Origin of the sequence: Leclercia sp. M50, from assembly GCF_037150775.1 — a bacterium.
In the GTDB taxonomy this organism is placed as follows: Bacteria; Pseudomonadota; Gammaproteobacteria; order Enterobacterales; family Enterobacteriaceae; genus Enterobacter.
Genome location: NZ_JBBCPK010000022.1, coordinates 1 through 51,905, shown reverse-complemented (window position 1 = coordinate 51,905; position 51,905 = coordinate 1). Strand labels below are relative to the sequence as shown.

46 protein-coding genes are annotated in these 51,905 nt (G+C 57.3%); 19 read left to right on the top strand and 27 right to left on the bottom strand.

What is annotated here, in order from left to right; genetic code table 11:
• The 9 genes from cysM to WFM46_RS07735 all read right to left on the bottom strand — a co-directional run.
• Positions 1-622: cysteine synthase B (gene cysM, locus WFM46_RS07775; protein WP_336997378.1), on the bottom strand; the 622-nt coding region annotated here is incomplete at its 3' end.
• Positions 623-736: 114 nt separating this feature from the next.
• Positions 737-1,831, bottom strand: coding sequence for a sulfate/thiosulfate ABC transporter ATP-binding protein CysA (gene cysA / locus WFM46_RS07770; RefSeq protein WP_103180647.1), 1,095 nt, complete (start codon positions 1,829-1,831; stop codon positions 737-739).
• Complete coding sequence (gene cysW / locus WFM46_RS07765) at positions 1,821-2,696, bottom strand: sulfate/thiosulfate ABC transporter permease CysW (protein WP_103180649.1); 876 nt, start codon at positions 2,694-2,696, stop codon at positions 1,821-1,823. Before cysW ends, cysA begins: the two co-directional genes overlap by 11 nt.
• Entirely contained in the window at positions 2,696-3,529 is an 834-nt protein-coding gene (gene cysT / locus WFM46_RS07760) for a sulfate/thiosulfate ABC transporter permease CysT (RefSeq protein WP_336997377.1), read from the bottom strand. Before cysT ends, cysW begins: the two co-directional genes overlap by 1 nt.
• Entirely contained in the window at positions 3,529-4,545 is a 1,017-nt protein-coding gene (locus WFM46_RS07755) for a sulfate ABC transporter substrate-binding protein (protein WP_336997376.1), read from the bottom strand. The genes cysT and WFM46_RS07755 overlap by 1 nt, the downstream gene beginning before the upstream one ends.
• 174 nt (positions 4,546-4,719) lie before the next feature.
• The gene (locus WFM46_RS07750; protein ID WP_336997375.1) at positions 4,720-5,619 is read right to left on the bottom strand and encodes a Dyp-type peroxidase; all 900 of its coding nucleotides are present in this window, start codon (positions 5,617-5,619) and stop codon (positions 4,720-4,722) included.
• A gap of 93 nt (positions 5,620-5,712) precedes the next feature.
• Positions 5,713-6,288, bottom strand: coding sequence for an RpoE-regulated lipoprotein (locus WFM46_RS07745; protein WP_159340069.1), 576 nt, complete (start codon positions 6,286-6,288; stop codon positions 5,713-5,715).
• A gap of 62 nt (positions 6,289-6,350) precedes the next feature.
• Positions 6,351-6,800: a DUF2919 domain-containing protein gene (locus WFM46_RS07740; RefSeq protein WP_336997374.1), complete on the bottom strand. Its 450-nt coding sequence runs from the start codon at positions 6,798-6,800 to the stop codon at positions 6,351-6,353.
• Positions 6,787-7,212 carry a GNAT family acetyltransferase gene (locus WFM46_RS07735; protein ID WP_032613000.1) on the bottom strand — a complete coding sequence of 142 codons (426 nt, stop codon included), beginning with the start codon at positions 7,210-7,212 and terminating at the stop codon, positions 6,787-6,789. Before WFM46_RS07735 ends, WFM46_RS07740 begins: the two co-directional genes overlap by 14 nt.
• Positions 7,213-7,424: 212 nt before the next feature.
• Here WFM46_RS07735 and amiA point away from each other — a divergent pair, with 212 nt between their 5' ends.
• Both amiA and hemF read left to right on the top strand, forming a co-directional pair.
• Positions 7,425-8,300: an N-acetylmuramoyl-L-alanine amidase AmiA gene (gene amiA, locus WFM46_RS07730; RefSeq protein WP_180209678.1), complete on the top strand. Its 876-nt coding sequence runs from the start codon at positions 7,425-7,427 to the stop codon at positions 8,298-8,300.
• Positions 8,300-9,199 carry an oxygen-dependent coproporphyrinogen oxidase gene (gene hemF / locus WFM46_RS07725; protein ID WP_103180663.1) on the top strand — a complete coding sequence of 300 codons (900 nt, stop codon included), beginning with the start codon at positions 8,300-8,302 and terminating at the stop codon, positions 9,197-9,199. The genes amiA and hemF overlap by 1 nt, the downstream gene beginning before the upstream one ends.
• Before the next feature lie 69 nt (positions 9,200-9,268).
• Here the strand turns inward: hemF and maeB are convergent, their stop codons facing one another.
• The gene (maeB, locus tag WFM46_RS07720; RefSeq protein WP_156655009.1) at positions 9,269-11,548 is read right to left on the bottom strand and encodes an NADP-dependent oxaloacetate-decarboxylating malate dehydrogenase; all 2,280 of its coding nucleotides are present in this window, start codon (positions 11,546-11,548) and stop codon (positions 9,269-9,271) included.
• 290 nt (positions 11,549-11,838) lie between these two features.
• Here maeB and tal point away from each other — a divergent pair, with 290 nt between their 5' ends.
• Both tal and tkt read left to right on the top strand, forming a co-directional pair.
• Positions 11,839-12,789 carry a transaldolase gene (gene tal, locus WFM46_RS07715; RefSeq protein WP_103180666.1) on the top strand — a complete coding sequence of 317 codons (951 nt, stop codon included), beginning with the start codon at positions 11,839-11,841 and terminating at the stop codon, positions 12,787-12,789.
• Positions 12,790-12,808: 19 nt separating this feature from the next.
• Entirely contained in the window at positions 12,809-14,797 is a 1,989-nt protein-coding gene (gene tkt, locus WFM46_RS07710; protein ID WP_336997373.1) for a transketolase, read from the top strand.
• A gap of 85 nt (positions 14,798-14,882) precedes the next feature.
• Here tkt and WFM46_RS07705 read toward each other — a convergent pair whose 3' ends face one another.
• The 3 genes from WFM46_RS07705 to aegA form a co-directional block, all read right to left on the bottom strand.
• Positions 14,883-15,926 (bottom strand): DUF1176 domain-containing protein, encoded by a 1,044-nt coding sequence (locus WFM46_RS07705; protein WP_103180668.1) that lies wholly within the window; start codon positions 15,924-15,926, stop codon positions 14,883-14,885.
• Positions 15,927-16,051: 125 nt separating this feature from the next.
• Positions 16,052-16,627 carry a GDP-mannose pyrophosphatase NudK gene (nudK, locus tag WFM46_RS07700; protein ID WP_103181120.1) on the bottom strand — a complete coding sequence of 192 codons (576 nt, stop codon included), beginning with the start codon at positions 16,625-16,627 and terminating at the stop codon, positions 16,052-16,054.
• 65 nt (positions 16,628-16,692) lie between these two features.
• Entirely contained in the window at positions 16,693-18,654 is a 1,962-nt protein-coding gene (aegA, locus tag WFM46_RS07695) for a formate-dependent uric acid utilization protein AegA (RefSeq protein ID WP_336997372.1), read from the bottom strand.
• Positions 18,655-18,851: 197 nt separating this feature from the next.
• Between aegA and narQ the strand changes: the two genes are divergently transcribed.
• Together narQ and acrD are read left to right on the top strand one after the other, a co-directional pair.
• Complete coding sequence (gene narQ / locus WFM46_RS07690) at positions 18,852-20,546, top strand: nitrate/nitrite two-component system sensor histidine kinase NarQ (protein WP_180209676.1); 1,695 nt, start codon at positions 18,852-18,854, stop codon at positions 20,544-20,546.
• Between the two features lie 199 nt (positions 20,547-20,745).
• Positions 20,746-23,859, top strand: a complete 3,114-nt coding sequence (acrD, locus tag WFM46_RS07685; RefSeq protein WP_180209675.1) for a multidrug efflux RND transporter permease AcrD — start codon at positions 20,746-20,748, stop codon at positions 23,857-23,859.
• A gap of 107 nt (positions 23,860-23,966) precedes the next feature.
• Here acrD and ypfM read toward each other — a convergent pair whose 3' ends face one another.
• Complete coding sequence (gene ypfM, locus WFM46_RS07680) at positions 23,967-24,026, bottom strand: protein YpfM (protein ID WP_015572204.1); 60 nt, start codon at positions 24,024-24,026, stop codon at positions 23,967-23,969.
• Positions 24,027-24,415: 389 nt separating this feature from the next.
• Here ypfM and WFM46_RS07675 point away from each other — a divergent pair, with 389 nt between their 5' ends.
• From WFM46_RS07675 to WFM46_RS07665, 3 genes are read left to right on the top strand one after another with little or no spacing between them, the layout of a single operon-like run.
• Entirely contained in the window at positions 24,416-24,772 is a 357-nt protein-coding gene (locus WFM46_RS07675) for an ArsC family reductase (protein WP_103180672.1), read from the top strand.
• A 3-nt stretch (positions 24,773-24,775) separates the two neighbouring features.
• Complete coding sequence (dapE, locus tag WFM46_RS07670; RefSeq protein ID WP_156655013.1) at positions 24,776-25,903, top strand: succinyl-diaminopimelate desuccinylase; 1,128 nt, start codon at positions 24,776-24,778, stop codon at positions 25,901-25,903.
• Between the two features lie 26 nt (positions 25,904-25,929).
• The gene (locus WFM46_RS07665; protein WP_039029679.1) at positions 25,930-26,127 is read left to right on the top strand and encodes a YpfN family protein; all 198 of its coding nucleotides are present in this window, start codon (positions 25,930-25,932) and stop codon (positions 26,125-26,127) included.
• Between the two features lie 38 nt (positions 26,128-26,165).
• Here WFM46_RS07665 and ypfH read toward each other — a convergent pair whose 3' ends face one another.
• The 6 genes from ypfH to dapA form a co-directional block, all read right to left on the bottom strand.
• Positions 26,166-26,861: an esterase gene (ypfH, locus tag WFM46_RS07660; RefSeq protein WP_103180674.1), complete on the bottom strand. Its 696-nt coding sequence runs from the start codon at positions 26,859-26,861 to the stop codon at positions 26,166-26,168.
• Positions 26,862-26,934: 73 nt separating this feature from the next.
• On the bottom strand, positions 26,935-28,935 hold the full coding sequence (locus WFM46_RS07655) for a tRNA(Met) cytidine acetyltransferase TmcA (RefSeq protein ID WP_336997371.1): 2,001 nt from the start codon (positions 28,933-28,935) through the stop codon (positions 26,935-26,937).
• Positions 28,936-28,950: 15 nt separating this feature from the next.
• Positions 28,951-29,814, bottom strand: a complete 864-nt coding sequence (gene ypfJ, locus WFM46_RS07650; protein WP_156655015.1) for a KPN_02809 family neutral zinc metallopeptidase — start codon at positions 29,812-29,814, stop codon at positions 28,951-28,953.
• 126 nt (positions 29,815-29,940) lie between these two features.
• Positions 29,941-30,654 carry a phosphoribosylaminoimidazolesuccinocarboxamide synthase gene (purC, locus tag WFM46_RS07645; RefSeq protein WP_336997370.1) on the bottom strand — a complete coding sequence of 238 codons (714 nt, stop codon included), beginning with the start codon at positions 30,652-30,654 and terminating at the stop codon, positions 29,941-29,943.
• A 108-nt stretch (positions 30,655-30,762) separates the two neighbouring features.
• A complete protein-coding gene (gene bamC, locus WFM46_RS07640) occupies positions 30,763-31,797 on the bottom strand; it encodes an outer membrane protein assembly factor BamC (protein ID WP_103180678.1) in 1,035 nt (344 codons plus the stop codon).
• 16 nt (positions 31,798-31,813) lie between these two features.
• Positions 31,814-32,692 (bottom strand): 4-hydroxy-tetrahydrodipicolinate synthase, encoded by an 879-nt coding sequence (gene dapA, locus WFM46_RS07635; protein ID WP_336997369.1) that lies wholly within the window; start codon positions 32,690-32,692, stop codon positions 31,814-31,816.
• Positions 32,693-32,837: 145 nt separating this feature from the next.
• On the opposite strand from dapA, the gene WFM46_RS07630 reads away from it, so the two are divergent.
• Positions 32,838-33,407, top strand: coding sequence for a glycine cleavage system transcriptional repressor (locus tag WFM46_RS07630; protein WP_197431813.1), 570 nt, complete (start codon positions 32,838-32,840; stop codon positions 33,405-33,407).
• Complete coding sequence (gene bcp / locus WFM46_RS07625) at positions 33,407-33,877, top strand: thioredoxin-dependent thiol peroxidase (RefSeq protein WP_039029687.1); 471 nt, start codon at positions 33,407-33,409, stop codon at positions 33,875-33,877. Before WFM46_RS07630 ends, bcp begins: the two co-directional genes overlap by 1 nt.
• Before the next feature lie 95 nt (positions 33,878-33,972).
• Here bcp and WFM46_RS07620 read toward each other — a convergent pair whose 3' ends face one another.
• Complete coding sequence (locus WFM46_RS07620) at positions 33,973-35,034, bottom strand: AI-2E family transporter (RefSeq protein WP_114314303.1); 1,062 nt, start codon at positions 35,032-35,034, stop codon at positions 33,973-33,975.
• A 222-nt stretch (positions 35,035-35,256) separates the two neighbouring features.
• Here WFM46_RS07620 and bepA point away from each other — a divergent pair, with 222 nt between their 5' ends.
• Together bepA and arsC are read left to right on the top strand one after the other, a co-directional pair.
• Entirely contained in the window at positions 35,257-36,720 is a 1,464-nt protein-coding gene (bepA, locus tag WFM46_RS07615; protein WP_103180682.1) for a beta-barrel assembly-enhancing protease, read from the top strand.
• Between the two features lie 11 nt (positions 36,721-36,731).
• Positions 36,732-37,091, top strand: coding sequence for an arsenate reductase (glutaredoxin) (arsC, locus tag WFM46_RS07610; protein WP_336997368.1), 360 nt, complete (start codon positions 36,732-36,734; stop codon positions 37,089-37,091).
• Positions 37,092-37,123: 32 nt separating this feature from the next.
• On the opposite strand, the gene WFM46_RS07605 is transcribed toward arsC, so the two are convergent.
• The 4 genes from WFM46_RS07605 to WFM46_RS07590 form a co-directional block, all read right to left on the bottom strand.
• Positions 37,124-37,825 (bottom strand): DnaA inactivator Hda, encoded by a 702-nt coding sequence (locus WFM46_RS07605; protein WP_214422612.1) that lies wholly within the window; start codon positions 37,823-37,825, stop codon positions 37,124-37,126.
• Positions 37,826-37,920: 95 nt separating this feature from the next.
• Positions 37,921-39,210 carry a uracil permease gene (gene uraA / locus WFM46_RS07600; RefSeq protein WP_114314300.1) on the bottom strand — a complete coding sequence of 430 codons (1,290 nt, stop codon included), beginning with the start codon at positions 39,208-39,210 and terminating at the stop codon, positions 37,921-37,923.
• A gap of 94 nt (positions 39,211-39,304) precedes the next feature.
• On the bottom strand, positions 39,305-39,931 hold the full coding sequence (gene upp, locus WFM46_RS07595; RefSeq protein ID WP_336997367.1) for a uracil phosphoribosyltransferase: 627 nt from the start codon (positions 39,929-39,931) through the stop codon (positions 39,305-39,307).
• A 257-nt stretch (positions 39,932-40,188) separates the two neighbouring features.
• Entirely contained in the window at positions 40,189-41,619 is a 1,431-nt protein-coding gene (locus WFM46_RS07590; RefSeq protein ID WP_103180686.1) for a 6-phospho-beta-glucosidase, read from the bottom strand.
• Positions 41,620-41,897: 278 nt separating this feature from the next.
• Here WFM46_RS07590 and purM point away from each other — a divergent pair, with 278 nt between their 5' ends.
• From purM to ppx, 4 genes are all read left to right on the top strand, one after another.
• Positions 41,898-42,935 (top strand): phosphoribosylformylglycinamidine cyclo-ligase, encoded by a 1,038-nt coding sequence (gene purM / locus WFM46_RS07585; protein WP_103180687.1) that lies wholly within the window; start codon positions 41,898-41,900, stop codon positions 42,933-42,935.
• Positions 42,932-43,573 carry a phosphoribosylglycinamide formyltransferase gene (gene purN, locus WFM46_RS07580; RefSeq protein ID WP_336997366.1) on the top strand — a complete coding sequence of 214 codons (642 nt, stop codon included), beginning with the start codon at positions 42,932-42,934 and terminating at the stop codon, positions 43,571-43,573. Before purM ends, purN begins: the two co-directional genes overlap by 4 nt.
• A 193-nt stretch (positions 43,574-43,766) precedes the next feature.
• Entirely contained in the window at positions 43,767-45,827 is a 2,061-nt protein-coding gene (gene ppk1, locus WFM46_RS07575) for a polyphosphate kinase 1 (RefSeq protein ID WP_103180689.1), read from the top strand.
• Between the two features lie 3 nt (positions 45,828-45,830).
• Complete coding sequence (gene ppx / locus WFM46_RS07570) at positions 45,831-47,372, top strand: exopolyphosphatase (RefSeq protein WP_103180690.1); 1,542 nt, start codon at positions 45,831-45,833, stop codon at positions 47,370-47,372.
• Between the two features lie 8 nt (positions 47,373-47,380).
• On the opposite strand, the gene WFM46_RS07565 is transcribed toward ppx, so the two are convergent.
• The gene (locus WFM46_RS07565) at positions 47,381-49,621 is read right to left on the bottom strand and encodes a sensor domain-containing phosphodiesterase (protein ID WP_336997379.1); all 2,241 of its coding nucleotides are present in this window, start codon (positions 49,619-49,621) and stop codon (positions 47,381-47,383) included.
• Between the two features lie 346 nt (positions 49,622-49,967).
• On the opposite strand from WFM46_RS07565, the gene WFM46_RS07560 reads away from it, so the two are divergent.
• A complete protein-coding gene (locus WFM46_RS07560) occupies positions 49,968-50,174 on the top strand; it encodes a YfgG family protein (protein WP_103180692.1) in 207 nt (68 codons plus the stop codon).
• A gap of 27 nt (positions 50,175-50,201) precedes the next feature.
• Here the strand turns inward: WFM46_RS07560 and WFM46_RS07555 are convergent, their stop codons facing one another.
• The gene (locus WFM46_RS07555; RefSeq protein ID WP_336997365.1) at positions 50,202-51,086 is read right to left on the bottom strand and encodes a LysR family transcriptional regulator; all 885 of its coding nucleotides are present in this window, start codon (positions 51,084-51,086) and stop codon (positions 50,202-50,204) included.
• A 98-nt stretch (positions 51,087-51,184) separates the two neighbouring features.
• Between WFM46_RS07555 and WFM46_RS07550 the strand changes: the two genes are divergently transcribed.
• Positions 51,185-51,905 (top strand): MFS transporter (locus WFM46_RS07550; protein WP_336997364.1); only part of this gene is annotated, 721 nt, incomplete at its 3' end.

Below are 51,905 nucleotides of genomic sequence, written 5' to 3'. Positions count from 1 at the left end.
CGGGGATGCTGCTCCCCTCTTCCGGTTGCAGGCCAACAATAGTGACCGCTTTTTCCTGCTCACGCAGAAAACGGGAGACGCCGGTGATGGTGCCCGTGGTTCCCATGCTGGAGACAAAATGGGTAATGCGGCCTTCGGTCTGCTGCCAGATCTCCGGGCCGGTAGTGGTGTAATGGGCATAGGGGTTATCAGGGTTGTTGAATTGATCCAGCAGCTTACCTTCGCCCCGGTTCGCCATCTCAAGAGCCAGATCGCGAGCCCCCTCCATACCCTGCTCTTTACTGACCAGAATTAACTCGGCACCATAGGCCCGCATCGCGGCACGGCGCTCCTGACTCATGTTGTCCGGCATCAGCAGCTTCATGCGATAGCCTTTGAGGGCGGCGATCATCGCCAGCGCAATGCCGGTGTTCCCGCTGGTCGCCTCGATCAGCACATCGCCGGGCTTGATTTCACCGCGCTTTTCCGCCTGGACAATCATCGACAGCGCGGCACGATCCTTCACCGAACCCGCCGGGTTGTTGCCTTCCAGTTTGATCCAGATTTCGCTGCCGTTATCCGGCCCCATCCGTTGCAGCTTGATCAGAGGGGTGTTGCCGATGGTTTGTTCTAATGTGTTCATGACCGCTGTCCAATAAAAAGCCCGGTGGCGCTGACGCTTACCGGGCCTACACAGAGCATATCGTAGGCCGGGTAAGCGCAGCGCCACCCGGCAAAACTACGTGGCGTTAACCTATCAGGCAGATTCCGCCAGAGCAAGATCTCCCCGCGTCTCGATGCGATCCTTATCATGGTAAATACGCGCATGTTGCAGGCCGACAAACAGGCGCTCACCGCGGTGCGGCGGCTCCTCATCGCGCATCACCACCGTCAGCGGTTCGTTGTACCAGCCCAGCGGCTGGACGACCAGTTGGGTGTAATGACCTTTCGGGCTGGCTTCCAGCACCTGGACCGGCAGCGGCGAGTCGAGACTGGTGCGACGGCTGACATCCACTTCCCACGGACGCAGGAAGAGATCGACCGGCCCCTGATAGCCAGGGGTGTAACCCAGCGGCCAGCGGTGGGCCCCGACATGGAACTGGCCGCCGCGGATATTGCCGTGCAGTCGGTTCACTTCACCCATAAACTCCAGCACGAAGCGGGTCGCCGGTTCACGCCAGAGCTGCTCAGGCTCATCAACCTGTTCGATATTCCCCTGGCTCATTACCACCACCCGGTCGGCCACTTCCATCGCCTCTTCCTGATCGTGGGTCACGAAGACGCTGGTGAATTTCAGCTCCTCATGCAGCTGACGCAGCCAGCGGCGAAGCTCTTTACGCACCTGCGCATCCAGCGCGCCAAAGGGTTCGTCCAGCAGCAGGATTTGCGGCTCAACGGCGAGGGCGCGCGCCAGGGCCACACGCTGTTTCTGGCCGCCGGAGAGCTGCGCCGGATAACGATCAGCCAGGTGCGCCAGCTGCACCATCTCCAGCAGTTTGGTGACTTTCGCCTTGATGGTGGCGGCGTCCGGACGTTCACGACGCGGCAGCACCGTCAGGCCAAAGGCGATATTGTCGAACACCGTCATGTGGCGGAACAGGGCGTAATGCTGGAACACAAAACCCACTTTACGGTCGCGGGCATGCAGGCGGCTCACGTCAGTGCCGTGGAAGCGGATGTGCCCGCTGGTCTGATGCTCAAGACCGGCGATGATACGCAGCAGCGTGGTTTTACCGGAGCCAGACGGCCCCAGCAGCGCCACCATTTGTCCGGAAGGGATATCCAGCGAGATATCATTCAGCACCTGGGTGCGACCAAAAGACTTCTTAATATTGGCAATCTCAATGCTCATGATTTCCCTCCTGATGCTGACGTTTTTCCTGATTCTCTAAACGCCACTGCACCACACTCTTCAAAAACAGGGTCAAAATAGCCATCAGCGTCAGCAACGCTGCGGCGGTAAAGGAGCCGATGGTGTTGTAGTCCTGCTGCAGCAGTTCAATCTGTAACGGCAGCGACAGGGTTTCACCGCGAATGGAGCCGGATACAACAGAAACGGCCCCGAACTCGCCAATTGCACGGGCGTTCGTCAACACCACGCCATAGAGCAGCGCCCAGCGGATATTCGGCAGGGTGACGCGGCGGAACATCTGCCAGCCGGATGCGCCCAGCAGCACCGCCGCTTCGTCTTCGTTGCTGCCCTGGCTTAACATCACCGGCACCAGCTCACGTACCACAAACGGACAGGTGACAAATATCGTAACCAGCACCATGCCCGGCCAGGCGAACATGATCTGCAGGTTATGCTCATCCAGCCAGCCGCCCAGCGGGCCGTTGGAGCCGTAGAAGAGCAGATAGACCAGACCGGCCACCACCGGTGAAACCGCAAACGGAATGTCCAGCAGGGTCAGCAGCAGCTGGCGGCCCGGGAAGTTAAAGCGGGTGACCAGCCAGGCCAGCAGAACACCGAACACCAGGTTCACCGGCACGGTGATAAGCGCAATCATTACCGTCAGCCAGATGGCATGCAGCATGTCCGGGTCGGCCAGATTGTGCAGCGCGGGCATAATCCCTTTACTGAACGCCTGGACAAAGATATAGACCATCGGCACGACCAGAATGAAGGCCGATACCAGCACGCCGGTGCCAATCAGCACCCATTTTCCCCAGTTGATACGGGGAGCGTCGTAGCGTTTCAATTGAGTGATTTCCGCCATCAGTGACCTACCACGCGTCGACCAAAGCGACTTTGCAGAGTGTTAATCGAGAACAGCAGCAGCAGCGATGCCGCCAGGATCACCGAGGCAATGGCGCTCGCCGCCGGGTAATCAAACTCCTGCAGGCGAACAAAAATCATCAGCGAGGTCACTTCGGTTTTCCACGCGATGTTACCGGCGATAAAAATCACCGCGCCAAACTCACCGAGGCTGCGGGTGAACGACAGCGCCACGCCCGCCAGCAGGGCCGGAGAAAGCTCAGGCAGTACCACCTTGCGGAAGCTCTGCCAGCGCGTTGCGCCCAGCGTTTCTGCCGCCTCTTCATATTCCGGGCCTAACTCTTCCAGCACCGGCTGCACGGTTCGCACCACAAACGGGATGCTGGTAAAGGCCATCGCCACCGCAATGCCGAGCCAGGTATAGGTCACTTTGATATCAAACTTCGCCAGCCATTCGCCGTAAAAACCGTTGACGGAAAACAGCGAGGCCAGGGTCAGGCCCGCCACCGCGGTGGGCAGCGCGAAGGGTAAATCCATCAGCGCATCCAGCAGCGTGCGGCCCGGAAAACGGTAGCGAGTTAAGATCCACGCCATCAGCAGGCCGAACACGCCGTTGAACAGGGAGGCGACAAACGCCGACAGCAGCGTCACTTTATAGGCCGCCACCACCTGCGGATTGCTGATCACCTCCCAGTACTGGGACCAGCTCTTCTCAGAGAGCTGGACCACCAGCGCACTGAGCGGTAATAACAAAATGAGACAGACGAACAGCAGACTGGTTCCGAGGCTTAAGGTAAAGCCCGGCAGCACACGTCTGGAGGAAACTGCAAACATTACTTACGCCCCGCCGCCAACAGTTTGTCTAACTCACCGCCGCTGGCGAAATGGGTTTTCATCACCTCAGGCCATGAGCCAAAGTGCTCTTCCACGCGGAACAGCTCGGTCTGCGGGAATTTGTCTTTCAGCTTGTTCATCACGTCCGGGTTATTCACGCGATAGTAGTAATCGGTGATCACCGTCTGCGCCTGCGGGCTGTAGAGATAGTTGAGATAGGCTTTCGCCGCCTTCTCCGTGCCGTTGGCTTCGATATTTTTATCCACCCACGCTACCGGGAACTCCGCCAGAACGTTGGTTTTCGGGATAACCACTTCAAAGCCCTGGGCTTCGTACTGCTTACGGATGTTGTTCACTTCCGATTCAAAGCTGATCAGCACATCGCCCAGACCGCGTTCCGCGAAGGTGGTGGTGGCACCGCGACCGCCGGTATCAAACACTTCAACGTTTTTCAGGAACTGGGTCATGAACTGTTCAGTTTTGGCTTTATCGTTGCCGTCCGCTTTGTCTGCGGCGCCCCAGGCGGCCAGGTAGGTATAACGGGCGTTGCCGGAGGTTTTCGGGTTCGGGAAGATCAGCTTCACGTCAGAACGCACCAGGTCGTTCCAGTCGTGGATGTTCTTTGGGTTGCCCTTACGCACCAGGAAGCCCATGGTGGAGTAGAACGGCGAGCTGTTGTTTGGCAGACGGCTCTGCCAGTTGGCCGGGATCAGCTTGCCTTTATCGTGCAGGATCTGCACATCGGTGACCTGGTTATAGGTGACCACATCGGCCTTCAGCCCCTGCAGAATGGCCAGCGCCTGTTTCGACGAGCCGGCATGAGACTGCTTAATGGTCAGCTTATCGCCGTTATTCTCTTTCGCCCACTGCTGTTCGAAGGGCGGGTTCAGGGCGGCAAACAGCTCGCGCGAGACATCATAGGAGCTGTTCAGCAGCTCGGTTGCCTGCGCCTGCGCGACCAGCAACACTGAAGCTGCCAGCACCAGAGATCCTTTTTTCAGTACAGTAATGGCCATTGCGCACCCTTAAGATGTGATGTTTTTCTCAGGGTCATGATATTTATAACGCGTACTAAAGGAGTAACGGTTTTATATACCGTTTAGTGATTTGGAAGCAGAAAAGGGAATAAGGGTGCAGGAGTAGTGCCGGGTGGCGCTTACGCTTGCCCGGCCTGTGAAAGGAGTGCCGTTTTATAACGCCAGCAGACGCTCGATAGATGGCGCAAAGTAGTAGCCGCCGGTCACCGGTTTGGTGAAGCGCAGCATCGCGTCGCGCTTGCCGTCGGTATCGCCAAACATGCTCAGCAGCTGCTGTTCAATGTTATACAGACGCGCGCAGTAGGCGCAGAAGTAGAGGCCGTGCGTGCCGCTGGCGGTACCATACGGCAGGCTCTGGCGGACAATCTTCAGCCCTTTGCCATCCTCTTTCAGATCCACGCGACTCAGGTGAGAGGTCACCGGGCGATCGTCGCCGTCGATCTCTTCATTGGCCTCTTTGGTGCGGCCAATCATCATCTCCTGGTCGTGTACGCTCATGCGGTTGAGCTGTTTGAGGTTGTGCTCCCAGCGCTGGACGAAGACGTAACTGCCGCCCGCGTCCACGCCCTCTTTGATCACCGCGACTTCACGACGGATCTCGTCCCCTGCCGGATTTTCGGTGCCGTCAACAAAGCCACTCAGATCGCGCTCTTCCACCCAGCGGAAACCGTGGATCTCTTCTTTTACTTCAACGCAGTCGCCAAAGGCAGCCATCGCAGCCTGGGCGATGGAGAAGTTCACGTCGTGACGCAGAGAGAGAATATGGATCAGCACGTCGTACTGGGTGGCCGGAGCCAGACCTTTACCGTAAGGGACAAAGTCTTTCAACTCTTCGGCCCCTTCTCCGCCGCTCAGCTGACGCCAGACGTTGTGACCAAATGCCACCACTGCGCCGCAGTGGGCATCCGGGAATTTGGCCTGGAAGGTGGCCACGTTATCAATAAAGACTTTGCTGGCCGCACGCAGGGCATCAACATCCCCTTTGACATTGGCTTCGATCCAAATCGCCGCGCGGCAATGTTCTGGCAAAATGCCACTCTGAACCTGAGACATCGCTCCTCCTGAAAAAAAGATGCCACGAAGTCGTGGCATGGTTGGCGGCGATTATACCCGCTTTTTCAGCGAGGCGGCTTGTCCAGGCGCAATTTACTGCTGCCAGATAATTTTGCTGACTTTCCAGTTTTTCAGGGTGTCGTCAGAGGGCATTAACCCTTGCGGGCCATTCCAGGTTCCGCTGAACTGATAGCTGATATGCTGGCTGCCTTCCGCCTTGCACTCTACCGCCACCCCCTCTTCTGCAGGGGCGCTCGCGCAGTTGCCGTAGGCTTTCTGATAGAGGTCGCTGAACGGAGTACCGATCTTCACCCCAGTGTCAGTTTCGATGTCGCTATCCAGCACCTCGATGCGCGTCACCGTCTCTTTATTACCGTTAATCACCAGGGCCAGTTGGTCATCTTTCAGCGCTTCGTAATAGTGCACAATGTTGCCGTTCTCGGTTTTCATGCCGCTGCGCAGCCGGTAATCACCGCCTAATGCCGATTCGATGGCGCTCTGTTCCAGCGGCGTGGCGGCGGTGAGGTTGCCCACCCCCTGCTCAGTCACATCGCTGGATGAGCCGAACCAGTTCCAGGGATAAGCCGCAGACCAGTTAACGGCGGAAAGCGTTGAGCAGCCCGTCAGGACAACGGGGAGCGCACATAACAGTAAACGCAGCGATTTCATCGGGAGTTCCTTTCTGGTTATTTGAACGCTTGTTGGAGTACAGCATCGCTAAAAAGTGCCGTTTAATCTTTCTCGGGGGTGAAACAGGCGCGCAGACGAGGATGGGTCAGCAGCCACAGCAGCGCCACAAAATCGGCCACCACCAGCGCAATGCCTGGGCCGCTCAGGGCTTCGCCGTTCAGCCACAGCAGCGGCTGCCAGCACAGCAACACACCCTGGGCAAGGATAAGCAGCCCGTGCAGCGCACGCCACAGGCGCGGCCAGAGATGACGCCGCCCGCTCAGTAAAAAGGCAACTACTGCCGGGAGCCCCGGCAGCAGTCCGAGCCAGAAGTTATCGCGATCGGGATAAAACAGGCTCAGCAGCGTGTTGCCCTGATCCCGGGAGGCGCCAGCCAGCACGAACAGCACCCAGGTGCGCGCCTGAAGGAGCAGCACGCACCAGAACAGAAACGGCAGGCGTACCCGGCCATAGCTGTCATAGTCGCCCGGGTGAAAATCAATACTCTTCATCTTCTATCAGGCGCTTGCCCAGCGTCAGCACGTCGGCATGTTCATAGTTAAGACGCTCGTACATACCCAGTACCATGTCGTTATCTTCCCGCACCATGATCTGAATTTTTGGACAGCCGCGGGCGATCAGTTTCTTTTCCAGACGATTGAGCAGCGCGTTGGCGATGCCGCGCCCGCGAAACTCCGGGTGCACGCCCAGATAGTACGCCGAGCCGCGATGCCCGTCGTAGCCGCCCATTACGGTGCCTACCACTTCGCCGTTCACCTCCGCCACCAGAAACAGGCTGACGTCATGATTGAGCTTGCGCTCGATGTCCATCTCCGGATCGTTCCACGGTCGCAGGAGCTCGCAGCGCTCCCAGAGAGTGATCACCTCTTCGAAGTCTGCCTGGCGAAAAACACGTATCTCCATGGTATTAACCGCCTTTTTGGGTTCAAAAACAGTGATTATGACGCGAACGCCCGCTTTCGCCAATATCCCGCGAAAAACGCCTGAAAATTTGGCATAATGGCACTTTGTCACGTATTGAAATGAAAAGTAAAACAATTCGCCACATGGACTGTCGTAACGGAAAAGACGATACGATATAACACCAGGACCCCAATTTTTACAATTCAGGCCGCATGAGCACATTCAAACCATTAAAAGCACTCACATCGCGTCGTCAGGTTCTCAAAGCGGGGCTGGCGGCCTTAACGTTAACGGGCATCGCAAAGCAGGCTCAGGCAAAAGACGAGAGCACGCTCAAAACCAGTAACGGACACAGTAAACCCAAAACCAAAAAACCCGGCGCGAAGCGTCTGGTGATGCTCGATCCGGGTCACGGCGGCATTGATACCGGCGCCATTGGCAGAAACGGATCGAAAGAAAAACACGTTGTGCTGGCAATTGCAAAAAATGTCCGGTCGATTTTACGCAGCAACGGCATTGACGCCCGCCTGACCCGCACCGGCGATACCTTCATTCCGCTGTACGACCGCGTGGAGATCGCCCACAAGCACGGCGCGGATCTGTTTATGTCGATACATGCCGACGGCTTTACTAACCCGTCGGCGGCGGGGGCATCGGTATTTGCCCTCTCCAACCGCGGCGCCAGTAGCGCCATGGCAAAATACCTCTCCGACCGGGAAAACCGCGCGGATGAAGTGGCCGGAAAGAAAACCACCGACAAAGATCATCTCCTGCAGCAGGTGCTGTTTGACCTTGTTCAGACGGATACCATCAAAAACAGCCTGACGCTCGGCTCGCATATTCTGAAGAAGATTAAGCCGGTACACCGTCTGCACAGTAAAGGCACCGAGCAGGCGGCGTTTGTGGTGCTGAAATCGCCGTCGATCCCATCAGTACTGGTGGAAACCTCTTTTATTACCAACCCGGAAGAGGAACGTCTGCTCGGCACGACGGCGTTTCGCCAGAAGATCGCCAACGCGATTGCCTCCGGCATTATCAGTTACTTTAACTGGTTCGATAACCAGAAAGCGCACTCCAGGAAACGTTGATGAAACCCAATGCACAGCTGGTTAAAACCTTTCTGCTGCAACTGCAGGATGACATTTGCCAGAAACTGAGCGCCGTCGATGGCGGTGAATTCCAGCAGGACGAGTGGCAACGCGAGGCCGGTGGCGGCGGACGCAGCCGCGTACTGCGCAACGGCGGCGTCTTCGAGCAGGCCGGGGTTAACTTCTCCCACGTCCACGGCGACGCGATGCCCGCCTCGGCCACCGCGCACCGCCCGGAGCTGGCAGGCCGCAGCTTTGAGGCAATGGGCGTCTCGCTGGTGGTGCACCCGCATAACCCCTTTGTACCGACCAGCCACGCTAATGTGCGCTTTTTTATCGCCGAAAAACCGGGTGCTGAGCCGGTGTGGTGGTTCGGTGGCGGCTTCGACTTAACGCCTTATTACGGCTTTGAAGAGGACGCGGTGCACTGGCACCAGACCGCCCGCGATCTGTGTCAGCCTTTTGGCGACGAGGTCTATCCGAAATACAAGAAGTGGTGCGACGACTATTTTTACCTGAAGCATCGCGACGAGCAGCGCGGCATTGGCGGGCTGTTTTTTGACGATCTCAATACCCCCGATTTTGATACCGCGTTCCGCTTTATGCAGGCTGTGGGCAAGGGCTATACCGATGCGTACCTGCCGATTGTCGAGCGGCGGAAAAACCACAATTACGGGGTGCGCGAGCGCGAGTTCCAGCTCTATCGCCGCGGGCGCTACGTGGAGTTTAACCTGGTCTGGGACCGCGGGACGCTGTTCGGTCTGCAAACCGGCGGGCGCACGGAGTCGATTCTGATGTCGATGCCGCCGCTGGTGCGCTGGGAGTACAGCTATGAGCCAAAAGAAGGCAGCCCGGAGGCTGCCCTGAAGGATTTTATTAAGGTTCGCGACTGGGTTTAACCCCAGGCGGCGCTGCGCTTGCCCGACCTACAGGTCGGGTAAGCGAAAGTGCCACCCGACACTTCCCCACTACAGCGGCTGCGTCTGCGCCTCAACCACCGCCAGCGCCACCATGTTCACGATACGGCGCACCGAGGCAATCGGGGTTAATACATGCACCGGTTTCGCCACCCCCATCAACACCGGCCCGACGGTCACCCCTTCTGAACTGGAGACGCGCAGCAGGTTGTAGCTGATACGCGCCGCTTCCACGTTCGGCATGATCAGCACGTTGGCAGAGCCTTTCAGCGGGCTGTCCGGCATCCGCTCGTTACGGATGCTCTCCACCAGCGCGGCATCGCCATGCATCTCCCCGTCGATCATCAGCTCCGGCGCGCGCTCGCGCACCAGCGCCAGCGTCTGGCGCATTTTGCAGGCGGCAGCCGATTTGGATGAGCCAAAGTTGGAGTGCGACAGCAGCGCCACCTTCGGTTCGATACCGAAGCGACGCACCGTTTCCGCCGCCATCACCGTAATCTCCGCCAGCTGTTCCGGGGTCGGATCGTCGTTGACGTAGGTATCGGCAATAAAGGTGTTACCGCTTGGCAGCAGCAGCGCATTCATCGCCCCGGCAGTATGCACGTTGTCGCGATAGCCGAAGATCTCCTGCACCACGCTGAAGTGCTCATGATACTCACCGATGGTGCCGCAGATCAGCGCGTCGGCTTCACCGCGGTGCACCATGATCGCCCCGATCACCGTGGTGTTGCCGATCACCGCCCGCTGCGCCTGCTCCTGGGTGATCCCCCGGCGCTTCATGATGCTGTAGTACTCGCTCCAGTACTCCTTGAAGCGTGGATCGGATTCATTGTTGACGATCTCGAAATCGACGCCTGGCTTGATCTGCAGACCCAGCTTCTGGATACGCATCTCGATCACGCTCGGACGACCAATCAGGATCGGCTTCGCCAGCCCCAGGCTTACCAGCTCCTGAGTGGCGTGCAGGACGCGCGCCTCCTCCCCTTCCGCCAGCACCACGCGTTTTGCGTCCGCGCGCGCCTGGGAGAAGATCGGCTTCATGAACAGGTTGGTTTTGTAGACGAATTCGGTGAGTTTATCGACGTAGGCATCAAAGTCGGCGATCGGGCGTGTTGCCACGCCGGAATCCATCGCCGCTTTCGCCACCGCTGGCGCAATTTTGACAATCAGACGCGGATCGAACGGCTTCGGAATAATGTAATCCGGGCCAAAGCTCAGATCCTGATCGCCATAGGCGGAGGCCACCACTTCGCTCTGCTCCGCATGGGCCAGCTCGGCAATGGCGTGAACCGCTGCCAGCTTCATCTCTTCGTTGATGGCGGTCGCGCCGACGTCCAGCGCCCCGCGGAAGATGAACGGGAAGCAGAGAACGTTGTTCACCTGGTTTGGGTAGTCTGAACGACCGGTACAGATAATGGCATCCGGGCGTACCGCTTTCGCCAGCGGGGGCAGGATCTCCGGCTCCGGGTTGGCCAGAGCGAGAATTAACGGCGCGCGCGCCATCTTCATCACCATCTCTTCGTTCAGCACTTTCGGGCCCGAGCAGCCAAGGAAGATATCTGCGCCCTCCACCACCTCTGCCAGAGTGCGCCTGCCGTCATCCTCCACGGCGTAGGCAGCTTTGGTCTCCGCCATGTTGGCTTCGCGGCCTTTATAAATAACGCCTTTGGAGTCGCAGACCACGATGTTGTGCTTCTGCATCCCCAGCGCCACCAGCAGGTTCATACAGGCGATAGCTGCCGCACCCGCACCGGAGACCACCATGCGCACGTCAGAGAGGTTTTTCTCCACCACCCGCAGGCCATTGAGGATAGCGGCGGTGCTGATGATGGCGGTTCCGTGCTGATCGTCGTGGAACACCGGAATGTTCATCCGCTCGCGCAGTTTCTGCTCGATATAGAAGCATTCCGGCGCCTTGATATCTTCAAGGTTGATGCCGCCAAAGGTCGGCTCCAGCGCGGCCACCACGTTGATAAATTTGTCCGGGTCGAGCTCGTCCACTTCAATATCGAACACGTCGATACCGGCGAATTTCTTGAACAGTACCCCTTTCCCTTCCATGACCGGTTTACCGGCCAGCGCCCCGATATTCCCCAGCCCCAGCACCGCGGTGCCGTTGGAGATCACCGCCACCAGGTTGCCGCGGGCGGTGTATTTGTAGGCCGCCAGCGGATCTTTTTCGATTTCGAGGCACGGCGCAGCCACGCCCGGGGAGTAAGCCAGCGCCAGATCGCGCTGGGTTGCGAGAGGCTTGGTGGGGGAGACCTGAATTTTGCCGGGTACAGGGAATTCATGAAAATCGAGGGCACTCTGTTTCAACTGATCGTCCATTGTAAGGTTCCTTTCACGTGTCGTTCAAAATGGGTGATGTTGTTATGGTCTGAGTTCACCCAGGGTGGCGGATAGTATCGCTGCTGACTGCGGTTCAAACTTTGAAGGGTGCCAAAGTCTCACTATCCAAAAACAAAAATTGTTATCAATTTATAACAATCATGTTACCTGCCCAGCGAAGCAAGACCATGTCCGTCTGCTATGCTTTTTTGTTAAGTCCATCGCGAATTTCGCAGAAGTGTGATCTAACACACTCCACCAACTCTTTTATTTTCAAGGAGTCATCATTTATGAACCAACTAGACGGCATCAAACAATTCACCACAGTCGTGGCTGACAGCGGTGATATCGAGTCTATTCGCCATTATCAACCCCAGGATGCGACCACCAACCCGTCGCTGCTGCTGAAAGCCGCCGGGCTTGAGCACTTCTCGCACCTGATTGACGACGCTATTACGTTTGGTAAAGCCCGTGGCAAGACCAAAGAGCAACAGGTTGCCGAGGCCAGCGACAAACTGGCGGTGAATATCGGTAGCGAAATTCTGAAAAGTATTCCGGGGCGCGTCTCTACCGAAGTGGACGCCCGGCTGTCGTTCGACCAGGAGAAGAGCATCGCCAAAGCGCGGCAGATTGTGCAGCTCTACGAGGAGCAGGATGTGGAGAAATCGCGCATTCTGATCAAGCTGGCCTCCACCTGGGAGGGGATCCGCGCGGCCGAAGTGCTGGAGAAAGAGGGGATCAACTGTAACCTGACCCTGCTCTTCTCCTTCGCTCAGGCGCGTGCCTGCGCCGAAGCCGGGGTGCATCTGGTTTCACCGTTCGTCGGGCGTATCTACGACTGGTATCAGGCCCGCCAGCCGATGGACCCCTATGTGGTGGATGAGGATCCCGGCGTAAAATCCGTTCGCAATATCTACGATTACTATAAGCAACACCGCTACGAAACCATCGTGATGGGCGCCAGCTTCCGCCGGACCGAACAGATCCTGGCCCTCACCGGCTGCGACCGGCTGACCATCTCCCCTAACCTGCTGAAAGAGTTGCAGGAGAAAGATGAGCCGGTTATCCGCCGTCTGGTGCCCTCCTCCACGGTGCTGCCAAAACCTAAACCCATGACCGAAGCCGAATTCCGCTGGGAGCATAATCAGGACGCCATGGCGGTCGAGAAGCTGTCAGAAGGGATCCGTCTTTTTGCGGTCGACCAGCGCAAACTCGAAGATCTGCTTGCCGCCAAACTGTAACCTTGCCATGGAGTGAACTATGTCCCGTAAAGAGTTAGCCAATGCCATTCGCGCCCTCAGCATGGATGCCGTGCAAAAAGCCAATTCCGGTCACCCAGGCGCGCCGATGGGCATGGCCGATATTGCCGAAGTGTTGTGGAACGACTTCCTGAAACATAACCCTAACGATCCGACGTGGTATGACCGCGACCGCTTTATTCTCTCTAACGGTCACGCCTCGATGCTGCTTTATAGCCTGCTGCACCTCTCCGGCTATAACCTGCCGCTTGAGGAGTTGAAAAACTTCCGTCAGCTGCACTCAAAAACGCCGGGGCACCCGGAACTGGGTTATACGCCAGGGGTTGAAACCACCACCGGGCCGCTCGGTCAGGGGCTGGCGAATGCGGTCGGGCTGGCGATTGCCGAGCGCACGCTGGCGGCGCAGTTTAACCAGCCGGGACATGAGATTGTCGATCACCATACCTATGTCTTTATGGGCGATGGCTGTCTGATGGAGGGGATCTCGCACGAGGTCTGTTCCCTGGCGGGCACGCTGGGCCTGGGCAAGCTGATCGGCTTCTACGATCACAACGGCATCTCCATCGACGGCGAAACCGAGGGTTGGTTCACCGACGACACGGCCAAGCGCTTTGAGGCCTATAACTGGCACGTGGTGCATGAGATTGACGGCCACGATCCAGAGGCACTGAAAGCGGCCATTCAGGAAGCGCAAAGCGTAACCGATAAACCGTCGCTGATAATCTGTCGCACGGTCATCGGATTTGGTTCCCCGAACAAAGCCGGCAAAGAAGAGTCCCACGGCGCGGCGCTGGGGGAAGAGGAAGTAGCTCTGACGCGGCAGAAGCTGGGCTGGAAATACCCGGCCTTTGAGATCCCTAAAGAGATCTACAAAGCCTGGGATGCCCGTGAAGAGGGTGAAAAAGCGCAGGCGGCCTGGAACGACAAATTTGCTGCCTATCAGAAAGCCCATCCGGAGCTGGCGGCAGAGTTCAACCGTCGCATGGGGGGTGGCCTGCCTGAAAACTGGGAAGAGACCACCCAGGCGCTGATTGAGAATTTACAGGCTAATCCGGCGAAAATCGCCACCCGTAAGGCCTCGCAAAACGTCCTTAACGCTATTGGCCCGATCCTGCCGGAGCTGCTCGGCGGCTCGGCGGACCTGGCACCGAGTAACCTGACTATCTGGTCGGGCTCCACCTCGCTTAAGGAAGATATCGCCGGGAACTACATCCACTACGGGGTGCGCGAGTTCGGCATGACCGCTATTGCCAACGGTATCGCCCACCACGGCGGGTTTGTGCCTTATACCGCCACCTTCCTGATGTTTGTGGAGTATGCGCGTAACGCCGCGCGTATGGCGGCACTGATGAAGGCCCGGCAGATCATGGTTTATACCCACGACTCCATCGGTCTGGGGGAAGATGGTCCAACTCACCAGGCGGTGGAACAGCTGGCCAGCCTGCGTCTGACGCCAAACTTCAGCACCTGGCGACCGTGCGATCAGGTTGAAGCCGCTGTCGGCTGGAAGCTGGCGATAGAGCGCCACAACGGCCCGACGGCGCTGATCCTCTCCCGCCAGAACCTGGCGCAGATCGAGCGTACCCCGGAACAGGTGAAAAATATTGCCCGCGGGGGGTATATCCTTAAAGACAGCGGCGGCAAGCCGGATCTGATTCTGATTGCGACCGGTTCGGAGATGGAGATCACCGTCAAGGCGGCGGAGAAGCTCACCGCCGAAGGCCATGCAGTACGGGTGGTGTCGCTGCCTTCAACGGATATCTTTGATGCTCAGGATGAAGAGTACCGCGAGTCGGTGCTGCCATCAGACGTGACGGCCCGTGTAGCGGTGGAAGCGGGTATCGCGGACTACTGGTACAAATATGTCGGGCTGAAAGGGAAGATTGTCGGCATGACCGGCTACGGTGAATCCGCCCCGGCCGAGAAGCTGTTCCCGTTCTTCGGCTTTACGGTGGAGAATGTGGTCGAGAAGGCGCAGGCCTTACTGTAAGGGGTTTGCCCGGCGGCGCTGCGCTTGCCGGGCCTGGAGGTTAACGTCATCCGTGGGCCGGGTAAGCGCAGCGCCACCCGGCATTTTAGCGCGTTATCCACAACGTCGGCCATGCATCCGGCCCATGCCAGTTATCACAGCTTGGCTCTTCCGCATACCGTACCAGACGGAAGCGCTGACCGGTAAAACGCCAGCGCGTCTGGATACCGCAGTCGGCAATCCCGCGTCCCAGCGCCAGGGTCGTCAGCTCGCGGCTCTTCTCATCAAAACTGGCGTTCATTAACTCCATCTCGCTGCTGTCGCTGGCGGGAACAAACGGCAGGCGCAGACGTACCGCATGGGAAGCAAACGGCTTTTTGCGTGAGACCAGCCAGGCCAGATCGACGGTGTTGTACGCCCCCGCCTCGCAGCCAACCATCAGCAGCGCTTTGTCATCCGTCAGGGCGGTGACCCGCACTTCACGACGCGCCGGGTCAAGTGAACACTGGCTGTTGTTGATACGCCAGGTGCCATAGTCGAGCAGATCGCTGCGCTCCTCGCGAGTGAGCGGCGTCGGCGTCGGGTTTACCACGGCCACCTCTTTTAGCGCCGGTGCGGGCGGTACGCTCAGCGGGGGTTGCGCCCCTTTGTTGATCCACGCGGTTTCGCTTCCGCCACGCTTTTGCTGGGCATCAATAAACTGTAGCGCCTCTTTCATCCCATCCAGGGAGATGACCTGCTTGCCACCAGCGAGCGTGATGACCCTTTTTTGCTGAAGCGTAGTCAGCAGGGCAGTAATGGTGGCGGCATGGTCGGTCGTCAGACGCCAGGGGGTGATTTGCCAGTGCGGGGGGCCAAGCTGCAACGGCTCGCCGTCGAGCAGCAAGCGGGGAGCAATGGCGGGCTGTTTAGGATCGGGCGTTGCCAGCCCACCGAGATCGATGCGCAGCAGCGCGTCAGTTTTTGCACCCGCGCTGCGGCTTAAGGTCATCACCAGCCCGTGATGTTCGCCGGTATTACGGGCGATGCAAAAGTTCTGGTTGTTGCAGGTCACCTGCCAGTCGATAAACGACCGCTGTGCAGGTGCTGCCCGGGCTAACGTCGCGGGCAGCACGCTGAGCATGAAAACAAGTAAAAGGCAGTGACGCATGAATAGCAGGATCCCGGAAGCAATAGCTGAACAGACAGAGCGTATCTTCCTGCTCAGACCGGGGTTGCTCAATCAGATTTATCGGATAGATTTATTCTGAATACATCTTATTAACGGCAACAAGATCAAGCCATTAACCCGGAACTTTGCAAATACTGTAATAATATCACCGTTTTGCCGTCCCGTATTTCACCCGATTGTATCATCGATAATGCCTGAGCAAAGGGCAGCTCCAGCACCTCGATCTCCTCATCTTCGATGCCCCCGCCCTCTCCGGCGCGCCGGGCGTCGCTGTATTCCGCCACGAAGAAATGGACGATTTCCGTTACGCCGCCCGGAGACATATAGAGCTCAAAAACTTTGCGTGCCTCGCCGACGACAAAGCCGGTCTCTTCAATCGCCTCTTTGCGAATGCACACTTCCGGCTCATCGTTATCCAGCAGTCCGGCACAGGTTTCAATCAGGCGCCCGTCGGGGTTGCCATTCACCCAGGTGGCAATGCGGAACTGGCGAATCAACACCACGCTCTGCTTCTCACGGTTGTAAAGCAGGACCGTGGCACCGTTACCCCGATCGTAAACTTCGCGTTTGTGGCGCACCACCTCACCGTTACGCCGCGTCAGATCGTAGGTCAGGTTGCGCAGGATGAAATAGTTATCCGAAAGGCACTTGTCTTTAATTAATTCAATTTTCACGGTAATACGGGCTCCGTTGCGCTCAATACTGGCCATACTACGCTGCGAAGCCCGCCTTGTCGCCCGTCGGGTTAATGTTCGGTGGGAGAAGCGACCCCAAGCCAGTCGGCGATCCCCAGGGCGGCGTGTCGCCCTTCCGCCATCGCCGTTACCACCAGATCGGCTCCCCGCACCGCGTCGCCACCGGCAAATATCTGCGGGTTGCTGGTCTGATAGCGATAGCGCGATTCCACGCTTGCCGCAATCCTGCCCCAGTCATCCACCTCAACCCCCTGCGCCTGTAGCCAGGGCATCGCATGCGGGTTAAAGCCAAAGGCCATAATCCCCGCCCCGGCAGGCATCACAAACTCGCTGCCCTCGATGGGCTCCGGGCGACGGCGTCCCTGCGCATCCGGCTCACCCAGCCGGGTGCGCAGCAGGCGGATGCCGTTGACCCGCCCGGCGTCATCGAGGGTGAGCTCCACCGGCTGGACGTTAAACTCAAAGGTCGCTCCCTCTTCTCTGGCGTTTTTAACCTCTTTTTTCGAGCCCGGCATATTGGCCTCATCCCGGCGATAGGCGCAGGTGACATTCGCCGCTCCGTGGCGCAGAGCGGTGCGCACACAGTCCATCGCCGTATCGCCGCCGCCCAGCACCACGACGTTGAGTCCGGCGGTATCGACGAAGGGCTCTTCCACCGACGGCGGCAGCCCCATCAGCTGACGGGTATTGCCCACCAGGAACGGCAGGGCATCATAAACGCCCGGCGCATCTTCATTGGGAATACCCGCTTTCATTGAGCGATAGGTTCCCACCCCGACAAAGAGGGCATCGTACTCGCTGAGCAGCTGCGCCAGCGGGATATCTTTACCCACCTCGCAGTTCAGTTCGAAGCGGATGCCCATGGCGGTGAAGATCTCCCGGCGGCGGGCCAGCAGGGATTTATCCAGCTTAAAGGCCGGAATACCGAAGGTGAGCAGGCCGCCAATTTCCGGGTGGCGGTCAAAGACCGTGACGCTGACGCCGCGACGGATCAACGCGTCAGCGCACGCCAGCCCGGCGGGCCCAGCGCCGATGATGGCCACCTGCTTATTGACCGGCGTAACGTGGCTCAGGTCCGGTCGCCAGCCTTTCGCCAGCGCCTGATCGGAGATATAGCGTTCGATGTTGCCAATGGTCACCGACCCGGCCACGTCGCGCACCGTGCAGGCGCCTTCGCACAGTTTGTCCTGCGGGCAGACCCGGCCTGTTACTTCCGGCAGGCAGTTGGTCTGGTGAGAGAGCTCGACCGCCCCTGCGATATCCCCCGCTTTCACCCGTTCGATCCACTGGGGGATATGATTGTGCAGCGGACAGGTCCATTCGCACACCGAGTGCTCGCCGCAGGTAAGGCAGCGGTCGGCTTCCCGCTTCGCCTGTGCCGGACGGAACGGCAGATAAATTTCGTTAAAATTGCCCGCCCGCGCCTCAGGGGAAAGCTTATCTGGCTCCCCGCGCGCAGGCGTAGCTGCCAGCTGCTCGCGTTTGCTACCTGTTCTGGTCACGCTCGCCGCCCGGGTCTGCCACGGCTGGGCCTCATGGCGCGCCGTGCGCATTTGCCGGGCGCGGGCCAGCTGGTTCAGGTTATCGGGGGTCACCAGCGACAGGGCATCCGCCGGGCAGTTCGCCACACAGGCGGGCCCCTGCGGGCGCTCAAGGCAGAGATCGCATTTCTGGGCGGTAGCCGCCAGCGGTGTGGTGACAATCTCGATGGTGCCAAACGGGCAGGCAACCACACAAGCTTTACAGCCGATACATTTGTGCTGCTCCACCTGAACACTGTCATGCATGCGGCTGATGGCTCCGTTCGGGCAGCTCTGGACGCAGGGGGCGTTTTCACAGTGGTGGCAGGTTACGGCGCTCTGTTTATTGCCCTCTTTGACCACGGTGATGCGCGGGGTAAAATGGCGCTGGCTGAGGACATGCTGCTCATTATTATGTGCCATGACGCAAGCGACCTCGCAGGCATAGCATCCAATACATTGCTGGCTATTTGCCATAATAAAACGGTTCATGACGGTTCCCTTGCTGGCCCTGATAACCTTATTCTTTTAACGGAATAGTGTATTTACCCACCGCAACGGTAACAGGCAATGTTCATTTGCCCAGGAACGGAAAATATTTCGCCTGAACCTGTATCAGATCAATTTATTTCAGCGCGGGTGAAATTACGTTTCATTCCCTTGCACAAATGCTTATCAGGACGCGACCGGTGAGAGTTAAACAACCTGTTTCACGCAGCCTTGCCCGGGCCTTTTTCTCCATCATTGCCCTGTCGCTGCTGACCAGCGCGATTGCGCTGTTTACTCTCGCCAGCGGCCAGCGTGATGCTGAAGCCATCAACCTGGCCGGTTCGTTACGGATGCAGAGCTATCGCCTGGGTTACGACATTCAGCGGGGCAGCGTCGACCTGGTGCCTCATCGCCGGATCTGGCAACAAACCTTGGACGCCCCTGCCCTGCAAACCCTGAACAGCTGGTATGTCCCGGACGAGGTTAAGCAGCGGTATCGCCAGCTGCAGATCCGGTGGCTGGCGGTGGATCAGAAACTCGCTCAGGGTGATTACGCCTGGTATCAGGCGCAGATGGACGAGTATGTGGCGCGTATCGACGCCTTTGTCCTCTCCCTGCAGCACTATGCCGAACGTAAGATCACCCTGGTCTTCGCCATCTCCTTTGCCGGTGGGGCCAGTATTTTTCTGCTGGTGTTTGTCACCCTCCGCCGCATCCGCCAGCAGGTTGTCGCCCCGCTCAATCACCTGGTCACCTCCAGTCTGCGCATTGAACAAGGTCATTTTGATACCCCGGTGCCGAATACCGATCTCTCCAATGAGCTTGGCCTGCTCTCCCGCACCTTTAACCATATGTCGGCGGAGCTGCACACCCTCTACCGCTCGCTGGAGATTTCGGTTGAAGAGAAGACGCATCACCTGCACGAAGCCCACCAGCAGCTGGAGATGCTGTTTACCTGCTCCCAGGCGTTGAACACCGGCAAGATTGACAGTCACTGCTTCCGCCACATCCTGCATATTGTCTGCGAATATACCGGGATCACGTATCTGGCCCTGCACACCAGCGACGGCTGGCAGATGCAGGAGGGCGAAGCCGCACTGCATCTCGACACCCAGGTACTGCCGGTAGTGATGATGGAGACCCGCTTCGGTGAGCTGCGCTGGCAAAGCGCGCAGCGCCCCGTCCCGATGCCGCTGATGAAAAGCGTGGCGACGATGCTTGGCCGCGGCCTCTTTTCCAACCAGGCGCAGAAGCACTATCACCAGCTGCTGTTGATGGAGGAGCGCGCCACTATTGCTCGCGAACTGCATGATTCGCTGGCGCAGGTGCTCTCTTATCTGCGGATCCAGCTGACGCTGCTCAAACATGCGGTGCCGGAAGAAAACGAAACGGCGCAGGGGATCATTACCGATTTTTCCCAGGCACTGAATGCCGCCTACCGCCAGCTGCGCGAGCTGCTTACCACCTTCCGCCTGACGCTGAACCAGGCCAATCTGCCGGCTGCGTTGCAGGAGATGCTGGATGACTTACAAAAACAGACCGCTGCCCGGCTGACTCTCGACTGCCAGCTTTCGTCTCTGGCGCTGGATGCACAGATGCAGGTCCACCTGTTGCAGATTGTCCGGGAGGCGGTACTGAACGCCATCAAGCATGCGCAGGCCAGCGACATCACGGTCTGCTGCATCACCGCCCCGGATGGCAAGCACACGGTGACAATTTGCGACAACGGCATCGGCATTGGTGATGCCAGCGAACCTCCGGGCCACTACGGTCTGAACATTATGCGTGAACGTGCCGACCGGCTGGGGGGAACCCTGAGCTTCTCACAGCCGCCAGCTGGCGGTACCCAGGTCAGCGTGCGCTTTTGTTCTTCGACCGCAACCGAGGGTAAATAACGGTAAAAACAGGCGGGGGATCGCCTGTCAGCCACGCAGATGAACAATACTCACCGCTGCACCAGGGCGATGGCGGGGAAAAAGCGCATGATAATTTACATTATCTCCTTTATTTCTCCACGTTTGACATCCCCCTTGCCGCTAGAGTGAAGCGGGCTATCTACAATGACGATGCGCAGCAAAACGAGGTCCTATTTTAATGGCGAATTTTTTCATCGATCGCCCCATTTTTGCCTGGGTGCTGGCAATTTTATTGTGCCTGACCGGCACGCTGGCTATTTTTTCTCTCCCTGTTGAGCAGTACCCGGATCTGGCCCCGCCTAACGTGCGGATCACGGCTAACTATCCGGGGGCATCCGCACAAACTCTGGAGAACACCGTTACCCAGGTGATTGAACAGAATATGACGGGCCTCGACAACCTGATGTACATGTCCTCCCAGAGCAGCGCCACCGGCCAGGCGTCGATAACGCTCAGCTTTACCGCGGGCGCCGACCCGGATGAAGCGGTGCAGCAGGTGCAAAACCAGCTTCAGTCAGCCTTGCGTAAGCTGCCGCAGGCGGTGCAAAACCAGGGCGTGACGGTGCGTAAAACCGGCGATACCAACATCCTGACCATCGCCTTTGTCTCCACTGACGGTTCAATGGATAAGCAGGATATCGCCGACTATGTCGCCAGTAATATTCAGGATCCGCTGAGCCGTATCAACGGCGTGGGGGATATCGACGCCTACGGGTCGCAGTACTCCATGCGCATCTGGCTCGACCCGGCGAAGCTCAACAGCTTCCAGATGACCGCGAAAGATGTCACCGACGCCATTGAATCGCAGAACGCCCAGATTGCGGTGGGTCAGTTGGGGGGCACGCCGTCCGTGGATAAACAGGCACTGAATGCCACCATTAACTCCCAGTCGCTGTTGCAAACGCCCCAGCAGTTCCGCGACATCACCCTGCGTGTCAATCAGGATGGCTCCGAGGTGCGCCTGGGGGATGTCGCCACCGTGGAGATGGGGGCCGAGAAGTATGATTACCTGAGCCGCTTCAACGGTAAGGCGGCCTCCGGGCTGGGGGTCAAGCTGGCTTCCGGCGCCAACGAGATGGCCACCGCAGAACGGGTTATCGACCGTCTCGACGAGCTGTCGCACTACTTCCCGCACGGGCTGGAGTACAAAATCGCCTACGAGACCACCTCGTTCGTGAAGGCTTCTATTGAGGATGTGGTGAAAACCCTGCTCGAAGCCATCGCGCTGGTGTTTTTGGTCATGTACCTGTTCCTGCAAAACTTCCGCGCCACATTAATCCCCACCATCGCCGTTCCGGTAGTGTTGATGGGCACCTTCACGGTGCTCTACGCCTTTGGCTACAGCATCAACACCCTCACCATGTTTGCGATGGTGCTGGCGATAGGCCTGCTGGTGGATGATGCCATCGTGGTGGTGGAGAACGTTGAACGTATCATGAGCGAAGAGGGACTCTCGCCCCGGGAAGCGACGCGTAAATCGATGAAGCAGATCCAGGGCGCGCTGGTGGGTATCGCCATGGTGTTATCGGCGGTATTTGTGCCGATGGCCTTCTTTGGCGGTACCACTGGGGCGATCTACCGCCAGTTCTCAATCACCATCGTGGCGGCGATGGTGCTGTCGGTGCTGGTGGCGATGATCCTCACTCCAGCGCTGTGCGCCACCCTGCTTAAACCCCTGCATAAGGGGGAGCAACACGGTCAGAAAGGCTTCTTTGGCTGGTTCAACCGCATGTTTAACCGCAACGCGGCGCGCTATGAAGCGGGTGTGGGACGGGTTCTGCATCGCAGTCTGCGCTGGATGCTGATCTACATTCTGCTGCTGGGGGGCATGGTTTTCATGTTCCTGCGGCTGCCCACCTCGTTCCTGCCGCTTGAAGACCGGGGCATGTTTATTACCTCCGTGCAGTTACCGAGCGGCTCGACCCAGCAGCAGACTCTGAAGGTAGTGCAGCAGGTGGAGTCGTACTTCTTTAACCAGGAGAAAGACAACGTGCTGTCGGTCTTTGCCACCGTCGGCTCCGGCCCGGGCGGGAACGGACAGAACGTGGCGCGTATGTTTGTCCGTCTGAAAGACTGGGATGAGCGCGATGCCACAACCGGCAGCTCGTTTGCCATTATCGAGCGCGCCACCAAAGCCTTCAGCCGCATTAAAGAGGCGCGGGTCTTTGCCAGCAGCCCACCCGCCATCAGCGGGCTCGGCAGTTCGGCGGGCTTTGATATGGAGCTGCAGGATCACGCCGGGGCCGGACATGATGCGCTGATGGCCGCCCGCGACCGTCTGCTGGAGCTGGCCGGAGAAGAACCTTCCCTGACCCGCGTGCGTCACAACGGTCTGGACGATAGCCCGCAGATGCAGATCGATATCGATCAGCGTAAAGCCCAGGCGCTGGGCGTCTCCATCGATGATATCAACGACACCCTGCAAACCGCGTGGGGTTCGAGCTACGTGAACGACTTTATGGATCGTGGCCGCGTGAAAAAGGTCTACGTGCAGGCGGCGGCCAAATACCGCATGCTGCCGGACGATATCAACCTGTGGTACGTGCGCAATAAAGAGGGCGGCATGGTGCCCTTCTCGGCCTTTGCCACCTCGCGCTGGGAGACGGGCTCACCGCGCCTCGAGCGCTACAACGGCTACGCAGCGGTGGAGATTGTCGGTGAAGCCGCGCCGGGCGTCAGTACCGGTACCGCGATGGATGTGATGGAAAATCTGGTGCGGCAGCTGCCTGCCGGATTTGGTCTCGAGTGGACCGCCATGTCCTATCAGGAACGCCTCTCGGGAGCCCAGGCTCCGGCGCTCTACGCCCTGTCGCTGCTGGTGGTATTCCTCTGTCTGGCCGCGCTGTATGAGAGCTGGTCGGTGCCATTCTCGGTGATGCTGGTGGTGCCGCTGGGGGTTATCGGCGCCCTGCTCGCCACCTGGATGCGCGGCCTGGAAAATGATGTCTATTTCCAGGTAGGGCTGTTAACGGTCATCGGTCTGTCGGCGAAGAACGCCATTCTGATTGTCGAGTTCGCCAACGAGATGAATGAAAAAGGTCAGGAGCTGATGGCCGCCACCCTGGAAGCCTGTCGCCAGCGCCTGCGCCCCATCCTGATGACCTCGCTGGCGTTTGTGTTTGGCGTTCTGCCGATGGCCACCAGCTCTGGCGCGGGCTCCAGCAGTCAGCATGCGGTGGGTACCGGGGTGATGGGCGGGATGATTTCGGCCACAGTTCTCGCCATTTACTTTGTTCCGCTGTTCTTTGTTCTGGTACGGCGACGTTTTCCGTTAAAGGAAAAACAGAAATAAGATCTTGATAATAAAAAAGGCGTCCTTACCGGCCGCCTTTTTTGTGTGTTAATTTTCACACTTTTATTATTTAGAAAATTAAGTGCTCTTGCGTTACTTGCTGAATGTCATTTACGAAGCATGCCTTCGATAAAATCTTTCCAGTTCCCCAGTTCACGTTCAATCATAACTACCTCTCTTATTATTATCGGCCATTCTACGAGAATATATCATCATTGTGAAGAGTTTTTAATCAGTGATACTGCTCTACCCCCGTTGGTACGACTGGCTTGTAGATACTATGGGCTCTTCGCGTTAAATTTTATGTGACCAACTGCAATATTTTGAAATAACCTTAATCAGGGCCGGGAAAATAACTTTGTAGCTGTTCTTAAATGCATTTTTGGCCATCAGCGCTCTATGCAATAAAGATGAAATTATATTCAGGACTTAAGTGCAATTTGTCACGCTGCTGAATATTCAATAAGGTAATAAAACAAATGTGTTTTATTTCCACAAACGTTTATTCATCGAAATTACTGAGCAACTGACCACTTTTAAGACAAAAGGATTCACCATGATCACCCTGTATGGCATTAAAAATTGCGACACCATTAAAAAAGCCCGCCGCTGGCTGGAGCACAACAACATTGAGTACCGTTTTCACGACTATCGCGCCGACGGTATTGATGCTGATTTGATGCAGAAATTTATTGCTGAGCTCGGCTGGGAGGCGCTGCTCAACACGCGCGGCACCACCTGGCGCAAACTGGATGAAAGTGTGCGGGCCAGCATCAACAATGCCGACAGCGCAGCCGCATTAATGGTGGAAATGCCCGCAATCATCAAACGCCCATTGCTCTGGGCGCCCGGTAAGCCTATGCTGCTGGGTTTCAACGAAAATCAATACCAAACCTATTTTATTGAGGTGTAGTCTATGTCATGCCCGGTCATTGAGCTGACTCAGCAGCTTATTCGCCGCCCCTCCCTGAGCCCTGATGATGCGGGTTGTCAGGCTCTGATGATCGAACGCCTGCGGGCGATTGGTTTTACCGTCGAACCGATGGATTTTGGCGACACGCAAAATTTCTGGGCCTGGCGCGGCCAGGGTGAAACCCTGGCATTTGCCGGACATACCGATGTGGTACCCGCCGGTGATGCCGATCGCTGGATCAACCCTCCTTTCGAACCGACCATCCGCGACGGCATGCTCTTTGGTCGTGGCGCGGCAGATATGAAAGGATCGCTGGCAGCGATGGTGGTTGCCGCCGAACGTTTCGTGGCGCAATACCCGAACCATAAAGGCCGCCTGGCGTTTTTAATCACCTCTGATGAAGAGGCCAGCGCTAAAAACGGCACCGTGAAGGTGGTTGAAACGCTGATGGCCCGTAATGAACGTCTGGATTACTGCCTGGTGGGCGAGCCGTCCAGCACCGAAATGGTGGGCGACGTGGTGAAAAATGGCCGTCGCGGCTCTATCACCTGCAACCTGACCATTCACGGCGTCCAGGGTCACGTGGCTTATCCGCATCTGGCCGATAACCCGGTACACCGCGCCGCGCCGATGCTCGAGGAACTGGTTGGCATTGAGTGGGATAAAGGCAATGAATATTTCCCACCGACCAGCATGCAGATCGCCAACATTCAGGCCGGTACCGGCAGCAATAACGTTATTCCTGGCGATCTGTTTGTGCAGTTCAACTTCCGCTTCAGCACCGAGCTGACGGATGAGATGATCAAAGCCCGCGTCGTGGCCCTGCTGGAGAAACACCAGCTGCGCTACAGCATCGACTGGTGGCTTTCGGGCCAGCCGTTCCTGACCGGGCGCGGCAAACTGGTGGATGCGGTGGTTAACGCCATCGCGCACTATAATGAAATTAAACCGCAACTGCTGACCACAGGCGGTACCTCTGACGGGCGCTTTATTGCCCGCATGGGTGCACAGGTGGTCGAACTTGGGCCGGTGAATGCCACGATTCATAAAATCAATGAATGCGTGAATGCCGCTGATTTGCAACTGCTGGCCCGTATGTATCAACGTATCATGGAGCAACTTGTCGCCTGACGGTTGCCCCAAAGAAGGATAAGCGAATGGACTGGCTGGCTAAATACTGGTGGATCCTGGTACTGGTTTTTCTGGTAGGCGTACTGCTGAATGTGATCAAGGATCTCAAGCGCGTTGACCATAAGAAATTCCTCGCCAACAAACCTGAACTCCCCCCACATCGTGACTTTAACGACAAGTGGGATGATGAAGACGACTGGCCGAAGAAAGACCAGAAGAAGTAATGCCTGCCCCTCTCCCCTGGCGGGGAGAGGGTTATCCGCTAAAAGAACTCCACGATGTCGTCATCATTGGGCTTGCCGCCGCTGAGCGCTTCATCGAAGTAACGTTTCGGCACGGTAAAACGCAGGTGATCCAGCGCAAACTGCATGCTGCGATCGTCAATGGCGTGCCCCAGATCGTCGACAATATCCAGCGTCACATCACCGCCCGCGCGGATCAGCGCCTCCTGGGCAGCAACCGCATGGGAGAGCTCAATCACGCGATCGTCCCCGCCGTGGATCAGATGAATAGTGGTTCTGGTGGTCGCCTGTCCGGGCAAGGTCGCATAGCGGCCATTAAAAGCAATTACCCGCGAGACCAGGCCTGGCTCCGCTTTTATGCTCTCCAGCGCCATAATCGCTCCCTGGGAAAAACCGATCAACGCCGTGGCATCCGCCTTCACACCGCTTTGCTGCTGCCAGTAACGCACCGTTTCGACAAAGGCCGGCATGATGGCATCCACGCGCTCCTGACGGCTCTCTTCGGTCACGCCCTGCACGGAAAACCACTGACGGCCGTTCGGGCCGCAAGGCTCCGGAGCGCCCACGCTCACCACAAGCGCGTCAGGAAACAGGGGTGCAAACCAGCGGCCAATCTCCCCCATATTGACCGGGTTGTCGCCAACGCCATGAAACAGCAGCAAAAGCTGTTTGGCTGGCATAGCGGGGCTCTGGACAACAAAATGGTCATGTTTCATGGCAGTCTCCTTAATGGGTAAGCGGGATTCTACGCCTGACAGGCAGAATGAACATGCCAGTTTACTGATGAAGTTATTGAAAAAATTGCCATTGCAAAACCGTCTGCTTCAGATCCTGACAGCGCTGACTGTCCAGCTGCGCCAGCGCCTGGCCCGCCTCGCTGCGCAGATAATTCAGTAACGCCTTGCGCCCGTTCAGCCCCAGACTCTGGCTCAGAGCGCCGTCGTCCCGGTCCTGCTCGATTTTGCCCCGCAAGCCTGCCAGGGGCAGAACCGTTGACCGCAGCAGGCGCGTCAGACTGGCAAACGACGCCGTGAGGGGGCGATGCGCAAAAGCAAATCCGGCCAGCTCCAGCCAGTCATCATCATTAAGGGTAGACTCACCCGCGGGCTCTACCGGGATCTTTTCTCCGTTCATGCGTTCAATCACTGCGGCATCACGACAGAGCCGCTGATGCTCGCGCTGACACAGCGCCTGCCCCGCCGGGCTAAGCGGCAGGAGTGCCATCGCCGTGAAGCAGCCGCTGCTGGCCTCCCGGTGGCTCCCCATCCGCACCAGCACAAAACCGCAGCGCTGCCAGAAACGCCAGAGCGCGTCGGTGTAACCAAAGCTCACAGAAAGGTAGTCGAGGCTCGTCTGCTGGCAGGCCGCGGCCACCAGCGCCCGGCCAATGCCTTCGCGCTGGCGGGCAGGATGAACGGCTACGCGGGTCACCCGTCTCGCGCTCAGCGTTGCCGCCAGGGGCGAGCCCCCGTGTGCCGCCAAAGATTGCGCCACCAGATTGCCGCGCGGACGCCGGTAGCCCGCCCATACCGCCTGGCTGAGCGCCGGGCTTAAGCCTCCCTCCTCCACCAGCCACAGCGCGCCGCAGATGCTCTCCCCTGCCCGGGCGACGGCAAAATGCTGTCCGGGGGCATCCATCATGCGTCGCAGATCGAGGGGGGATGTCCGGTAGTGGGCCGCGCAAAGCAGTTTATAGACCGCCGCCGGGAGCGCAGGGGCGCGGTTCCAGGCCTCCTGCTCCAGGGTTGCGTAGCTGATCTCCCCCTGCGGGATGCTCTCGTCGGGCTCATCATCAAACAGCAGCACCTGGGCGATAAGGCTTTCCAGCGGGCAGCCTGCCGCCCAGCGCACCGGGGTGGAGAGGGTGAAGTAACGCAGCCCGGCAAAACGGGCGCAGAATTTCAGCAGGAACCCCCTGCCGGTGCCCTCATAGCCCTGCACCGTGGTGGTCAGCAGGACCCGGGGAAAGCGCGTCACCAGCCGCTCCAGCAGCGGTCCGGGAATGGCCGCCGCCTCATCAACGATCAACCAGTCGGCATGTTCGTCCGAGGCCAGCAGCGCGTCAGGAGCCATAAAGCGATAGCGCTCGCCACCGAAACGGGCAATGACGTCGGTCGCCGCCCTGGCGGGAGCGGTGACAATGGCGTTGCCCATAATGCGATGCAACAGCATGCCCGCCAGCGCCGACTTGCCGCGCCCGCGTGGAGCGGTGACGGCGGCGACGCCTTCAGGCATGGTAATGAGCTGGTCCAGTATCGCAGCCTGCTCGCTCTGGGGCTCGCCGCTGGCTGGATGCCAGTCGGGTGCGGGTGGCGTTGGCGTAAGCATAAAAGGCTCGCCCTGCTGCCAGCGTAACACCAGCGGATCGCCCAGGATGTGGCGGCAGAAGCGGTCAATAAAGCGCGGCGTAGGGATGGGCTCTGGCCTGTCGCTCCAGCGCAGCGAATCCTGGTCGGGAATCTTTGGCCAATGCGTCAGGTCGGGTGTGAGTAAAACCAGTAGACTGCCAGCTCGCAGGGTGCCCGCCACGGCAGCAAAGGCCGAGACGTCGAAGCCGTGCCGGGCGTCGAAGATAGCGTGAAGAAACTCACGGCCCAGCAGCTGATGCAGCGCCTGGGGCGCGCAGGATGGCGGCTGCGGGGCATCAGCGCCAATCCACAGCCACTCCCCGGGATACTCCGCTTTCAACAGCCGCGCCTGCTGCTGCGTCCAGGTTTCATCCCCGCTCAGCACCAGCAGCCGCCGGTGCCCTTCCCGCGCCAGTTGTTCAGGCAGGCCTGATAAATTCATCCCTGGCATTGAAAATTACAGCGCCTTGCCGAAGGTATTGCACTGTGCCGGATCGCCGCCGTCAAAGCCCTTTTTGAACCAGTTATAGCGCTGTTCTGACGTACCGTGCGTAAAGCTGTCTGGCACGACATGGCCCTGACTTTGCTGTTGCAAACGGTCATCGCCAATGGCGTGGGCCGCATTGAGGGCCTCTTCCAGATCGCCCGCCTCCAGCACGCCCTCCTGCTGCATCTTGTGACCCCAGACGCCGGCGAAGCAGTCGGCCTGCAGTTCCATGCGTACCGACAGGGCATTCACCTCTTTCTCGCTGGCATTCTGCTGCAGCTGACGCACTTTAGGTTCAATCCCGAGCAGTTTTTGCACGTGATGGCCGACTTCATGGGCGATAACATAGCCCTGGGCAAAGTCGCCGTCGGCGCCCAGCTTATGTTTCATGTCATCGTAGAAGGAGAGATCGATATAGACGGTAGAGTCAGCAGGACAGTAGAACGGACCCATGACCGATTGTCCGGTGCCGCAGCCGGTGCGGGTGGCGCCGCGATACATCACCAGCTTCGGTTGCTGGTAGGTACGGCCCATTTTTTCAAACAGCTGGCCCCAGGTATCTTCCGTGGTGGCGAGAATGACCGACGTAAATTTCGCCGCCTCGTCTTCACTTGGGCTGATGGAGCGCGTTGCCTGCTGCTGTTGCTGAATCGGTTGCCCGGTTAACAGCCCGCTCAGGTCGACCCCGTAGTAGCCCGCCACCACGACCACCAGCAAAATAATAATGCCGCCCTTGCCTCCCGGCAGGCGAAATCCCGGGCCGCCCATTGACGGGCCCCTACTGCTGCGTCTGTCATCCACATTGTCACTTTCACGACGCCCTTGCCAGCGCATAATCCCACCTCGAAAAATATCATCTTGATAACAGGTATGATCGTAGGCGCTTCGAAGCAAGATTACCACAGGAAACAGGAGTGAGATGCCAGAGGAGGCTGTGCTCCTCTGGCAGGTAGGGCAGGATTAATCGAGTTTAACACCCAGACGGTGAGCAACGGCTTCGTACGCTTCAATCAGGCCGCCCAGGCTTTGGCGGAAGCGGTCTTTGTCCATTTTATCCAGGGTCTCTTTGTCCCACAGGCGGCTGCCGTCCGGGGAGAATTCATCACCCAGCACCACCTCACCTTTATACAATCCGAATTCCAGTTTGAAGTCGACCAGAATGAGGCCCGCGTCGTCAAAGAGCTTCTTCAGCACGTTGTTGGCTTTGAAGGTCAGCTCCTGCATACGCGCCAGATTCTCTTTGCTCACCCAGCCAAAGGTTTCGCAGTAAGATTCGTTGACCATCGGGTCGTGCATGGCGTCGTTTTTCAGGAACAGGTCGAACAGCGGTGGGTTCAGCTCCATGCCCTCTTCGATGCCCAGACGCTTCACCAGGGAGCCCGCGGCGCGGTTACGGACGACACATTCAACCGGCACCATGTCCAGCTTCTTCACCAGACACTCTGTATCGGACAGTAACGCTTCCATCTGCGTCGGGATACCCGCCTCTTCGAGCTTGCTCATAATGAAGTGGTTGAACTTGTTGTTCACCATGCCTTTACGGTCAAACTGCTCAATGCGCGCGCCATCTCCTGCTGACGTATCATTGCGGAACTCGAGCACCAACAGATCCGGGTTTTCGGTGCTGTATACGGTTTTCGCTTTGCCACGATACAACTCAGCTTGCTTCTGCATCTTCATTACTCCTGGTGTGATGATTTGTGTTCAAAACTGGAGATATTATGCCACGCACACGTTTGCGTAGCACGAAAATTAAAAGGGCTGGATTAACCAGCCCTTTTTTTACTTGCTGAATGCCGCCTGAAGGACAGCGACCAGCGCATCATTCTGCGACTGGGTCAGCGTATGGCCTTTCGGATCGATAAACTGCAGGCTGCTACGGTTGTCCAGATCGCCGACCTGAAGTTTGTAATCGCCCGAAGCCAGACCCGGATCGCGTACGCCCAGCTCTTCCCAGCTGCTGTCAGAGAGCGGTTTGTAGGTGAGCGTCATGCTGCCGGTTGAGCGGGTGCTGTCGGTGACTTTCATGCCGACACGCTCAAGGGTAGAAGGCAGACGCTGCCAGACCTGGTTGAACGGACCACGCACTACCAGCATTGGCAGACCGGTATCGTCGGCAGCGCTCTGCACGTCGAAGGTGGCACCATTACGGTTCTGAGCAGCATTCGCCGCGTCGGTGGCGCTCTTATCAAGACCCGCAGCAATCACGTTAAGCAGTTCGGTGCTGTAACGCTGCATGGATGCCGCGTCGGCAACCGGTTTGCCCGCCTGCTCCAGGTTGATGAGTTTAACCACCACCGCCTGCTGATAACCCTGAGGTTTAACAGAGACTTGATAGCGCCCACGGTACTGCTGGTCTTCATCCAGACGGCTCCATTCGATCCAGTCTGTCGTCAGCGTCTGGCTGGCATCGTCGCGCTGGGTAATCGCGTAGTTCTTCGACTGAAGTACGCTCACCACCTGCGGCCACAGCCCGGCATTGCGCGCGCTCTCAACCTGCAGCGTCGCGGTATCGCCGGTGAACTGAGTACGCGCCCCGCTTACCAGCGCCAGAGGCTGTGCTGGCGGACGAATATCAAGCGCTTTGCCTACCGCGCCGCTACCGTTGGCAACCGGAATGTTGTAGTCGCCATTCTGAATGGGCAGGATCATGCCAGCAGGTGCATGAAGTTCAGCAAGCGGCGCAGCATCCAGATAGGATTCGTCACCGCTCACCTGGCGCTTGTAGCGTGAATCTGAGCTACAGGCCGCGAGCAGCATAACAAGCGAAACACCCGCAACCTTCACCAGGCGCGACTTCTGTACTGAGTAAGCCATCAAATCTCCCTAAACTTTACAGCAGACCGGCATGCTTCAGCGCCGCAGTGACCGTTTCACGACCGTAGTCGGTAATCGGGGTCATTGGCAGACGCAGCGTATCGGTCGCTACAAGTCCCAACTCCTTACATGCCCATTTCACTGGGATTGGATTGGGTTCGACAAATAATTTGTTGTGCAGCGGCATCAGACGCTGGTTAATCACACGCGCTTCCTGGAAATGACCAGCCGCAGCCAGTTTACACATTTCAGCCATATCGCGGGCTGCAACGTTAGAGGTCACGGAAATCACGCCGTGGCCGCCGAGCTGCATAAAGTCCAGCGAGGTCGCATCATCGCCACTCAGCAGAATAAAGTCGTCTGAAACCAACTCTTTGATCTGATGAACGCGGCTTAAGTTCCCGGTCGCCTCTTTAATACCGATAATATTTTTTACTTTCGCGAGGCGGCCTACCGTTTCTGGCAGCATATCGCAGCCAGTGCGCGACGGCACATTATACAGAATTTGTGGCAAGTCAGTATGTTCAGCGATGGCTTTGAAATGCTGGAACAGACCTTCCTGGGTAGGACGGTTGTAGTATGGGGTTACCGTCAGGCATCCCACCACACCACTGTCGTTGAAGCGCTGGGTCAGGCTGATGGCTTCAGCCGTGGCGTTGGCACCTGTACCAGCGATAACCGGGATACGCCCGTCAGCCAGTTCAAGGGTCATCAACACCACTTCGCCATGCTCTTCGTGGCTCAACGTAGCAGACTCACCGGTAGTTCCTACCGAAACAATCGCCGAGGTTCCGCTGGCGACATGATAATCAATCAGTTTCTTCAGGCTTGACCGGCAGACATTACCTTTCTCATCCATCGGTGTTACAAGCGCGACAATACTTCCCGTGAACATGGGCCATCCTCTGTGCGTACAAGAGCCTCAATGGTACGTTTGGTGCTGTAATAAAAGCAAGCGACGTGAGACCTCCAGGTTATTGTATGCCGGTTTTTTTTATGCTTTCCTTAGAAAGACTAAACCAAGCAAAGGAAGAACAGGTTTGACAACCTCATCACAACATTACCTGGTTATTACTGCGCTGGGTGCCGACAGGCCGGGGATCGTGAACACCATCACCCGCCACGTCAGTAGCTGCGGCTGCAACATCGAAGACAGCCGCCTGGCGATGCTGGGTGAAGAGTTTACTTTCATCATGCTGCTTTCCGGGTCGTGGAATGCGATTACCCTGATTGAATCGACCCTGCCGTTAAAAGGCGCAGAGCTGGATCTGCTGATCGTGATGAAGCGCACCACCGCGCGCCCGCAGCCTGCCCTGCCGGCTACCGTCTGGGTCCAGGTGGAAGTGACTGACTCCCCGCATTTAATCGAACGCTTTACCGCCCTGTTTGACAGCCACCAGATGAATATCGCCGAGCTGGTCTCGCGGACGCAACCGGGCAAAGATGACGCCGTGCCGAAACTGTTTATTCAGATCACCGCCCACAGCCCGGCGTCGCGGGATGCCTCAAATATCGAGCAAGCGTTCAAAGCCCTCTGTACAGAACTGAATGCGCAAGGCAGTATTAACGTCGTCAATTATTCCCAGCATGAACAGGATGGAGTTGAGTAATGAATCCACTGAAAGCCGGTGACATCGCACCGAAATTTAGCTTGCCCGATCAAGACGGTGAGCAAGTAAATTTGACCGACTTCCAGGGACAGCGTGTACTGGTCTATTTCTACCCGAAAGCCATGACCCCAGGCTGTACCGTACAAGCCTGCGGCTTACGCGATAACATGGACGAGTTGAAAACCGCCGGCGTCGAAGTGCTGGGTATCAGCACCGACAAACCGGAAAAACTGTCTCGTTTCGCCGAAAAAGAGCTGCTTAACTTCACGCTGCTTTCTGACGAAGATCACCAGGTTTGCAACGCGTTTGGCGTCTGGGGTGAGAAAACCTTTATGGGTAAAACCTATGACGGTATCCACCGCATCAGCTTCCTGATCGACGCTGACGGCAAAGTTGAACACGTGTTTGATGACTTCAAAACCAGCAATCACCACGATGTGGTGCTGGAATGGGTGAAAGCGAACGCCTGATTTGGCTCTTCGCTTGTTTCGCCGGGTGGCGCTACGCTTACCCGGCCTACAAAATCCATAGGCCCGTGCAAGCGCTAGCGCCGCCGGGCAACAGCCTACTCCTCCACTGCCGGCACATCCGGCCAGGCATGCACCACCGCTTTAACCAGCGTGGCCAGCGGGATCGCGAAGAAGACTCCCCAGAATCCCCATAATCCGCCAAAAATTACCACCGACAGAATAATGACGAGTGGGTGCAGGTTTACCGCTTCCGAGAACAGCACCGGCACCAGCAGGTTTCCGTCCAGCCCCTGAATAATCAGATAGACGACGAAACAGCTCCAGAACTCGGTGCCAAGACCAAACTGGAAGAGCGCCACGCCCACTACCGGAATGGTGACCACAAACGCCCCGATATAGGGAATCAGCACCGAGAAGCCTACCAGCACCGCCAGCAGCAGCGAGTAGTTGAGGCCGAAGATTAAGAAGCCAATCCAGGTGGCAACCCCAACGACAATCATCTCCAGCACTTTGCCGCGAATGTAGTTGGTGATCTGCTGGTTCATCTCCTTCCACACCTGCCCTGCCAGCCCACGGTTACGCGGCAGGACGCGGCGCACCGCGTTAAGCATCTGATCTTTGTCCTTGACCAGGAAGAAGACCATCAGCGGCACCAGCACCAGATAGACCGCCAGCGTCAGCAGGCCCACCAGCGACGCGAGGGAGAATTTCACCACCGTATCCCCCATCGTCATGATGCGGGTGCGCATGTTCTCGGCCATGGCATCGATGATGCCCGCATCCATCAGGGCCGGATAGCGGCGCGGCAGGGTGGCGGCAAAATCAGAGAGTTTGCTGAGCATCCCCGGCATATCGCGGATGAGATTGATCCCCTGCTGCCAGGCGATCGGCAATACTACAAAGGACATCACCATCAGGATGCCGACAAAAAAGACCAGCACGATGATGCTGGCCCAGCGGCGGGAACAGCCAATATTTTCCAGCCGGACGGTAGGCCACTCCAGTAAATAGGCGAGCACGATCGCCACCAGTAGCGGCGCCAGCAGCCCGCTAAAGAAGAAGAGGATGCCAAAACCGGCAACCAGAATAACCAGCAAAGCAATGGCCTCGGGGTCGCTAAAACGACGGCGGTACCACTGCATTAATAACTCGAGCATTCAACCCTTCCCTGAAGATATTGGCGGAACGTAAAGGGTGAATTGTATCGAAGAGTTAATGAAAAGACTTTCGCTTTTTCTTGCTCTGTCACAAAACGCAAAAGCCTGAAAAGAGGGATTTTCTTATCGCCCTGAGGCGCATACACTTGCAGAGCAGCCGCAGATGAACGATATGCGGGTTCTTCGGTCAAATTAGCACACCCACCAGACAGGACAGAGGTTATGTTCAGGCAGTTGAAAAAAACGTTGGTTGCGACGCTCATCGCTGCGCTGACCGCTGGCCAGATGATGCCAGCCTTCGCTGACTCTGCAGACGCATTGCCGGATATGGGCACCTCGGCAGGAAGCACGCTCTCCATTGGTCAGGAGATGCAAATGGGCGATTTCTACGTGCGCCAGCTGCGCGGCAGTGCGCCGTTGATCAACGATCCATTGCTGGTGCAGTACATCAATTCGCTGGGGATGCGCCTTGTCTCCCACGCGGATTCGGTAAAGACCCCTTTCCACTTCTATTTGATCAATAACGACGAGATCAACGCCTTCGCCTTCTTCGGCGGCAACGTGGTGCTGCACTCGGCGTTATTCCGCTATGCCGACAACGAAAGCCAGCTGGCCTCGGTAATGGCGCACGAAATTTCTCACGTCACCCAGCGTCACCTGGCGCGCGCGATGGAAGATCAGAAGCGCAGCGCCCCGCTCACCTGGGTGGGCGCACTGGGCTCTATCCTGCTGGCGATGGCGAGCCCGCAAGCGGGTATGGCCGCGCTGACCGGTACCCTGGCGGGCACCCGTCAGGGGATGATCAGCTTTACCCAGCAAAATGAACAGGAAGCGGACCGCATCGGTATTCAGGTACTGCAACGCTCCGGGTTCGACCCGCAGGCGATGCCGAACTTCCTCGAAAAGTTACTCGACCGGGCGCGCTACTCCTCGCGTCCGCCGGAAATTCTGCTGACTCACCCCCTGCCGGAAAGCCGTCTCTCGGATGCCCGCAACCGCGCCAACCAGATGCGTCCGGTGGTGGCGCAGTCCTCAGAAGATTTCTATATGGCGAAGGTCAGAACCCTCGGCATGTACAACTCGGGGCGCAACCAGTTGACCAACGATCTGCTGGATGCCCTGAATAAAGGCAACGTGCGTGAACAGCGTGCTGCCCGGTATGGCCGTGCCTTACAGGCAATGGAGGCCAGCAATTATGACGAGGCGCGCAAAAACCTGCAGCCGCTGCTGGCCGCAGAGGCTAACAATGCCTGGTATCTTGATCTGGCAACTGACATCGACTTAGGGCAGAAAAAAGCCCAGGATGCGATCAACCGTCTGAAAGGCGCCCGTGACCTGCGCAACAACCCGGTCCTGCAACTCAACCTGGCGAATGCTTACTTACAGGGTGGACAGCCGCAGGAAGCCGCGCCCATTCTCAACCGCTACACCTTCAATAATAAAGATGATCCTAACGGCTGGGATCTGCTGGCCCAGGCGGAAGCCGCGCTCGGCCATCGCGATCAGGAGCTGGCTGCCCGCGCCGAAGGTTATGCCCTGGCCGGACGTCTGGATCAGGCCATCTCCCTGCTGAGCAGCGCCAGCTCGCAGGTGAAACTCGGCAGCCTGCAACAGGCCCGTTACGATGCCCGTATCGATCAGTTGCGCCAGCTGCAGCAGCGCTATCGCGCGTATGAAAAGATGTAAAAGGAGAAAAGATGTCTGACACGGTTACGATCTACCATAACCCTCGCTGCTCAAAGAGCCGCGAAACCCTGAACCTGCTGAAAGCCAACGACGTTGAGCCGCAGGTGGTGCTCTATCTGGAGACGCCGCCGGATGCCGACACCCTCCGCACGCTGCTCACCCAGTTGGGAATGACCAGCGCCAGAGCGTTAATGCGCCAGAAAGAGGAGCTTTACAGAGAGTTGCGTCTGGCAGACAGCGCGCTCAGTGAAGATGAGTTAATTCAGGCGATGGTGGAGCATCCGAAGCTGATTGAGCGCCCGATTGTGGTGGCCAACGGCCAGGCCCGGATTGGCCGCCCCCCTGAGCAGGTGCTTGAGATTGTGAAGTAAGCAGGATTGGCCCGGTAGCGCGTGCGCCGGGCCTACAGATTGAGAATGTCTTTCACAAAAGGAATGGTGAGCTTCCGCTGGGCGGTGATGGATGCCTTATCCAGCTGATCGAGGGTCATAAACAGCGTACGCATCTCGCGATCTAAACGTTTTAGCAGAAAACGTCCCACATCTTCCGGCAGTTCAAATCCCCGTAACCGCGCCCGCAACTGCAAAGCCTGCAGCTTATCTTCATCGGAAAGCGGCTGTAATTTGTAGATTTGTCCCCAGTCGAGACGCGAAGCCAGATCGGCAAGCCCGAGATTCAGCTGACGCGGCGGTCGATCGCCGGTGATCAGCAGCCGGGTCTTTCCCGACTCCAGAATGCGGTTATAGAGATTGAAAATCGCCATCTCCCACAGCTCATCCCCCGCCACGCATTCGATATTGTCGATGCAGACCAGCGACAGCTGTTCCATCCCATCGAGCACCTCCGGCACAAACCAGGTGCGTTTATCCAGCGGCACATAGCCGACCGCATCCCCGCGCTGAGAAAGTTCAGCACAGGCGGCGTGCAGCAGATGGCTGCGCCCCGCGCCTTCGCGTGACCAGATATAGATGTAACCGCTGTGCTCCTGGCGCAACACGTTTTGCAGTGCAGCCAGTAAAGAGGGGTTATCACCCGGCCAGAAACTCGCGAAAGTTTCGTCGTCGGGAAGATAAAGTGGCAAAGAGAGCTGTGCCGGTGCGTTCAGAAATACCTCAACCAGGTCTTACTCGGAATCGGCCCAGAGTTTAACACGGAACAAGCGGGGAGAGAACCGGGCGGATCGGCCGCCCGGTTGCAGGATCAATGCGAGACTTTTTCGCTCTCTTCGGCGTCCAGCACCACCTCTTCCGGGCGCAGAACGGAGATCAGCTTGAAGATGAGGGCCAGACCGATACCGACGATGGTGGCCAGCGCCATGCCTTTCAGCTCGGCGGCGCCAATGTGCACCTTGGCACCGCTGACGCCGATAATCAGGATCACCGAGGTCAGGATCAGGTTTTGCGCTTTGCTGTAGTCAACTTTTGAGTCGATCAGAACGCGAATACCGGAGGCGCCAATCACCCCGTACAGCAGCAGCGAAACACCGCCCATCACCGGAACCGGGATAATCTGGATAGCCGCCGCCAGCTTACCCACACAGGAGAGCAGGATAGCGAAAATCGCCGCACCGCCGATAACCCAGGTGCTGTAGACGCGGGTAATAGCCATCACGCCGATATTCTCACCGTAGGTAGTGTTTGGCGTGGAGCCGAAGAAACCGGAGATGATGGTTGAGAAGCCGTTGGCAAACATTGAGCGGTGCAGACCCGGGTCGCGGATCAGGTCGCGCTTGACGATATTGGCCGTCACCACCAGGTGACCGACGTGCTCGGCAATCACCACCAGCGCCGCAGGCAGAATGGTGAAGATGGCAAACCACTCAAAGCGCGGGGTGTAGAAGGTTGGCAGCGCGAACCAGTGGGCCTGGGCAATCGGGGTGGTATCCACAACGCCCATCGCAAAGGAGAGTGCATAGCCAGCCAGTACGCCGATCAGGATCGGGATAATTGCCATAAAACCACGGAACAACACGGAGCCAAAGACCGTCACGCCCAGCGTGACCAGCGAGATAGTAATGGTTTTAGTATCCGGGGATTGCCCGTCGGCAGGCAGCAGGCCCGCCATATTTGCGGCCACACCGGCTAATTCAAGACCGATGACGGCAACGATTGCGCCCATCGCCGCAGGGGGGAACATCACATCCAGCCAGCCGGTCCCCGCTTTCTTCACAATGAAAGCCACCAGACAGAACAACACGCCGCACATAATGAAACCACCCAGCGCCACTTCATAGCCTAACGGCAACAACAGCAAGACCGGGGAGATAAAGGCAAAGCTGGAGCCCAGGTAGGCCGGGATCTTACCTTTACAAATAAAGAGATAAAGCAGCGTACCGATGCCGTTAAACAGCAGCACGGTGGCCGGGTTAATGTGGAACAGGATTGGCACCAGCACGGTTGCACCAAACATCGCAAACAGGTGCTGCAAACTAAGCGGGATTGTCTGCAAAAGTGGCGGTCTTTCACTCACCCCGATAGCACGGCGCGTCATAGAATCTTCCTCAAGTGTTGTTTGTTTTAAGCGGTTGGGTTTTTTATTCAAAAAAAAGCCGACTATCAAAGTCGGCTTCTTTTTCGTTATTCACTTATTTAGTACCAAAAATCTTATCGCCGGCATCGCCGAGTCCCGGGATGATGTACCCGTGCTGGTTCAGGCCCTGATCGACAGAGGCGGTGTACAGTTCAACGTCCGGGTGCGCTTTTTCCAGCGCAGCAATGCCTTCCGGCGCGGCAACCAGTACCAATACTTTGATGCTGCTGCAGCCGGCGTTTTTCAGCAGGTCAATGGTGGCGATCATGGAGCCACCGGTGGCCAGCATCGGGTCAACGACCAGCGCCATACGCTCGTCGATGTTGGAGACCAGCTTCTGGAAATAGGGCACCGGCTCCAGCGTCTCTTCGTTACGGTAGATGCCAACCACGCTGATACGCGCGCTCGGAACGTGCTCCAGTACCCCTTCCATCATGCCCAGACCTGCGCGCAGGATTGGCACAACGGTAATTTTTTTGCCTTTGATCTGCTCAACCTGTACCGGGCCGTTCCAGCCTTCGATGGTCACAGTTTCGGTTTCCAGATCGGAGGTTGCTTCATAGGTCAGTAAGCTGCCAACTTCAGAGGCCAGTTCACGAAAGCGCTTAGTGCTGATGTCATGCTCACGCATCAGGCCCAGCTTGTGTTTAACGAGTGGGTGTTTCACTTCCACAATCTTCATTCTCTTTCTCCTTCGGGTGGCAGCCACAAAAAAAATCGCCGGATTATACCGCTTTTTTCGGATAGCGCCATACCCATCTTGCTTGACCGGGATCAACCAAAGTGAATTAGAGGCTGTCAGAGAGTATAAAAGAGACAAAAAAAACCGGCGGGGGATCGCCGGCTTTTGTGCGGGTTTTCGCCCGGCGGTGCTGCGCTTGCACGGGCCTACGGTTTTGTAGGCCGGGTAAGGCGAAGCCGCCACCCGGCAGTGGGCGTTTAAAGCGACTCGCCGTTGCTGGCGATCACCTTCTGATACCAGGCGAACGACCTCTTCTTGCTGCGATTCAGCGTGCCGTTACCTTCGTTGTCTTTATCAACATAGATAAAGCCATAGCGTTTTTTCATCTCGCCCGTTCCGGCAGAGACCAGATCGATACAGCCCCACGGGGTGTAGCCCATCAGATCCACGCCATCTTCCACCACCGCTTTTTTCATCTCACGGATATGGGCGCTGAGATAGTCAATGCGGTACTGGTCATTGACCGTGCCGTCACTCTCCAGCACGTCGATGGCGCCAAACCCGTTTTCGACAATAAACAGCGGCAGCTGGTAGTGATCCCAGAACCAGTTCAGGGAGTAACGCAGCCCCACCGGATCAATCTGCCAGCCCCAGTCCGATTTCTGTACATAGGGGTTGGAGACCAGGCTTTTGCTTTCGTCGTAGTCGAGTTGCGGGTTGTCCTCCGTGGCTTTGGTGGCAAACGACATGTAGTAGCTGAAGCCGATGTAATCCACGCAGCCCTGCTTCAGCGCCGCTTTATCCTCTTCGGTGATATCCAGCGCAAAACCGCGACGGGCAAAGTAGTTCAGAAGATGCTGCGGATAGGCGCCGCGCACGTGCACATCGGTGAACCAGTAGCGGCGGTGCATGGCGTTCATCGCCATCATCATGTCGTTCGGGGCGCAGGTCAGGGGATAGATCGGACACATGGCGATCATGCAGCCAATTTTCAGGGACGGGTTGATGTCGCGTCCGGCTTTTACCGCCAGGGCGCTGGCCACCAGCTCATAGTGCGCCGCCTGGAACATCACCGGCTCGCGATCTTCACCCGGCTGGTACTTCAGCCCGGAGTTGGTAAACGGGGCGAAATCTTCGTGGAAGTTGGCCTGGTTGTTGATCTCGTTAAAGGTCATCCAGTATTTCACTTTGTGCTGATAGCGCTCGAACACCACGCTGGCAAAGCGCACAAAGAAGTCGATCAGTTTGCGGTTACGCCAGCCGCCGTACTCTTTCACCAGGTGATAAGGCATTTCGAAGTGCGAGAGGGTGATCACCGGCTCGATGCCATGCTTCAGGCACTCATCAAACAGATCGTCATAAAACTGGAGCCCCGCCTCGTTAGGCTGCTGTTCATCGCCTTTCGGGAAAATACGCGTCCAGGCAATGGAGGTACGGAAACATTTAAAGCCCATTTCCGCGAACAGCTGGATGTCATCTTTATACCGGTGATAGAAATCGATGGCTTCATGGTTGGGGTAGTTTTTGCCCGGCAGTACGCCGTCGGTAATTTCGCGGGGGACGCCGTGGGCGCCAGCGGTCATCACATCTGCCACGCTCGTGCCCTTCCCGCCCTCCTGCCAGCCGCCTTCAAGTTGATGCGCCGCCACTGCGCCGCCCCACAGAAAACCCTCTTTGAATCCTGACATGCAATATCCCTCATTCAGCGTTAATTATCGGCAAAAAAGAGTACAGAAACCGGTTTCAGTGAAATGATGTGCATTCAGTGGCAGGGTTGCAAGAATAAGAATGTACCCGGTTTCATTTTCGTGAACGGGTTCAAGTTTGTATGCTAAGGGGCGATTTTTACTCGATTTTCAGGCGCACGATTTTCTGTTGCAGAATGGGCTCGCAAACGTTTGCCTGGACTGTTAGAATTGCGCCGATTTTTCTTATATCGCAATGCAATCGCGTGGGGACTTGAGCCGTGACCAACAAAACTTCTCTCAGCTACAAAGATGCCGGTGTAGATATTGACGCAGGTAATGCGCTGGTTGACCGTATCAAAGGGGTAGTTAAAAAAACCCGCCGCCCGGAAGTGATGGGAGGTCTGGGAGGATTCGGCGCACTGTGCGCGCTGCCGCAAAAATACCGTGAACCGGTTCTGGTCTCAGGCACCGACGGCGTGGGCACCAAGCTGCGTCTGGCGATGGATCTGAAACGCCACGACACCATCGGCGTTGACCTGGTTGCGATGTGCGTGAACGACCTGGTGGTTCAGGGCGCTGAGCCGCTGTTCTTCCTCGACTACTACGCGACCGGCAAGCTGGACGTCGACACCGCAGCCAGCGTCATCAGCGGTATCGCAGAAGGCTGTTTGCAGTCAGGTTGTGCACTGGTCGGCGGTGAAACCGCTGAAATGCCGGGTATGTACCACGGCGACGATTACGACGTGGCTGGCTTCTGCGTGGGCGTTGTCGAAAAATCAGAGATCATTGACGGCAGCAAAGTGGCCGACGGCGACGTGCTGATTGCGCTGGGCTCCAGTGGCCCGCACTCTAACGGCTACTCCCTGGTGCGTAAAATTGTTGAAGTGAGCGGCTGCGACCCTCTCACCACCGAGCTGGAAGGTAAACCGCTGGCCGATCACCTGCTCGAACCGACCCGCATCTACGTGAAATCCATTCTGGAGCTGATTGAGAATGTGGACGTTCACGCGATTGCCCACCTGACCGGCGGCGGCTTCTGGGAAAACATTCCGCGCGTCCTGCCGGATAACACCCAGGCGGTGATCGACGCATCCTCCTGGCAGTGGCCTGCGGTATTTAACTGGCTGCAGGATGCCGGTAACGTCAGCGATCATGAGATGTATCGCACCTTCAACTGCGGCGTGGGGATGGTTATCGCCCTGCCGGCAAGCGAAGTGGACAATGCCCTGGCGCTGCTGCAGGCGAAAGGTGAAAACGCGTGGAAAATCGGTATCATCAAAGCATCTGATTCCGAACAGCGTGTGGTCATTGAATGAAAAATATAGTGGTGCTCATTTCCGGTAACGGAAGTAATTTGCAGGCTATCATCGATGCCTGCAAACAGAAGAAGATCAACGGCACCCTCCGCGCAGTATTCAGTAACAAGGCCGATGCATACGGCCTTGAGCGTGCCCGCGAGGCGGGCATTGCCGCGCATGCGCTCAGCGCCGCCCAGTTTGCCAGCCGCGAGGCTTTTGACCGCGAATTGGTGCAGGAGATTGACGCCTACGCCCCGGACGTGGTGGTGCTGGCTGGCTACATGCGGATCTTAAGCCCGGCGTTTGTCGCGCACTATGCCGGACGTCTGCTCAATATCCACCCTTCCCTGCTGCCTAAATATCCTGGCCTGAATACCCACCGTCAGGTGCTGGACAACGGCGACCTGGAGCACGGCACCTCGGTCCATTTCGTTACCGACGAACTGGACGGCGGCCCGGTGATCCTGCAGGCGAAAGTGCCGGTGTTTGAAGGCGACAGTGAAGAGGATGTGACCGCCCGGGTGCAGGCTCAGGAGCACGCCATCTATCCGCTGGTGGTGAGCTGGTTCGTTGATGGCCGTCTTGAAATGCGCGACGGCGCGGCCTGGCTGGATGGCGCGCCGTTACCCCCGCAAGGTCACGCGGCGGAAGAGTAAACTTTTGCCGGGTGGCGCTATCGCTTACCCGGCCTACAGCACCTTTTGCCCCGCCAACTCTCTATTATCCCTCAAGAAAAAATTTAACTGTCATACTTTTCTGACACAGTTGGACATATTGTGGAAATGCTCGCCATAATAAAGGCGAGACGGATTTACCACGTCCTGTGATTGAACTGGAGTGTGAGTAGTAATGGGTCAGGAAAAGTTATACATCGAGAAAGAGCTAAGCTGGTTAGCGTTCAACGAGCGCGTGCTTCAGGAAGCGGCCGACAAAAGTAACCCGCTGATTGAGCGCATGCGTTTTCTGGGGATTTACTCCAATAATCTGGATGAATTCTATAAGGTGCGTTTCGCTGAACTGAAGCGTCGAATCATCATTAGCGAAGAGCAGGGTTTAAACTCGAATTCGCGTCATCTGCTTGGCAAGATCCAGTCCCGGGTACTGAAAGCCGACCAGGAATTTGACAGCCTGTATAACGAACTGCTGCTGGAGATGGCGCGTAATCAAATCTTCCTGATTAACGAGCGTCAGCTCTCGGTTAACCAGCAGAGCTGGCTGCGTCACTATTTCAAACAGTATCTGCGCCAGCACATCACCCCGATTCTGATTAACCGCGAAACCGATCTGGTGCAGTTCCTGAAAGATGACTACACCTATCTGGCGGTGGAGATTATCCGCGGCGACAGCATCCGCTATGCCCTGCTGGAGATCCCGTCAGACAAGGTGCCGCGCTTCGTCAACCTGCCACCGGAAACGCCGCGCCGCCGCAAGCCGATGATCCTGCTGGATAACATCCTGCGCTACTGCCTGGACGATATCTTCAAAGGGTTCTTCGACTACGATGCGCTGAACGCCTATTCCATGAAGATGACCCGCGATGCCGAGTATGACCTGGTGCACGAGATGGAGGCCAGCCTGATGGAGCTGATGTCATCCAGCCTCAAGCAGCGTCTGACGGCGGAGCCGGTGCGCTTTGTCTATCAGCGCGATATGCCCGATGCCATGGTTGATATGCTGCGCGAAAAGCTGACCATCTCCCGCTATGACTCCATCGTGCCGGGCGGTCGCTATCATAATTTCAAAGACTTTATCGGCTTCCCAAACGTCGGCAAGGCCAACCTGGTGAACAAGCCGCTGCCCCGCCTGCGCCATATCTGGTTTGATAAGTTCCGTAACGGCTTCGACGCCATTCGCGAGCGCGATGTCCTGCTCTACTATCCGTACCACACTTTTGAGCATGTACTGGAGCTGATGCGACAGGCGTCGTTCGACCCCAACGTGCTGGCGATTAAAATCAACATCTACCGCGTGGCGAAAGATTCCCGCATTATCGATGCGATGATCCACGCTGCCCACAACGGCAAAAAAGTGACCGTGGTGGTGGAGTTGCAGGCGCGTTTCGATGAAGAGGCCAACATCCACTGGGCCCGTCGTCTGACCGAAGCGGGCGTACACGTGATCTTCTCGGCCCCTGGGCTGAAGATCCACGCCAAGCTGTTCCTCATCTCCCGTAAAGAGGGCGATGATGTGGTGCGTTATGCCCACATCGGCACCGGTAACTTCAACGAGAAGACCGCGCGCATCTATACCGACTACTCGCTGTTGACCGCCGATGCGCGGATCACCAACGAGGTGCGTCGGGTCTTCAACTTTATTGAAAACCCCTATCGTCCGGTTAATTTCGACTATCTGCTGGTCTCCCCGCAGAACTCCCGTCGTCTGCTGTATGACATGATCGACCGCGAGATTGCCAACGCGCAAAACGGCCAGCCGGCCGGCATTACGCTTAAGCTCAACAACCTGGTCGATAAAGGACTGGTGGATCGCCTGTATGCCGCCTCCAGTTCGGGAGTTCAGGTTAATCTGCTGATCCGCGGCATGTGCTCGCTGATCCCCGATCTAGAGGGCATCAGTGAAAATATTCGCGTCATCAGCATCGTCGATCGCTATCTTGAGCACGATCGGATCTATATTTTTGAGAACGGTGGCGATAAACGCGTCTACCTCTCCTCCGCCGACTGGATGACGCGAAACATCGATTACCGGATTGAAGTGGCGGCACCGCTGCTCGATCCGCGGCTGAAGCAACAAATTCTTGATATTATCGACCTGTTGTTAAGTGATACTGTAAAAGCACGTTATGTCGATAAAGAACTGAGTAACCGCTATGTGCCGCGCGGCAATCGCCGTAAAGTACGGGCACAATTGGCGATTTACGACTATATCAAATCACTCGAGCAATCCGATTAACCTATGCCGATAAACGATAAGACCCCACGACCGCAGGAGTTTGCTGCGGTCGACCTTGGTTCTAACAGCTTCCACATGGTCATCGCCCGTGAGGTGGATGGCGCAATGCAGATCATCGGTCGTCTGAAGCAGCGCGTCCACCTGGCTGATGGCCTGGATGCGAACAATATGCTCAGCGAAGAGGCGATGGAGCGCGGGCTGAACTGCCTGTCGCTGTTTGCCGAACGCCTGCAGGGTTTCACCCCGTCGAGCGTCTGCATTGTCGGAACGCATACCCTGCGCCAGGCCGCGAACGCGACGGAATTTTTAAAGCGCGCGGAAAAGGTGATCCCCTACCCTATCGAAATCATTTCGGGTAACGAAGAAGCCCGTCTGATTTTTATGGGCGTGGAACATACGCAACCCGAAAAGGGCCGCAAGCTGGTGATTGATATTGGCGGCGGCTCGACGGAGCTGGTGATCGGCGAAAACTTTGAGCCGCATCTGGTCGAAAGCCGCCGGATGGGCTGCGTCAGCTTTGCCCAACTCTATTTCCCCGGCGGGGCGATCAGCCGGGAGAACTTCCAGCGCGCGCGGATGGCCGCGGTACAGAAGCTGGAGTCCCTCGCCTGGCAATACCGTCTGCAGGGCTGGAACGTGGCGCTTGGCGCCTCGGGTACGATCAAAGCGGCACACGAAGTGCTGGTGGAGATGGGCGAAAAAGATGGCTTTATTACCCCTGAGCGTCTGACCAGGCTGATGGAAGAGGTGCTCAAGCATAAGAGCTTTACCGCCCTCAGCCTGCCGGGTCTCTCCGAAGAGCGCAAAGCGGTGTTTGTGCCGGGTCTGGCGATCCTGTGCGGCGTGTTCGATGCGCTGGCGATCCGCGAACTGCGTCTTTCCGACGGCGCGCTGCGCGAAGGCGTACTCTATGAGATGGAAGGCCGTTTCCGTCATCAGGATATTCGCAGCCGCACCGCGCAGAGCCTGGCCAACCAGTACAATATCGACCGCGAACAGGCCAGACGCGTGCTGGAAACCACGACCCAAATGTATGAGCAGTGGGAAGCCCAGAACCCGAAACTGGCGCATCCGCAGCTGGCGGCTCTGCTCAAATGGGCGGCGATGCTGCATGAGGTGGGGCTCAATATCAACCACAGCGGGATGCACCGCCATTCGGCCTACATTCTGCAACACAGCGACCTGCCAGGCTTCAACCAGGAGCAGCAGACCATGATGGCCTCGCTGGTGCGCTATCATCGTAAAGCCGTTAAGCTGGATGAGCTGCCGCGCTTTACGCTGTTCAAGAAAAAACAGTTCCTGCCGCTGATCCAGCTGTTACGTCTGGGCGTGCTGCTGAACAACCAGCGCCAGGCGACCACAACGCCACCTACGCTGACGCTCACCACGGACGATAACCACTGGACGCTGAGTTTCCCGCATGACTGGTTTAGCCAGAATGCGCTGGTCTTGCTGGATCTGGAAAAAGAGCAACAGTACTGGAGCGCCGTCACCGGCTGGTGCCTGAAAATTGAAGAAGAGCACTCCCCGCACGTCGCCGCGTAATCTTCCCGTCAGGCGCTCATACCGAGCGCCTCACCCCTAAGCAGACTCTCCAGCGGCACAGGTTTGCCGATCAAATAGCCCTGAAAATAGTCAATGCCCAGCGCTTCAGCCGCATGGCGGATCTCTTCGCTTTCAACATACTCCGCCACCACCAGCATCTTTTTCATCCGCGCAAGATGACAGATCGAAGCGACAATCTGGTAATCCAGACTATTGCTGACGATGTTACGAATAAAGCTGCCGTCGATCTTCAGAATATCGGCATCCACGTTTTTCAAGCGCGCATAGCTGGCGTAGCCGGTACCAAAATCATCAATGGCAATCCGGCACCCCATCTGCTGCAGATGGTTGACGGTCTGCATCGCCAGCCCGGCGTTGCCGAAGCTGCTGCTTTCGGTGATCTCGAAGATGAGCTGCCAGCTCTCAATGGCATATTTTTGCAACATCCGGCTGACCTCAAGCGGCAGCTGGGCCCGGCAAACGGACGTTGGCGAAAGGTTAATGGCGAACCGCTGCCCCGGGAGCGTTTCGCGATTCTTCGCCATAAACTGAAGCGTCTTCTCCAGCACCAGCAGATCAATTCGCGACGAAAGGCCAAACTCCATGGCAACGGGCAAAAAGATATCGGGCGAGATCAGCCCGGCATCACCATTTTGCAGGCGGAGCAGTATCTCGTGATAGCTATCGCCGCGGATGCCCTGTACGGGCTGCGCCAGCAGGGTAAACTCATCTTTTTCCAGCGCCCGCTGCACGCGATTCATCATCGCGACCTTGTCTTTCAGACCGCGCTGCAGGTTGATTGCGCCCCGCTGCTGCAGGTTTTCCGGGTGGTTGGTCGCCAGAGAGAGATCCGCAATGGTACTCAGCTCACCCAGCAGCAGATAGATATGCGCCACCGGTGAACGCACATAGCAGTAACTGACCCCCACCTGCGGCTGCAGCGGCATCCCATCCCAGATAAAGCGAAAGCGTTTGATGTGCAGATCCAGCTCTTCAATACGGGATTGGTGCAGCTCGGTATTTAAACGCAACACTAAATCGTGACCCGAGAGTTGATAGACGCACTCATCCGGCTGCAGATAATCATTCAGCCAGGCGGCCAGCTTCTGTTTGTACTGGATGCGCAGCAGTACGCCATAGTTACGCCCCAGCACTTCCAGCTCAGGGATGCGCAGAAAACAGAGCACTGACCAGGGCTTTTTGCCCAGGGCACGATTGAGCGCCCGCAGGTTTGGCATGTGCACCACCGGGTCGAGAAACGCCAGCCGTCTGGCGCGAATATTGATGGCCCGCTGTCGCGTCGCCAGTACCGCCATATAGACCACCACAAAGGTAAAGACCAGATAACTGGAGGAGGTAATGGTGAGCTGAATATCGTATCCCTGCGACCAGGGGATGTAGCGGTAAAAATAGTGAATAGAGACGATCAGCACTGGAGTCCAGATCAGGGACATCAGCTTATAACCAAAGCGCATCGATCCCCAAAGCATGACCGGCATCAGCAGCGACAGCGTGTAGTTGGTGCTGAAGATGCTGCTGTTTTCGTTAATCGGCCATAACAGCAGGGCCAGTAAGGCACTGTTGATCAGCACCCAGGTGACAGCTTCTGCCAGCGATACTTTGCGATCTATCTGGCCTCGAATCTGCGATATCAGGCTGCGCAGATAGCGGGGATGACGGAGGATGCGGATGATCACATAGCTGAAGGGCACCCCTGTCAGGCAGCCAACCAGTAACCCCTGATAGTTAATCAGCGAGCGGATCCCGGGAGTACTGATACCGGCCAGGTCAAACCGCGTCTGGTAAACGCCGAGGTAAACCGCGAACTGAAATAGCAGGAGAAAAATCGTGGCCGGGCAGAACATCTGCCAGAACATCCGTTGCGCGATAAGCCGTGCGTCGCCATAGGCGGTCATATTACGTCGGGGTGTGAAGACCCGATACCCGCCCCAACTGAGGGTTATAGGGATCAGGAAATGCGCAATGGCAATCGCCGTTTCGTAGCCGCCAATCGAGGGATAATAGTGCAGGAAGAGGGCAACCATAATGCCCGGCACTGCCGCCATACCATAAAACAGCATGAGCGCGAGTAACAACGCCAGCGGCATATAGTAAAGTACCACCAGACTCCCCTCAACCTGGGTGTAGGTAGTAGCTAAGCGCGCAATGGGCAGCAGCACGATCGGCAGAAGCATCGGCAGCGCCCACCAGCGATCTTTGTATTTTTTGTATAAAGTGAAAATAGTCATAGATGCCATAGTAAACCCGCTGATCCCGGGGGTAATTCAGACAGGCATCCAACCTGACACTGTTGCCGCGCATCGAATAACGATTACACGAAGGGAATAAAAGATTTTAATTAGCAACGGCGCGTGACATTTGACTTAAATCAAAAATATTAATATCGCTCAATTAGATTCACATTTTTTAACCACACTTTTGTGCTAATTATCAATGGCGTAAATAAGTTAATTATTATACATAACATTAAGTGAGTGAGTTGTTGACGCAATTTTACATTACGATTAATTGACCCCTGCCCGCCCGTATGCCTTAATGGCGTACCGCCCGCAGGGTATTATCAGGAAAACAACAGTGAGTCAGGCCACACGTATGCGAAGACGACATCGGTTTAACACTCGGATGACGCGTATCATACTGCTAATCAGCTTCTTCTTTTTCCTTGGCCGTTTCGTCTATTCCTCTATAGGTGCCTGGTATCACCATCAGGAGAAAAAACAGGCCCAGCAATCCAGCCTCTCTGTCGATTATGCCGGGCGTTCAACATCGACAATTAATTAATCGTTTGGTTTTTATTGGTTAATTTAATTATTCTGTTGTTTGTAATAAACGAATAATTTCGCTCATTCCTTTGCTCAGTATTTTGTCCTGACGCATAACAATAGCCAGCTGGCGCTGTAATACCGGCGTAAGCGATTGTACGCATAATCCCTGTCTGTCCTGCGCGCAGGCGACCGCCATGCGGGGAATAATGCTGTACCCCAGCCCGACACGAACCATACGCTTGATCGCTTCGATGCTGCCGGACTGCATCACCGGCTGCACCTCCACGCCGCTTGCCTGGAACCAGGCGTCGATGACCGTACGCGTACTGCTTCCCGTACTAAAGGCGATAAAGGGTCGATCCTGTAGATGCTCTGCGGTCAGCATGCCGAACTGCCTCTGCTCTTCCCCGGCGGCGATAAAGACAAACTCCTCATCCATCACCGGTGCGATCGAAAGCGCAGACCCGGCAGCCGGGAGTGTCACCAGCCCCAGATCGAGACGGTTCTCCTCGATAGCGCGAACAATCTCAAGGGTATTGCCGGTGGTGACGCCAACCCGCAGCAGGGGATGATCCTGACGCAGCTGCTGCAACAGGGGCGGCAGCAGATGGATGCAGGCCGTGGCGCCCATTCCGAGGGTAATGGTGCCGCTCACCTCATGGCTGAAGGCCCCTACCGCGCGTATCGCCTCATCCACCGCCTGCTCGATGCGCTCGCCGTGCGTAAGTAACGTGAGCCCCGCCGCGGTGGCTTTAATCCCCCGTCCGGTTCGCTCAATTAATCGCGCCTGCAGAAACTGCTCCAGCTGGCGAATCTGCAGGCTGACGGCCGGTTGTGAAAGTCCCAGCAGATCCGCCGCGGCGGAAAAACTGCCCCGCTGCACCACCAGACGAAAGGTCGCCAGCTGTCCCAGATTCAGCGTCGTCATCACAAAGTTTCTCTTATAGGAGCCATAAATGCACCGGCCTGCCAGGGTCCTGATGCAACCGATATGCTCAGCATAACGCCCTGATGGAATGAAAGATAATGAAAAACCCTGCCCTGCCCCGCGCCCTCTCCCTCACTGCCGGCTGTAACCAGCTTATCAACTGGGGGATCTCTTTTTATATGCCCGGCACTTTTGCCCGGGCGATGACGGCGGATACCGGCTGGTCGTCAGCGCAAATCTACTCGGGCCTGACGCTCGCCATGCTGGTGATGGCTGCCCTCTCGCCGTTTGTCGCCCGCTTACTGGCGCGGATCGGCGGCCAGCGTGTGGTGATGACCGGCTCCCTGCTGATCGCCATGAGTTGCCTGCTTATGGCTTACACGCACTCGCTTATTACCTGGTACAGCGCCTGGGTGTTAACTGGCATCGGTATGCGCCTGTCGCTGTACGACGCACTGTTTGCGGCGCTGGTGAATCTCTACGGTCAGCAGGCGCGGCGAACGATCTCCCGCGTGACGCTGGCGGGCGGGCTGGCCTCGGTGGTCTTCTGGCCGCTGGGAGAGGCACTGCTCATGGTCATGAACTGGCGTGAAGCGCTGCTGATCTATGCTCTGTTCGGCCTGCTGAGCGCCGCGTTAACCCTGTCGCTACCCAATCAAACTCACCCTCTAGCCAACAAACCCGCCGCCCCTGCCGGGGGAGAGGATCGGCGCAACGGCTGGCTGTACGCCACGTTTATCGCCCTCATCACCTTTGTCTCTAACGGCACCTCGACCCATCTGCCGGAATTTATCGCCAGCGTCTGGCTGCCGGTTGCCG

Excerpts from the sequence above, each read along its gene's own strand:
- cysA (WP_103180647.1), bottom strand. The coding sequence starts at position 1,831 with ATGAGCATTGAGATTGCCAATATTAAGAAGTCTTTTGGTCGCACCCAG.
- cysW (WP_103180649.1), bottom strand. The coding sequence starts at position 2,696 with ATGGCGGAAATCACTCAATTGAAACGCTACGACGCTCCCCGTATCAAC.
- cysT (WP_336997377.1), bottom strand. The coding sequence starts at position 3,529 with ATGTTTGCAGTTTCCTCCAGACGTGTGCTGCCGGGCTTTACCTTAAGC.
- WFM46_RS07755 (WP_336997376.1), bottom strand. The coding sequence starts at position 4,545 with ATGGCCATTACTGTACTGAAAAAAGGATCTCTGGTGCTGGCAGCTTCA.
- WFM46_RS07750 (WP_336997375.1), bottom strand. The coding sequence starts at position 5,619 with ATGTCTCAGGTTCAGAGTGGCATTTTGCCAGAACATTGCCGCGCGGCG.
- WFM46_RS07745 (WP_159340069.1), bottom strand. The coding sequence starts at position 6,288 with ATGAAATCGCTGCGTTTACTGTTATGTGCGCTCCCCGTTGTCCTGACG.
- WFM46_RS07740 (WP_336997374.1), bottom strand. The coding sequence starts at position 6,800 with ATGAAGAGTATTGATTTTCACCCGGGCGACTATGACAGCTATGGCCGG.
- WFM46_RS07735 (WP_032613000.1), bottom strand. The coding sequence starts at position 7,212 with ATGGAGATACGTGTTTTTCGCCAGGCAGACTTCGAAGAGGTGATCACT.
- amiA (WP_180209678.1), top strand. The coding sequence starts at position 7,425 with ATGAGCACATTCAAACCATTAAAAGCACTCACATCGCGTCGTCAGGTT.
- hemF (WP_103180663.1), top strand. The coding sequence starts at position 8,300 with ATGAAACCCAATGCACAGCTGGTTAAAACCTTTCTGCTGCAACTGCAG.
- maeB (WP_156655009.1), bottom strand. The coding sequence starts at position 11,548 with ATGGACGATCAGTTGAAACAGAGTGCCCTCGATTTTCATGAATTCCCT.
- tal (WP_103180666.1), top strand. The coding sequence starts at position 11,839 with ATGAACCAACTAGACGGCATCAAACAATTCACCACAGTCGTGGCTGAC.
- tkt (WP_336997373.1), top strand. The coding sequence starts at position 12,809 with ATGTCCCGTAAAGAGTTAGCCAATGCCATTCGCGCCCTCAGCATGGAT.
- WFM46_RS07705 (WP_103180668.1), bottom strand. The coding sequence starts at position 15,926 with ATGCGTCACTGCCTTTTACTTGTTTTCATGCTCAGCGTGCTGCCCGCG.
- aegA (WP_336997372.1), bottom strand. The coding sequence starts at position 18,654 with ATGAACCGTTTTATTATGGCAAATAGCCAGCAATGTATTGGATGCTAT.
- acrD (WP_180209675.1), top strand. The coding sequence starts at position 20,746 with ATGGCGAATTTTTTCATCGATCGCCCCATTTTTGCCTGGGTGCTGGCA.
- WFM46_RS07675 (WP_103180672.1), top strand. The coding sequence starts at position 24,416 with ATGATCACCCTGTATGGCATTAAAAATTGCGACACCATTAAAAAAGCC.
- dapE (WP_156655013.1), top strand. The coding sequence starts at position 24,776 with ATGTCATGCCCGGTCATTGAGCTGACTCAGCAGCTTATTCGCCGCCCC.
- WFM46_RS07665 (WP_039029679.1), top strand. The coding sequence starts at position 25,930 with ATGGACTGGCTGGCTAAATACTGGTGGATCCTGGTACTGGTTTTTCTG.
- ypfH (WP_103180674.1), bottom strand. The coding sequence starts at position 26,861 with ATGAAACATGACCATTTTGTTGTCCAGAGCCCCGCTATGCCAGCCAAA.
- WFM46_RS07655 (WP_336997371.1), bottom strand. The coding sequence starts at position 28,935 with ATGAATTTATCAGGCCTGCCTGAACAACTGGCGCGGGAAGGGCACCGG.
- ypfJ (WP_156655015.1), bottom strand. The coding sequence starts at position 29,814 with ATGCGCTGGCAAGGGCGTCGTGAAAGTGACAATGTGGATGACAGACGC.
- purC (WP_336997370.1), bottom strand. The coding sequence starts at position 30,654 with ATGCAGAAGCAAGCTGAGTTGTATCGTGGCAAAGCGAAAACCGTATAC.
- bamC (WP_103180678.1), bottom strand. The coding sequence starts at position 31,797 with ATGGCTTACTCAGTACAGAAGTCGCGCCTGGTGAAGGTTGCGGGTGTT.
- dapA (WP_336997369.1), bottom strand. The coding sequence starts at position 32,692 with ATGTTCACGGGAAGTATTGTCGCGCTTGTAACACCGATGGATGAGAAA.
- bcp (WP_039029687.1), top strand. The coding sequence starts at position 33,407 with ATGAATCCACTGAAAGCCGGTGACATCGCACCGAAATTTAGCTTGCCC.
- WFM46_RS07620 (WP_114314303.1), bottom strand. The coding sequence starts at position 35,034 with ATGCTCGAGTTATTAATGCAGTGGTACCGCCGTCGTTTTAGCGACCCC.
- bepA (WP_103180682.1), top strand. The coding sequence starts at position 35,257 with ATGTTCAGGCAGTTGAAAAAAACGTTGGTTGCGACGCTCATCGCTGCG.
- arsC (WP_336997368.1), top strand. The coding sequence starts at position 36,732 with ATGTCTGACACGGTTACGATCTACCATAACCCTCGCTGCTCAAAGAGC.
- uraA (WP_114314300.1), bottom strand. The coding sequence starts at position 39,210 with ATGACGCGCCGTGCTATCGGGGTGAGTGAAAGACCGCCACTTTTGCAG.
- upp (WP_336997367.1), bottom strand. The coding sequence starts at position 39,931 with ATGAAGATTGTGGAAGTGAAACACCCACTCGTTAAACACAAGCTGGGC.
- WFM46_RS07590 (WP_103180686.1), bottom strand. The coding sequence starts at position 41,619 with ATGTCAGGATTCAAAGAGGGTTTTCTGTGGGGCGGCGCAGTGGCGGCG.
- purN (WP_336997366.1), top strand. The coding sequence starts at position 42,932 with ATGAAAAATATAGTGGTGCTCATTTCCGGTAACGGAAGTAATTTGCAG.
- ppk1 (WP_103180689.1), top strand. The coding sequence starts at position 43,767 with ATGGGTCAGGAAAAGTTATACATCGAGAAAGAGCTAAGCTGGTTAGCG.
- ppx (WP_103180690.1), top strand. The coding sequence starts at position 45,831 with ATGCCGATAAACGATAAGACCCCACGACCGCAGGAGTTTGCTGCGGTC.
- WFM46_RS07565 (WP_336997379.1), bottom strand. The coding sequence starts at position 49,621 with ATGACTATTTTCACTTTATACAAAAAATACAAAGATCGCTGGTGGGCG.
- WFM46_RS07555 (WP_336997365.1), bottom strand. The coding sequence starts at position 51,086 with ATGACGACGCTGAATCTGGGACAGCTGGCGACCTTTCGTCTGGTGGTG.